The organism is Variovorax sp. OK212 (genome assembly GCF_900112425.1).
Lineage (GTDB): Bacteria > Pseudomonadota > Gammaproteobacteria > Burkholderiales > Burkholderiaceae_C > Variovorax.
This window is the reverse complement of sequence record NZ_FOLP01000004.1, coordinates 569,529-626,819: the sequence shown is the minus strand read 5'-3', so window position 1 is coordinate 626,819 and position 57,291 is coordinate 569,529. Positions and strand designations below refer to the sequence as shown.

At 69.8% G+C, this 57,291-nt stretch carries 49 protein-coding genes (1 of these 49 cut by a window edge); 17 read left to right on the top strand and 32 right to left on the bottom strand.

The features are described 5' to 3' along the window. A protein-coding gene (trpE, locus tag BM004_RS16490) for an anthranilate synthase component I (RefSeq protein WP_093215018.1) crosses the window boundary here: on the bottom strand, positions 1-777 show its 5' portion. The gene continues 726 nt to the left of window position 1, outside the view; 777 of the gene's 1,503 nt are visible here — the first part of the coding sequence; the start codon lies at positions 775-777; its stop codon lies off the left edge, out of view. Between the two features lie 348 nt (positions 778-1,125). On the opposite strand from trpE, the gene BM004_RS16485 reads away from it, so the two are divergent. After that, positions 1,126-1,734, top strand: a complete 609-nt coding sequence (locus BM004_RS16485) for a chalcone isomerase family protein (protein ID WP_371271203.1) — start codon at positions 1,126-1,128, stop codon at positions 1,732-1,734. 39 nt (positions 1,735-1,773) lie between these two features. On the opposite strand, the gene gph is transcribed toward BM004_RS16485, so the two are convergent. Continuing rightward, positions 1,774-2,469, bottom strand: coding sequence for a phosphoglycolate phosphatase (gene gph, locus BM004_RS16480; RefSeq protein ID WP_093214927.1), 696 nt, complete (start codon positions 2,467-2,469; stop codon positions 1,774-1,776). A 71-nt stretch (positions 2,470-2,540) separates the two neighbouring features. Then, positions 2,541-3,572 carry an alpha/beta fold hydrolase gene (locus tag BM004_RS16475; protein WP_093214923.1) on the bottom strand — a complete coding sequence of 344 codons (1,032 nt, stop codon included), beginning with the start codon at positions 3,570-3,572 and terminating at the stop codon, positions 2,541-2,543. Between the two features lie 352 nt (positions 3,573-3,924). Here BM004_RS16475 and BM004_RS16470 point away from each other — a divergent pair, with 352 nt between their 5' ends. Further along, positions 3,925-4,497: an Rrf2 family transcriptional regulator gene (locus tag BM004_RS16470; RefSeq protein ID WP_093215016.1), complete on the top strand. Its 573-nt coding sequence runs from the start codon at positions 3,925-3,927 to the stop codon at positions 4,495-4,497. Between the two features lie 24 nt (positions 4,498-4,521). On the opposite strand, the gene BM004_RS16465 is transcribed toward BM004_RS16470, so the two are convergent. Continuing rightward, positions 4,522-5,913: an aminotransferase-like domain-containing protein gene (locus BM004_RS16465; protein ID WP_093126906.1), complete on the bottom strand. Its 1,392-nt coding sequence runs from the start codon at positions 5,911-5,913 to the stop codon at positions 4,522-4,524. A 354-nt stretch (positions 5,914-6,267) separates the two neighbouring features. Here BM004_RS16465 and BM004_RS16460 point away from each other — a divergent pair, with 354 nt between their 5' ends. Genes BM004_RS16460 through BM004_RS16430 form a run of 7 tightly spaced genes read left to right on the top strand, consistent with a single transcriptional unit; the run spans position 6,268 to position 12,104 of the window. After that, positions 6,268-6,750, top strand: coding sequence for an MSMEG_0572/Sll0783 family nitrogen starvation response protein (locus tag BM004_RS16460; protein ID WP_093126909.1), 483 nt, complete (start codon positions 6,268-6,270; stop codon positions 6,748-6,750). A 13-nt stretch (positions 6,751-6,763) separates the two neighbouring features. Beyond that, positions 6,764-7,825, top strand: coding sequence for a Nit6803 family nitrilase (locus BM004_RS16455; RefSeq protein ID WP_093214920.1), 1,062 nt, complete (start codon positions 6,764-6,766; stop codon positions 7,823-7,825). Continuing rightward, positions 7,788-8,870, top strand: a complete 1,083-nt coding sequence (locus BM004_RS16450) for an MSMEG_0568 family radical SAM protein (protein ID WP_093214917.1) — start codon at positions 7,788-7,790, stop codon at positions 8,868-8,870. The genes BM004_RS16455 and BM004_RS16450 overlap by 38 nt, the downstream gene beginning before the upstream one ends. Positions 8,871-8,872: 2 nt before the next feature. Next, positions 8,873-9,433: an MSMEG_0567/Sll0786 family nitrogen starvation N-acetyltransferase gene (locus BM004_RS16445; RefSeq protein WP_093214913.1), complete on the top strand. Its 561-nt coding sequence runs from the start codon at positions 8,873-8,875 to the stop codon at positions 9,431-9,433. Beyond that, positions 9,430-10,446 carry a sll0787 family AIR synthase-like protein gene (locus BM004_RS16440; RefSeq protein ID WP_093214910.1) on the top strand — a complete coding sequence of 339 codons (1,017 nt, stop codon included), beginning with the start codon at positions 9,430-9,432 and terminating at the stop codon, positions 10,444-10,446. Before BM004_RS16445 ends, BM004_RS16440 begins: the two co-directional genes overlap by 4 nt. Further along, a complete protein-coding gene (locus BM004_RS16435) occupies positions 10,437-10,721 on the top strand; it encodes an MSMEG_0570 family nitrogen starvation response protein (protein WP_093126922.1) in 285 nt (94 codons plus the stop codon). The genes BM004_RS16440 and BM004_RS16435 overlap by 10 nt, the downstream gene beginning before the upstream one ends. A 36-nt stretch (positions 10,722-10,757) precedes the next feature. Further along, complete coding sequence (locus BM004_RS16430; RefSeq protein ID WP_093214907.1) at positions 10,758-12,104, top strand: MSMEG_0569 family flavin-dependent oxidoreductase; 1,347 nt, start codon at positions 10,758-10,760, stop codon at positions 12,102-12,104. A 37-nt stretch (positions 12,105-12,141) separates the two neighbouring features. Here BM004_RS16430 and BM004_RS16425 read toward each other — a convergent pair whose 3' ends face one another. After that, a complete protein-coding gene (locus tag BM004_RS16425; protein WP_093126924.1) occupies positions 12,142-12,843 on the bottom strand; it encodes a response regulator transcription factor in 702 nt (233 codons plus the stop codon). A 240-nt stretch (positions 12,844-13,083) separates the two neighbouring features. Here BM004_RS16425 and BM004_RS16420 point away from each other — a divergent pair, with 240 nt between their 5' ends. Continuing rightward, positions 13,084-14,406, top strand: coding sequence for a DotU family type IV/VI secretion system protein (locus BM004_RS16420; RefSeq protein WP_093214905.1), 1,323 nt, complete (start codon positions 13,084-13,086; stop codon positions 14,404-14,406). 1 nt (position 14,407) lies between these two features. Then, positions 14,408-15,601, top strand: a complete 1,194-nt coding sequence (locus BM004_RS16415) for a type VI secretion system protein (protein WP_093214903.1) — start codon at positions 14,408-14,410, stop codon at positions 15,599-15,601. A gap of 49 nt (positions 15,602-15,650) precedes the next feature. On the opposite strand, the gene tssJ is transcribed toward BM004_RS16415, so the two are convergent. After that, complete coding sequence (gene tssJ, locus BM004_RS16410; RefSeq protein ID WP_093126932.1) at positions 15,651-16,163, bottom strand: type VI secretion system lipoprotein TssJ; 513 nt, start codon at positions 16,161-16,163, stop codon at positions 15,651-15,653. 71 nt (positions 16,164-16,234) lie between these two features. On the opposite strand from tssJ, the gene tssA reads away from it, so the two are divergent. The 6 genes from tssA (at position 16,235) to BM004_RS16385 (ending at position 22,145) form a co-directional block, all read left to right on the top strand. After that, a complete protein-coding gene (gene tssA / locus BM004_RS16405) occupies positions 16,235-17,275 on the top strand; it encodes a type VI secretion system protein TssA (protein ID WP_093126934.1) in 1,041 nt (346 codons plus the stop codon). Positions 17,276-17,336: 61 nt separating this feature from the next. After that, positions 17,337-17,852 (top strand): type VI secretion system contractile sheath small subunit, encoded by a 516-nt coding sequence (gene tssB / locus BM004_RS16400; RefSeq protein WP_093126937.1) that lies wholly within the window; start codon positions 17,337-17,339, stop codon positions 17,850-17,852. 68 nt (positions 17,853-17,920) lie between these two features. Beyond that, positions 17,921-19,414: a type VI secretion system contractile sheath large subunit gene (gene tssC, locus BM004_RS16395; RefSeq protein ID WP_093126939.1), complete on the top strand. Its 1,494-nt coding sequence runs from the start codon at positions 17,921-17,923 to the stop codon at positions 19,412-19,414. A 199-nt stretch (positions 19,415-19,613) separates the two neighbouring features. Continuing rightward, entirely contained in the window at positions 19,614-20,087 is a 474-nt protein-coding gene (locus BM004_RS16390; protein WP_093126941.1) for an Hcp family type VI secretion system effector, read from the top strand. Between the two features lie 196 nt (positions 20,088-20,283). After that, positions 20,284-21,144: a hypothetical protein gene (locus tag BM004_RS41440; protein ID WP_177206742.1), complete on the top strand. Its 861-nt coding sequence runs from the start codon at positions 20,284-20,286 to the stop codon at positions 21,142-21,144. 2 nt (positions 21,145-21,146) lie between these two features. Beyond that, positions 21,147-22,145, top strand: coding sequence for a peptidoglycan-binding domain-containing protein (locus tag BM004_RS16385; protein WP_177206743.1), 999 nt, complete (start codon positions 21,147-21,149; stop codon positions 22,143-22,145). A 36-nt stretch (positions 22,146-22,181) separates the two neighbouring features. Here BM004_RS16385 and BM004_RS16380 read toward each other — a convergent pair whose 3' ends face one another. The 26 genes from BM004_RS16380 to BM004_RS16260 all read right to left on the bottom strand — a co-directional run bounded on the left by BM004_RS16380 (position 22,182) and on the right by BM004_RS16260 (position 57,219). After that, a complete protein-coding gene (locus BM004_RS16380; RefSeq protein ID WP_093214896.1) occupies positions 22,182-22,976 on the bottom strand; it encodes a PP2C family protein-serine/threonine phosphatase in 795 nt (264 codons plus the stop codon). A 74-nt stretch (positions 22,977-23,050) separates the two neighbouring features. After that, on the bottom strand, positions 23,051-24,787 hold the full coding sequence (tagH, locus tag BM004_RS16375) for a type VI secretion system-associated FHA domain protein TagH (RefSeq protein ID WP_093214893.1): 1,737 nt from the start codon (positions 24,785-24,787) through the stop codon (positions 23,051-23,053). A gap of 89 nt (positions 24,788-24,876) precedes the next feature. After that, complete coding sequence (locus BM004_RS41435) at positions 24,877-25,044, bottom strand: hypothetical protein (protein WP_177206744.1); 168 nt, start codon at positions 25,042-25,044, stop codon at positions 24,877-24,879. A gap of 3 nt (positions 25,045-25,047) precedes the next feature. After that, positions 25,048-26,337 (bottom strand): TIGR02270 family protein, encoded by a 1,290-nt coding sequence (locus BM004_RS16370; protein WP_093214891.1) that lies wholly within the window; start codon positions 26,335-26,337, stop codon positions 25,048-25,050. Between the two features lie 4 nt (positions 26,338-26,341). Then, entirely contained in the window at positions 26,342-27,241 is a 900-nt protein-coding gene (locus BM004_RS16365) for a beta propeller repeat protein (protein WP_093214889.1), read from the bottom strand. A gap of 48 nt (positions 27,242-27,289) precedes the next feature. Further along, a complete protein-coding gene (locus BM004_RS16360) occupies positions 27,290-28,423 on the bottom strand; it encodes a PAAR-like domain-containing protein (RefSeq protein WP_093214886.1) in 1,134 nt (377 codons plus the stop codon). Further along, the gene (locus tag BM004_RS16355; RefSeq protein ID WP_256219922.1) at positions 28,420-29,454 is read right to left on the bottom strand and encodes a hypothetical protein; all 1,035 of its coding nucleotides are present in this window, start codon (positions 29,452-29,454) and stop codon (positions 28,420-28,422) included. Before BM004_RS16355 ends, BM004_RS16360 begins: the two co-directional genes overlap by 4 nt. Further along, positions 29,451-30,572 carry a DUF2169 family type VI secretion system accessory protein gene (locus BM004_RS16350; RefSeq protein WP_093214885.1) on the bottom strand — a complete coding sequence of 374 codons (1,122 nt, stop codon included), beginning with the start codon at positions 30,570-30,572 and terminating at the stop codon, positions 29,451-29,453. Before BM004_RS16350 ends, BM004_RS16355 begins: the two co-directional genes overlap by 4 nt. A gap of 53 nt (positions 30,573-30,625) precedes the next feature. Further along, the gene (locus BM004_RS16345) at positions 30,626-31,129 is read right to left on the bottom strand and encodes a DUF6484 domain-containing protein (protein ID WP_256219921.1); all 504 of its coding nucleotides are present in this window, start codon (positions 31,127-31,129) and stop codon (positions 30,626-30,628) included. Between the two features lie 21 nt (positions 31,130-31,150). Then, positions 31,151-33,529: a type VI secretion system Vgr family protein gene (locus tag BM004_RS16340; RefSeq protein ID WP_093214878.1), complete on the bottom strand. Its 2,379-nt coding sequence runs from the start codon at positions 33,527-33,529 to the stop codon at positions 31,151-31,153. 71 nt (positions 33,530-33,600) lie between these two features. Then, complete coding sequence (locus BM004_RS16335) at positions 33,601-33,996, bottom strand: DUF4150 domain-containing protein (protein ID WP_093126969.1); 396 nt, start codon at positions 33,994-33,996, stop codon at positions 33,601-33,603. A gap of 22 nt (positions 33,997-34,018) precedes the next feature. Continuing rightward, positions 34,019-34,669 carry a DUF3540 domain-containing protein gene (locus BM004_RS16330; RefSeq protein ID WP_093214876.1) on the bottom strand — a complete coding sequence of 217 codons (651 nt, stop codon included), beginning with the start codon at positions 34,667-34,669 and terminating at the stop codon, positions 34,019-34,021. A gap of 47 nt (positions 34,670-34,716) precedes the next feature. Continuing rightward, the gene (locus BM004_RS16325) at positions 34,717-35,778 is read right to left on the bottom strand and encodes a pentapeptide repeat-containing protein (protein ID WP_256219920.1); all 1,062 of its coding nucleotides are present in this window, start codon (positions 35,776-35,778) and stop codon (positions 34,717-34,719) included. 23 nt (positions 35,779-35,801) lie between these two features. After that, positions 35,802-38,393 (bottom strand): DUF2169 family type VI secretion system accessory protein, encoded by a 2,592-nt coding sequence (locus BM004_RS16320; protein WP_093214872.1) that lies wholly within the window; start codon positions 38,391-38,393, stop codon positions 35,802-35,804. Positions 38,394-38,417: 24 nt separating this feature from the next. Further along, positions 38,418-41,483 carry a type VI secretion system Vgr family protein gene (locus BM004_RS16315; RefSeq protein ID WP_256219919.1) on the bottom strand — a complete coding sequence of 1,022 codons (3,066 nt, stop codon included), beginning with the start codon at positions 41,481-41,483 and terminating at the stop codon, positions 38,418-38,420. Between the two features lie 82 nt (positions 41,484-41,565). After that, positions 41,566-44,253 carry a type VI secretion system ATPase TssH gene (gene tssH / locus BM004_RS16310; protein WP_093214870.1) on the bottom strand — a complete coding sequence of 896 codons (2,688 nt, stop codon included), beginning with the start codon at positions 44,251-44,253 and terminating at the stop codon, positions 41,566-41,568. A 39-nt stretch (positions 44,254-44,292) separates the two neighbouring features. After that, positions 44,293-45,327, bottom strand: coding sequence for a type VI secretion system baseplate subunit TssG (tssG, locus tag BM004_RS16305; RefSeq protein WP_256219918.1), 1,035 nt, complete (start codon positions 45,325-45,327; stop codon positions 44,293-44,295). After that, positions 45,324-47,216: a type VI secretion system baseplate subunit TssF gene (tssF, locus tag BM004_RS16300; protein WP_093214867.1), complete on the bottom strand. Its 1,893-nt coding sequence runs from the start codon at positions 47,214-47,216 to the stop codon at positions 45,324-45,326. Before tssF ends, tssG begins: the two co-directional genes overlap by 4 nt. A gap of 111 nt (positions 47,217-47,327) precedes the next feature. Next, positions 47,328-47,837, bottom strand: a complete 510-nt coding sequence (gene tssE, locus BM004_RS16295) for a type VI secretion system baseplate subunit TssE (RefSeq protein ID WP_093126984.1) — start codon at positions 47,835-47,837, stop codon at positions 47,328-47,330. Then, complete coding sequence (locus BM004_RS16290) at positions 47,830-48,678, bottom strand: type VI secretion system accessory protein TagJ (protein WP_093214865.1); 849 nt, start codon at positions 48,676-48,678, stop codon at positions 47,830-47,832. Before BM004_RS16290 ends, tssE begins: the two co-directional genes overlap by 8 nt. 52 nt (positions 48,679-48,730) lie before the next feature. Beyond that, a complete protein-coding gene (locus BM004_RS16285; RefSeq protein WP_093126989.1) occupies positions 48,731-49,288 on the bottom strand; it encodes a type VI secretion system tube protein Hcp in 558 nt (185 codons plus the stop codon). 51 nt (positions 49,289-49,339) lie between these two features. Next, complete coding sequence (locus BM004_RS16280; protein ID WP_177206745.1) at positions 49,340-51,328, bottom strand: caspase family protein; 1,989 nt, start codon at positions 51,326-51,328, stop codon at positions 49,340-49,342. A gap of 281 nt (positions 51,329-51,609) precedes the next feature. Next, on the bottom strand, positions 51,610-52,821 hold the full coding sequence (locus BM004_RS16275) for a hypothetical protein (protein ID WP_093214858.1): 1,212 nt from the start codon (positions 52,819-52,821) through the stop codon (positions 51,610-51,612). Positions 52,822-52,848: 27 nt separating this feature from the next. Beyond that, complete coding sequence (locus tag BM004_RS16270) at positions 52,849-53,598, bottom strand: hypothetical protein (protein WP_093126998.1); 750 nt, start codon at positions 53,596-53,598, stop codon at positions 52,849-52,851. 23 nt (positions 53,599-53,621) lie between these two features. After that, entirely contained in the window at positions 53,622-55,232 is a 1,611-nt protein-coding gene (locus BM004_RS16265) for a murein transglycosylase A (RefSeq protein WP_093214856.1), read from the bottom strand. 55 nt (positions 55,233-55,287) lie between these two features. Then, positions 55,288-57,219: a serine/threonine-protein kinase gene (locus tag BM004_RS16260; RefSeq protein ID WP_093214853.1), complete on the bottom strand. Its 1,932-nt coding sequence runs from the start codon at positions 57,217-57,219 to the stop codon at positions 55,288-55,290. Positions 57,220-57,291 lie beyond the last annotated feature (72 nt).

Sequence of the window (57,291 nt, the reverse complement as noted above, 5' to 3'; positions counted from 1 at the left end):
GGTGTAGCGCTTGCTGATGCGCTGGCCCACCTGCACCTGCATGAAGTCGCCCGCGGCGATCATTTCCTTGGCGCGCTCCACGGCCGCGAGGTAGTCGCCCTTGGCGAAGCTGCGCTCGGGCGGGTGCGCCTGCGTGGGCTTCACGATGGGCGCGCTCACCGAGTACTTGAGCTTGTCCTTCAGCTCGCGCAGGCGGCGCTTGCCCACGGCATAGGCCTCGGGCTGCTTCGGATCGGCGTAGACGATGAGGTACAGCTTGCCCGACAGGTTGTCGATGACCGCCAGTTCCTCGCACTGCAGCAGCAGGATGTCGGGGCAGCCCAGCGTGTCGGGCGGGCAGCTGTTCTCGAGCTTGCGCTCGATGTGGCGCACGGTGTCGTAGCCGAAGTAGCCCGCAAGGCCGCCGCAGAACCGCGGCAGGCCCGGCCGCAGCGCGACCTTGAAGCGCTTCTGGTACTCGGCGACGAAGTCCAGCGGATTGCCCTTGTGGGTCTCGACGACGGCGCCGTCGGTCACCACTTCGGTGGCGGCTTCGGCGCCGAAGCCCGAGGCACGCAGCAGCGTGCGGGCAGGCAGGCCGATGAAGCTGTAGCGGCCGAAGCGCTCGCCGCCCACCACCGATTCGAGGAGGAAGCTGTGCTTGCCGCCGCCTTGCGAATGGGCCAGCTTGAGGTAGAGGGAAAGGGGCGTCTCGAGGTCGGCAAAGGCCTCGGCCATCAGCGGAATACGGTTGTAGCCCTGGGCGCTGAGGCTCTTGAATTCAAGTTCGGTGATCACGGATTCGTTCTCCAATTGCCTGCCGGCGCTCCTTTGGCCGGTGGCAAGGTCATTCACGGGTGGTCCGGCGTCGGTGTGTGTGTCGACTCGGAACCTCGGGCGCACGGCGTGCGCCGTGCAATCAAACAGTCAGCGATGTATGGCGACGCCAGGGCCAGGCTCCCCGGCTGCCTTCACCTGTTTGAATGATGTGATGAACGAACATGGAGCGCGGAGTTTAGCCCACGAAAACGCCGAACGCGTGCAATACGGCTGCCAACGGCGTTCTTCAGGGTTCCCCCGATGGTCCGTGCGTAAAACGAAAAGATACATTCGCACGACCGTTCGCAAATTCCAAGGAGACACCCAGTGCCTGCTCTGCCCGCTCTATCGCTCTCGGCCGCGTGCGTCCGTCTCGGCCTCCTGGCCTGCCTCGCCACCGCCCTCGGCGCCTCCGCCGCGACCGTCGACGTGGCCGGCGTCAAGCTCGAAGACCGCATGGACCTGCGCGGCACCGCCTTGCAACTGAACGGCGCGGGTGTGCGCTACAAGGCCATCTTCAAGGTCTACACGGCCGGCCTGTACGTCGGCCAGAAGGTGTCGACACCCGAGGAAGCACTGGCCGCGCCGGGCCCCAAGCGCGTGGCGATCACGATGCTGCGCGACATCGACGCCAACGAGCTGGGCAAGCTCTTCACCAAGGGCGTGGAAGAGAACTCGCCCAAGAGCGAAATGCTCAACCTCATTCCCGGCCTGCTGCGCATGGGCCAGATGTTCGCCGACCAGAAGCAGCTGAAGACCGGCGACACCTTCACCATCGACTGGCTGCCGGGCACCGGCACGCTCATCACCGTGCGCGGCGTGCCGCAGCCCGACCCGGTGAAGGAACCGGCCTTCTTCAACGCGCTGCTGCGCATCTGGCTCGGACCGACCCCGGCCGACTGGAAACTGAAGGACGCGCTGCTGGGAAAGCAGTGAGCGCCTGAAAGCCCAGGCGGCCTGCGTCAGTCAGGCCAGTCAGGCCAGCTCGGCCAGCGAATCCACGAAGCCGTCCGCGTCCACCCCGCGCACCGGCTCGCCGTGGTTGTAGCCGTAGCTCACGAGCACCACCGGGCAGCCGGCCGCGCGCGCGGCACGCGCGTCGTTGCTGGAGTCGCCGATCATCAGCGTGCGCGCCGGTGACGTGCCCAGCGCCTCGCAGGTCTTCAGGAGCGGCAGCGGGTCGGGCTTCTTGCGCTCGAAGGCGTCGCCGCCGAACACGAATTCGAAGAAACCGTCGAGCCCCTTCGCGGCCAGCAGCGGCGTGGCGAACGAGCCCGGCTTGTTGGTGAGGCAGGCCAGCCGCAGGCCCCGCGCGCGCAACGCCTTCAGCCCCTCGGCCACGCCCGCATACACCGCGGAGTGCTGCCCGTTGATGGCCAGGTAGTGGTGCTGGTACCGCTCCCAGGCGCGGTCGAACAGCGCGCGGGCCTTTGCCTCGGCACCCGCGCCCTCCGACGGCGCCATCACGTGCACCAGCGCCGAATGAATCAGGTGCTCCGAGCCCTTGCCCACCATCAGCTCGATGGCGGCGGGCGCCACGGGCGGCAGCGCCAGGTCGCGCAGCATGCGGTTCAGGGCCTCGGCGAAGTCGCCGAGCGTGTCGACCATCGTGCCGTCGAGGTCGACGATGGCCGCGTCGAAGCGGGTGGGATCGAAGCTGAAAGAGGTCAAGACAAGCCTTCCGGAGAGATGCGCCGATTCTCCCGGAAGGCTCGCCCCCGCTCTTTCTCTCGCTCTCTCTTTCAGCGCCGCGCCACGTCCACCACCGCGGCCGCGAAGGCCTCCGGCGCTTCCTGCGGCAGGTTGTGCCCGATGCCGCCGCTGGCCAGGCGATGCTCGTACGGGCCCGAGAACTTCTTCGCATAAGCGCTCGGCTCCGGGTGCGGCGCGCCGTTGGCGTCGCCTTCCAGCGTGATGGTCGGCACCGTGATCACCGGTGCCTTGGCCAGCCGGCTCTCCAACGCTTGGTACTTCGCCTCGCCCTCGGCCAGGCCCAGGCGCCAGCGGTAGTTGTGCACCGTGATGGCCACGTGGTCGGGGTTCTCGAACGCCACGGCGCTGCGGTCGAAAGTGGCGGCATCGAAGTTCCACTTCGGCGATGCGAGCTGCCAGATCAGCTTGGCGAAGTCGTGGCGGTTCTTCTCGTAGCCCGCGCGGCCCCGCTCGGTCGCAAAGTAGTACTGGTACCACCACTGCAGTTCGGCCTGCGGCGGCAGCGGAACCTTGCCGGCCTCCTGGCTGCCGATGAGGTAGCCGCTGACCGACACCAGCGCCTTCACGCGCTGGGGCCACAGCGCCGCCATGATGCAGGCGGTGCGCGCGCCCCAGTCGCAGCCGGCGATGGTGGCGGTCTGGATCTTCAGCGCGTCCATCAACGCGATCATGTCCACGGCAATCGCCGCCTGCTGGCCGTTGCGCGGGGTGTCGGCCGAAAGGAAGCGCGTGGCGCCGTAGCCGCGCAGGTAGGGAACGATCACGCGACAGCCCGCCGCGGCAAGCAGCGGCGCCACGTCGGCGTAGGTGTGGATGTCGTACGGCCAGCCGTGCAGCAGGATCACCGGCGCGCCGTCGGCGGGGCCGGCCTCGAAGTAGCCCACGTTGAGCACGCCGGCGTCGATGGTCTTCAGCGGCTCCAGGCGCTTGAGCGGGCCTGTGCTGCGAGTGCCAGCGGACTGGGCGAAGGCGGGAAGGACGGCGGCGAACTGGGCGGCCGCGACGCCGATGGCCGCGGTGCCGAGAAACGAGCGGCGGGGCATGTGGACTGGGGCAGACATGGGAGGCTCCTTGCGAATCGGGGGTGCGAGGTTGAAAGAGGGAAATCGATGCAGCCGCGAGCGACTGGCGGCCCGGATCTTCATGGCGGGGGTACGGATTGCGCCGGCGCACCGTATCGCTGTGTATCCGCGCGTACTTTTTCAACAATAAATTTCGTTCCGGCCCCTTCCGTGGGCCTTGCAGCGCCCTTTTTGCCCTGTACGGCCGCCAATGTCGAAAACCCGCCGAAAACCGCGCCGGAAACTTTTGGCGACCTTTCGGACACTCACACCGGCTACCTGCCCCGCGCCAGCCGCCGGGCAGCCCTTCACCCGGCATTGCCCCGCAATGCACATTCACGAGGAACACTCCATGCGTCTGACGACGAAGGGCGGCTTCGCCCTGACCGCCATGATCGATGTCGCGCTGCGCGAGCGGGACGGCCCCGTGCCCCTGGCGTCGATCAGCAAGCGCCAGCACATCGCGCGCTCGTCGCTCGAGCTGCTTTTCAGCAAGCTGCGCCAGCACGCCCTCATCAAGGCCACGCGCGGCCCGGGCGGCGGCTACACGCTGACCCGCAAGGCCTCCGAGATCACCGTGGCGGACATCCTGGCCTCGGTCGACGGCCAGGCCCCGGCCGAGCCTGAAACCGAAACCAGAACCGAGGCCCCGGTCGTCGCAAAGGCGGCCCGGCGCGAAAGCACCGCCGAGATCGGCTGCTACTCCACCGAAGCCCTCTGGGCCTCCGCCAAGCACCACGTGATGGAATTCCTCGGCTCCGTCACCCTGCAAAGCCTGGTCGACGACCAGCTGGCCAAGGGCGTGCGCGTCGACGAAGAGCCCGTGCGCAAGAAGGAACCGGCCCTGCGCCCGACCGCGAGCCTGCGCCACGTGAACGCGCCGAACTCGGTGTTCGCCTGGAACGGCGTGTTCGCCAAGCGCTGAAGCGCCCTCCCCCTCGCATCCGACTCAGCGCAGCGTCGCGTGCGGGTGCAGCGGATGCGCCAGCGTGTCCGCGATGAGCCGCAGCGCCTGGTCGCACTGCTCGCGCGACATCGGCCCGCCCAGGCAGATGCGCACCGCGTCGGGCGGGTCGCCGTCGGTGGAAAACGCGGCGCTGGCCACCACGCCCACGTTCTGCGTGCGCAGGTAAGAGGCGAACTCCACCGGGCTCCAGCCCGGCGTGAGCGGCAGCCATGCATGAAAGCCCTCGGGGTGCGCCTGCAGGCCGCTGTCGCCCAGGTAGCGCATGGCCAGCAGCTGGCGCGCCACCGACTCCGCGCGCACCGCCTGCAGCATGGCCTCGGTGGTGCCGTCTTCCACCCACAGCGTGGTCAGCGCGTTGGTGATCGGCGAGGCCATCACCGTGGTCGCGCGCATCGCGCCGGCCAGCCGCTGCGACTGCACCACCGTCGGTGAACACACATAGGCGCTGCGCAGCCCCGCGCCGAAACACTTCGAGAAACCGCTCACGTAGTAGGTGAGCCCCGGCGCCAGCGTGGCCAGCGACGCGGGCGCCTGGCGCGGCAGCATGCCGTAGGCGTCGTCCTCGATGATCGGCACCGCGTAGCGCAGCGCCACGTCGGCCAGCGCCTCGCGCCGCGCCCGCGACACGGTGGCCGCCGTCGGGTTCAGCAGCGTCGGGTTGCAGTACAGCGCCTTGGGCTTGAGCGTCTTGCAGGCGTGCTCGAAGGCGTCGGCAATGGGCCCGTCGTCGTCCATCTGCAGCGCATGCAGCTGCACGCCCAGCTGCGCCGCGATGGCCTTCACGCCCGGGTAGGTGAGCGACTCCACGCACACCAGCTCGCCCGGGCGCGCCAGCTGCGAGAACAGCGCGGTCAGCACGGCATGGATGCCGGGGCACACCAGGATGCGGTCCACGCTCGCGTGGGGCACGAACGGCCGCAACCACTGCATGGCCACCTCGCGGTCGTGCACGGTGCCGCCGAAGTCCTGGTAGCGCAGCAGGTCGTGAAAGTCGAGCTGCGCGAAGGCCCGGCTGGCGCTGTCGTGCAGCCGCGCCATCAGGTGCTCGTCGTCGGGCTCGGGCGGCATGTTCATCGTCATCTCGGCGCCGCTGCCGCCGCGCAACCGCAGGCTCGGGCTGCCCGAGCGGATGAAGGTGCCGGTGCCCGCGCGCGAATCGATCAGCCCGCGCTTGCGCGCCTCGGCATAGCCGCGCGCCACGGTCGTGTAGTTCAGTTCCAGGTCGGTGGCCAGCTCGCGCAGCGTGGGCAGGCGGTCGCGCACGCCCAGGCGGCCGGTCTTGATGTCGTCGGCGATCAGGTCGGCCAGCAGCAGGTAGGCCGGCTTGGCGGTGGTGCGCAGCTGCTTGCGCCAGTGGGCGGTGATCGTGGTCATGAGGCGTTCCCGGCGAAGTTGATCGCATCCATTGATTGCATCGGTCTGCCGATCAACACGCAGGAATCACGCCCGTGCCAGAGGGGGCGAATGCTTCGATCAGGTGCGATCAACGCCATTTATCGGGTGCATTGATCGCATGCCGCGTGCGTCGTCACGGTGCGAAACCGACGTGGCCGGCGACCTGCATGGCCGCGATTCCGGGCGCCCGAAGAATTTTTATCGCCACGCAGCCCGCACCGCCGCGCATTGATCGCGACTTGATCGCACGCCCGCCGCCCGGCGCTGGCACATCGCCTGCGAAGAGAAAGGCACGCAAGACCTGCGTACCCACCACCCCAACCGGAGTACCCCATGCCCAAAGTCACCCGCCCCCGCAACGAAAAAGGCGAGTTCCTTGTCGACTACGAAGAGAAGGTGTTCGAAGACGTCAAGGCCGAGCCCGGCGAGAAGGCGCTCGTCACCTTCCACACCGTGGCCTTCGAAGGCTCGATCGGCTTCGTCAACCTGCTGCAGGCCACGCGCCTGCGCCGCAAGGGCTACGAGACCTCCGTGCTGCTGTACGGCCCCGGCGTGACGCTGGGCGTGCAGCGCGGCTTTCCCACGCTGGGCGACGAGGCCTTCCCGGGCCACCAGAACTTCAACAAGCAGATCGTCAAGTTCATGGAAGAAGGCGGCAAGGTCTACGCCTGCCGCTTCGCGCTGCAGGCGCTGTACGGCCACGGCGAAGGCGCGCTGATCGAGGGCATCAAGCCGATCAACCCGCTCGACGTGCTGGACATCGTGCTGCTGCACAAGAAGGCCGGCGCCGTCATCCTCGACACCTGGACCCTGTAAGGCGGCACGAGCGATGGCTTCCCCACCCCGCATCGTGCGTGCCGCGGCGATCCAGATCGCGCCCGACTTCGACCGCCCCGACGGCACGCTCGAGCGGGTGTGCAGCGCCATCGACGAGGCCGCAGCCAAGGGCGCGCAGCTCGCGGTCTTCCCCGAGACCTTCGTGCCCTACTACCCCTACTTCAGCTTCGTGCTGCCGCCGGTGCTGCAGGGTGCGCCGCACCTGCGGCTGGTGGAGCGCGCGGTGGTGGTGCCCGGCCCCGTCACGCAGGCGGTGGCCGAGCGGGCCCGCGCGCGCCACATGGTGGTGGTGCTCGGCGTGAACGAGCGCGACCACGGCAGCCTCTACAACACGCAGCTGGTGTTCGACGCCGACGGCACGCTCGCGCTCAAGCGCCGCAAGATCACGCCCACGTACCACGAGCGCATGGTCTGGGGCATGGGCGACGGCGCGGGCCTGAAGGTGGTCGACACCGCCGTCGGCCGCGTCGGCGCGCTGGCCTGCTGGGAGCACTACAACCCGCTCGCGCGCTACGCCCTGATGGCGCAGCACGAAGAGATCCATTGCGCGCAGTTTCCCGGCTCGCTGGTCGGGCCGATCTTCGCGGAGCAGATGGAAGTGACCATCCGCCACCACGCGCTGGAGTCGGGCTGCTTCGTGGTGAACGCCACCGGCTGGCTCAGCGACGAGCAGATCCGCAGCGTCACGCCCGACGCCCAACTGCAGAAGGCGCTGCGCGGCGGCTGCCACACGGCCATCGTCTCGCCCGAGGGCAAGCACCTCGCGCCGCCGCTCACCGAGGGCGAAGGCATGGTCATCGCCGACCTCGACATGGCGCTCATCGCCAAGCGCAAGCGAATGATGGATTCGGTCGGCCACTACGCGCGGCCCGAACTGCTGTCGCTCGCCATCAACGACCGGCCGGCGCAGACCACCGTGCCGATGCACCTCACGCAACCCCACACCTCACCGCTTACACCACGGAGCACCGACCATGACCACCACGACAACGATGCCACCCGCGAGCCGGCAGCTGATGACCGAGCTCCAGTCCTTCGGGTTGCGGCTGGTTGACCCGTCGGCCGGTGTGTCGAGCCGGCGCGGCGGCGCGGGCCCGTCCGACCACAAGGCCGTGACCGTCGACGGCCACACGATCATGGTGCCGGTGCACACCTCCACCGCGTGGCACTCGCCCTTCACCGCCGAGGCGCCCGACGCGCACGGCATGAGCCGCGTGATGCGCGGCAGCATTCCCATTGCGAGCATCAGCTTTCCGAAGCAGCCGCGCTTCTACGCCATGCAGACCTTCGACGGCGTGCCCTACTCGCACATCGCCACGCTGCACGGCAGCGACGTGCTCGCCACCACCGTGCTGCAGACCTGCATCCGCTACGAGAGCCGCAAGAAGAGCTGCAAGTTCTGCGCAATCGGCCAGTCGCTCGCGGCCGGGCGCACCGTCGCGCGCAAGACGCCCGAGCAACTGGCCGAGGTGGCGCGCGCCGCCGTGCTGCTCGACGGCGTGAAGCACATGGTGATGACCACCGGCACGCCCAACGCCACCGACCGCGGCGCGGCCGTGCTGTGCGAGAGCGCTTTCGCCATCAAGGCCGCGGTCGACATCCCCATCCAGGGCCAGTGCGAGCCGCCCGACGACGACCAGTGGTTCCACCGCATGAAGGCCGCGGGCATCGACACGCTGGGCATGCACCTGGAAGTGGTCACGCCCGCGGTGCGCGAACGCATCATGCCGGGCAAGGCCAGCGTGCCCGTGTCGCGCTACATGAGCGCCTTCGAGGCGGCCGTGGGCGTGTTCGGGCGCGGGCAGGTCAGCACCTACATATTGGCCGGGCTGGGCGACACGCGCGAAGCGATTCTGGACACCTGCGACCAGTTGCTGGCGCGCGGCGTGTACCCCTTCGTCGTGCCCTTCGTTCCGATCAGCGGCACGCCGCTCGAAGACCACCCCGCGCCCACGCCCGACTTCATGAAGTCGCTGCTGGCGCCGCTGGGCGAGCGCGTGGTGGCGGCGGGCCTGCGCTCGGCCGACATCAAGGCCGGCTGCGGCAAGTGCGGCGCCTGCTCGTCGCTGTCGATCTACGAAAAAGAAAGCGAAAGCTGACCATGCTGTGCATCGACGACCTCTGCGAAATGGCGGACGCCTACGCGCCCGTCGAATACCTGGTGCGCGAAGCCGCGCAACAGTGGGAGCGCGACGAAGCCATGGCGCTGCGCCGCGCGGTGTTCTGCATCGAGCAGGGCATCTTCGCGCGTGACGACCGCGATGCCATCGACGACCATGCCCGGCTGCTGGTGGCCATGTCGTGCAACGCCGGCATGCCCGACCAGGTGGTGGGCACGGTGCGCATCCACCGCGGCGAGGCGGAGGACGAATGGTGGGGTTCGCGGCTGGCGGTGCACCCCGCGTTCCGCAGCCAGGGGCACCTGGGCGCCACGCTGATCCGGCTGGCCGTGTCGCGCGCCAACGCGCTGGGCTGCGAGACCTTCCTGGCGCAAGTGCAGATGCAGAACGTGCCGCTGTTCAGGAAGCTCGGCTGGCGGATGCTCGAAGAGACCCGCGTGCATGGCCGACCGCATGCGCGCATGCAGGCCGACCTGGCCTGGTACCCGCCCTGCCACGACCCGGTGAGCGGCTTCGTCACGCGCGCGAAGGTGATGGCATGACCGATGTTCACGGCGTCCATGCCATTGCCGAGGCCCTGCGCGCCACGCGCGGCTTCGCCCACAAGCGCGACATCAGCGACGTGGTGGCCGCGCTCGGCCGCTCGCTGCCCGGCGGCCATGCCGCGCTGGCGCAGGCCGTGCCCATCGGCGACGACTGCGCGGCCATTCCCGACGGCCACGGCGGCTACCTGCTGTTCGCCATCGAAGGGCTGGTGGAAGACTTCATCGTGCGCATGCCCTGGTTCGCGGGCTACTGCGGCGTGATGGTCAACGTGAGCGACATCTACGCCATGGGCGGGCGCCCCACAGCCGTGGTCGACGCGCTGTGGAGCAGCGGCATGAGCCCGGCCGACGACGTGTTGCGCGGCCTGGCCGAAGCCGCGGTGCGCTACGGCGTGCCCATCGTGGGCGGGCACAGCAACAACCGCAGCGAGCGGCCGCAGTTGGCCGTGGCCATCCTGGGCCATGCGCGCCGGCTGCTCACCAGTTTCGACGCGCAACCCGGCCACCTGCTCGTGATGGCGGCCGACCTTCGCGGCGCCTATGAGGAGCCCTTTCCCTACTGGAACGCCTCCACCCGCGCGCCCGCCGCGCGGCTGCGCGCCGACCTCGAGCTGCTGCCCTCGCTCGCCGAAGACGGCCTGTGCGGCGCCGGCAAGGACATCAGCATGGCCGGCGCCGTGGGCACGGCCCTGATGCTACTCGAATGCTCGGGCGTGGGCGCGCGCATCGACCTCGACGCGCTGCCCAGGCCCGACGGCGTGCCGCTGATGCGCTGGCTCTCGTCGTTCCCCAGCTACGGCTTCGTGCTGAGCGTGGCGCCCGCGCAGGTGGCATCGGTGCTGGCGCGCTTCGCCGCGCGCGACATCGCCTGCGCCGTGGTCGGCGAGGTCGACGCCACGCGGCAGGTGCGCTTGCGCGCCAACGGCGAAGAAGCGCTGCTGTGGGACTTCGGCAGCGACGCTTTCATCCAGCCGCCCGGCCTGCAATCGGAGGCCGCCCCATGCCCGTGACGCACTTCCGCGTGCGCTGGCCCGACGCCAGCGAAACCCGCTGCTACTCGCCCTCCAGCGTGGTGCGTGAGCACCTCGTGCCCGGCGAGCCCTATGCCCTCGGCGAATTCATGCGGCACGCACGCGAGGCATTGGGCCTGGCCTCCGAACGCGTGCGCGCGAAGTACGGCTTTGCCTGCTCGCAGGCGATGGACCAGCTCGCGGAAATCGAACACATCGCTGCGCGCTTCGCGGAAACCGCGGACGCGCAGGTCACCGTCGTCGCCTTCGACTGACGTCCCCCACCTCCAGAAGAGAGAAAGAAGCACCCCATGTCACACCCCTACGGCGGACGCAGCCACTACAGCGTCGTCATCGTCGGCGGCGGCCAGGCCGGCCTGTCGCTGAGCCACTGCCTGCAGCAGCGCGGCATCGACCACCTGGTGATCGAGAAGCGCAGCCTCGTGCACAGCTGGCGCACGCAGCGCTGGGACTCGTTCTGCCTCGTCACGCCCAACTGGCAGTGCCAGCTGCCGGGCTGGGGCTACACGGGCAACGATCCGCACGGCTTCATGGTGAAGGAGCAGATCAACGAATGGCTCGCGGGCTTCGTCGGCCATGTGAAGCCGCCGGCCATCGAGGGCGTGACGGTGGAGCGCGTCTCGCGCGCGCCAAGTGCGCCAAGTGCGCCCGGTGCCGGCGAGCGCGACCGCTTCAACGTGCAGACCGACACCGGCCTCTACACCGCCGACCAGGTGGTGGTGGCCTCGGGCGGCTACCACCGCCCCATCGTGCCGCGCCTGGCCGAGAAGCTGCCCGCGCACGTGGCGCAGTTCCATTCGGCGCAGTACCGCAACGCGGCGCAGCTGCCCGAGGGCGCGGTGCTGGTGGTGGGCTGCGGCCAGTCGGGCGCGCAGATCGCCGAAGACCTGCACCTGGCCGGGCGCAAGGTGCACCTGGCCACGGGCCATGCGCCGCGCTGCGCGCGCTTCTACCGCGGCCGCGAAGTGGTCGACTGGCTGGCCGACATGAAGTACTACGACATGCCCGTCACCGAGCACCCGCTGCGCGAAGGCGTGCGCGACAACACCAACCACTACGTGACCGGCCGCGACGGCGGGCGCGACATCGACCTGCGCCGCTTCGCGCTCGAAGGCATGGCGTTGTATGGGCTGCTGAACGGGTTCGACAACGGCAACTTCGAGCTGCAGCCCAACCTGCGCGACAACCTCGACGCGGCGGACGACACCTACAACCGCATCAACAAGTCGATCGACCGGCACATTGCGGCGCAAGGCATCGAAGCGCCGCCGCCTTCGGTCTACACGCCGGTGTGGGAACCGCGGGAAGAGCGCACGCGGCTCGACCTCGCGGCGGCCGGCATCACCAGCGTGGTGTGGTGCATCGGCTTCTCGCCGGATTTCGCGTGGGTCGATGCGCCGGTGTTCAACGGGCGCGGCGCGCCGGTGCACCTGCGCGGCGTGACGAACGAGCCGGGGCTCTACTTCCTGGGCCTGCCCTGGCTGCACACCTGGGGGTCGGGCCGTTTCTCGGGCGTGGCGCGCGACGCGGAGTTCCTGGCGCAAGCCATCGCGCAAAGAAAAGAGGGGTTGCGCAGCGCCAGCGATCTTGGCGGCAGCGTCACGGCCGAACCGTTGCCGGCCCTGCGCGCCGCCTAGCCGCGGCAAGCGCGGCAGGCTTCGGGGCCTCGGGACTTCAGGCCTGCGCCTCGGTCAGCGCCTGCGCCGCCACCACCGCCTCGGTGCGGTTGCGCACGTTCAGCGCACGGAAGATCGCGGCCAGGTGGATCTTCACGGTGCCTTCGCTGATGCCCAGGCTGCGCCCGATCAGCTTGTTGGGCTTGCCCTGCGACAGCAGCTGCAGCACCTCGACCTGGCGCTCGGTCAGCACGTTGCGCAGGTGCTCCAGCGTCTGGCCGCTACCCGAGCCACCGCCGCCGTTCCCGCCGCGCGCGAAGGCCTCGGTCGCCGCCTGCTGCGACACGCCGGCCACGATGCCCGGCGGCAGCGCCGTGAGCATCATCGGCGGCACGTACACGCCGCCGGCCAGCACCAGCCGCACGGCGGACAGCATCACCTCGGGTGAATAGGCCTTGGGAATGAAGCCCAGCACGCCGCGCTCGAGCGCGCTGCGCATGATGGCGGGGTCTTCGTAGCCCGACAGCACGATGACCGGTACCGCCGGATGGCGGCGGCGGATGTCGTCGATGTGGGCCTGCCCGTCGGCGCCGGGCATGTTCAGGTCGATCAGGGCCAGGTCGAGGTCGTCGGTTGCCCCGGCAAGCAATTCGTCGACGCTCATCGCCAGAACGAATTCGATGCCAGGCTCCAGCTCCGACAACTTGGCTTTGACCGCCTCGATGACGAGCCTGTGGTCGTCGGCGATCAGGATTTTCATGGCATTTCCCCGTGTCCCAGCATGCAGAGATCTTTGCAGACGCTGAAGATAACGGCGAATGCCCGGCGCAGCAAGACCGCCGGCCCTACCAACGGCATAGACCCCAAGCGGTATGGCGCACGGCGGCCCTTCGGGAAGAATGAACCACCACTCGAAGGAACCGGGGACATGGGCATGTGCCATCGCTGCAGACGCCGGTGCAAGGCATCCTTCGCAACGCACGACTGAGCGGGCCCGCCCATGGCCCATCTTTTCGACCACTTCTGCGCCCTCGTCTCGTTCGGCCTTGCGCTGGACGCGTCGATCGCGGCCGGCGAACCGATGCTCGCGCACGAGGCGGCCCAGCAGCAGGCGCGCCGGCTGCTGGACGGCGCGCGCGCCGCCGCCGACGCCGAGGGCACGCCCGCGGCGCAGGTCGAGTCGGCCGCCTTCGCCATGGTGGCGTGGATCGACGAGATCCTGGCGCGCCACCCGCGCGCCAACGGCACCCCGGCGCTGCAGGTGCAGCTCTTCAACTCGAACAACGCGCACAGCGAGTTCTTCCACCACCTCTCGGCGCTGGGCCCCGAGGACGACGACGTGCGCGAGGTCTACTGGCACGCGCTGGCGCTCGGCTTCAAGGGCCAGTACTACTTCGAGGAAGGCGACCAGGGCGAACTCGGCAAGCTGAAGGACCTGCACGGCCAGCAGCTGCGGATGCACCCGCTGCCGCTGGCCACGCTCGCGCAGGACCGCATCACGCCGCAGCCCTACGGCGTGGCCGACCCGCGCGGCCCCAACGACACGCGCCGGCGCGACCGCACCCTGCTGCGCAGCAGCGCCGCGCTGGCGCTCACGCTGCCGCTGCTGTACCTGCTGTGGCTGTGGTCGACCGGCCCGCCGGCGGTGGCCACGGGCCTGGGCCAGCGCGTGGAGCAGCACCTGCAGAGCTTCGCCTGCGCCGACCTTTCCGCGGCGGTGGAGCCCGACGGCCGCACCCGCGTGAGCGGCTACGTCTCGGTGCCCGGCGACCTGCCGCGCGTGGAGCGCGAGGTGAGCGCCATGCCCGGCGTGCGCTCGCCGCGCTTCGACATCGGCCTGCGCGTGTGGCCGCATTGCGAGGTGTTCTCCATCCTCAAGCCCTACCAGGCACGCAACGTCGAGAAGGCCTACGGCCTCGACGTGGACGCGCCCTCCGCGCACGACGGCAAGCTGCGCGAGGGCGACACCGTGCGCGTGCAGGTGGTGGCGCCGCGTCACGACAGCTACATCTGGGTCGACTACTACACGGCCGACGGTTCCGTGATGCACCTCAACCCCGGCCCGGCGCCGCTCGCGCTGCGCGCCGGCCAGTCGCTGGAGCTGGGCCGCGACATTCCTTCGAGCTGGCTGGTGAGCCCGCCCTTCGGCAGCGTGCTGATCACGGTGCTGTCGGCGCCGATGCCGTTCAGCGAAACCTCCAACCGGCCGCCCTTCGAGCTGGCCTCGGCCTACCTGCTGCGCCTGCGCGAGGCGCTGGCGGCCAGCAAGAACAGCGAGCGGCTGATCGCCGACTTCGTGTTCTTCGAAACGACGCCGCGCTGACATGACCGCCCTGCTCTCCCCCGCCCACCGCTTCTGGCTGCTGCTGTCGCTGTGCGTGCTCGGCTTCGGCCTGCTGTACGCGGTGGTGCGCGACGCCGGCTGCGGCGCGCGCCGGCGCGGGCTGGTGCGGCGCATCGCGGCCATGGGCGCACCGCCGGCCGAGGCCGACCAGGCGGCGGTCGACGCCCTGCGCGACGGCATGTCGCAGGCGCAGCAGACCCTGCGCCGCACCTTGCGCTCGAAGTCCGCGGCCCTGGTGCCGTGGTTCCTCTTCTTCGGCGGCACGCAGGCCCGCGTGCCGGCGCTGCTCGCCACGGCACGGGGCGAGCGGGCGCCGGCCGGCGACGACGCCGGTGCGCATGCCGCCGCCTCGGGCGATCCGTTCGGCGGCGCCTGGTGGCACTGGTGGCTGACCGGCGCGGCCATGGCCGTGGAAACCCATCCGGGCCTGGCGGGCGACACCGGCGGCACGCCCGCCATGCGCGGGCTGTGGCTGCAGTCGCTGCTTGCGCTGGCCGAGCGGCGCAACCGCCTGCCGCTCAACGGCCTGGTGGTGTGCGTGGGCGCGCACGAGCTGCTGCACGACGACGCCACCGAGCTCCGGCCGAAGGCCGCGCGCCTGCGCCACCTGCTCGACGAAACCAGCGACACGCTGCGCCTGCAGCTGCCCACCTACCTGGTGGTGACCGGGCTGGAGCAGCTCGCGGGCTATGCGGTGCTGCGCGGCGCACTCGCGCCCGAGGTGCTGGCACAGGCCATCGGGCACCGGTTGACCGACCCGTCGGCCTTCATCGAGACGCCGGCGGGCGCGCGCTTCGACGCGGTGTTCGAGCCCATCGTGCAGCAGCTGCACGGCCTGCGCATGGCGCTGCTGCGCGAGCAGCCCAGCGCGGCGGCGCGGCTGGCCGTTCATTCGTTCGTGGAAGATGTGCGCGCGCTGCAGCCGGGCCTGCGGCAGTTCGCCGAGGTGCTGTTCGAAAGCCACGGCAAGGGCACGCGCATGCCGCGCTGGCGCGGCCTCTACCTCACGGCCTCCGCGTCGCAGGCGCACGCAGACGATGCGGCCGACAGCGGCGGTGCCTTCGTGAGCGACCTGTTCGGTCACTTCCTGCCGGCCGACCAGCCGCTGGTGCGGCCGGGGCGGCCCTCTTCCGCCACGTCGAGCGCGCCAAGCACGCAACTCGCGCCGCTGTGACACGGGCTGGCACGCGCTGGCACGCGCCGGCACGCGCGCGCCGCGCAGGCTACTTGCTGTCGATGCGGATCTGCCTGGCGCCGAAGGCCACATCGAGCGTGTGCGCCTTGCCCGTGGTCACGGGGCGCACCTCGCGCCAGCGCGCGCGGTCGAGGTCGCGAAACGCCGCCATCACGCCGATGGCCTTGGCGTCGGGCGGCAGGTTGAACTCGAGCTTCTTGCTCTCGCCGGGCCGCAGCAGCACTTCTTCGCGCTGCACGAGTTCGGCGCCGAGCGTGGCCTGGTCCTTCTCGAACAGCGAGAAGAAATCAGCGCCCTCGAACGGACCGGGCGATTTCAGCGCATACACGCGCACCGTGAGCGGCGAGGCGCGCCCGCGCGCGTCGGGGTTGGCGTCGGCGCCCGCCGTGAGGTTCACCGACACCGTGGTGACCACGGGCTTGGCCGCGCAGCCCGCGATCAGGAGACCCGCTGCAGCAAGGCCAAGAACGGCGATGCGGCGCCGCGTGGCAGCGCCAAGGAAGCCTTCATAGGACGAATGGTGTGTACCCAGCGTGCGCATGCTATTCCCTTCGTTGCATTGACCGGTTCAGGTGCTTCTTTGATTATCACCAGCCAACTCGAACAGGCAACATGCTGACCAACGAACTTGCAGCCACACTGCTCGCGCCCATCGGCGAGGCCTCGCCATGCGGGGACGATCTCGAATACGACGCGGACTTCACGGCCCTCGTCGCCGCTGCGCAAGGCAAGCCCGAGCAGCAGTTCGGCGACACCGTGATCCCCGCGGTCGAGCCCGAGTGGCGCGAGGTGGGCGAGCAGGCCGAATCCATCCTCCGGCGCAGCAAGGACGTGCGCGCCGCCGTGCTGCTGCTGCGCGCATCGGCACGCACGCAGGGCGTGATGGGCTTCGCCGCCGGGCTCCAGTTGCTCAACGGATTGCTCGACACGTTTTGGGAAGGCATACATCCAAAGCTCGATGCCGACGACGGCAACGACCCGACGATGCGCCTGAACGCGCTCGCGCCGCTGACCGACGAGGCCATGGGCCTGCGCGACCTGTACGAGGCGCAGGTCGGCATCGCGCGCGGCGTGGGCCCGATCCGCGTGCGCGACATCGCCATTGCGCACAACGCGCTCACGGCCGTCGGCGGCGAAGCCACCTATTCGATGGCGCAGGTGCACGGCGGCCTCGAGGCGATCCAGGCCGAGCGGCCCGAGGCCATCCAGGCCGCCGTCGGCATGCCCGCGCTGATCGACCGGTTGCACAAGCTCATCGTCGAGCGCACAGGCCGTGCCGATGCCGTCGACCTCGACCCGTTGCGCGCCATCGGCCGCGTGCTGCACAAGGCCAGCGCGGCGGCCAGCGGCGCACCGGCCGATGCAACCGCCGAAGCCGGTGACGACGCAGGCGCCGACGCGCAATCCGCAGGCACGTCCGGCGCACGCCCCGCCGCGCTGCGCGGCGAGATCCAGAACCGCCAGGACGCCGTGCAGATGCTCGACCGCGTGATCCGCTACCTCGAGCAGGCCGAGCCGGGCAACCCCGCGCCGCTGCTGATCGAGCGCGCCAAGAAGCTCATCGGCGTGAGCTTCCTCGAGATCATGGCCAACCTCGCGCCCAACGCGATGGACACGATCGAGACGGTCACGGGCCGCCGCCCGTCCGAATAGCGCCCGCACCCTTTCCAGACCAACGCATCCGTTCGCCATCCACACCGCAAGGAGCACCCTCATGGCCAAGAGCAGTCAGAAATTCATCGCCCGCAACCGGGCGCCCCGGGTCCAGATCGAGTACGACGTGGAGCTCTACGGGGCCGAGAAGAAGGTGCAGCTGCCCTTCGTGATGGGCGTGCTGGCCGACCTGTCGGGCAAGCCGGCCGACCCGCTCGCAGCGGTGGCCGAGCGCAAGTTCCTGGAGATCGACGTCGACAACTTCGACTCGCGCATGAAGGCCATGAAGCCGCGCGCGGCGTTCGCGGTGGAGAACTCGCTCACCGGCGAAGGCGACCTGAAGGTCGAGCTCACCTTCGAGAACATGGAAGACTTTTCGCCCGCCGCCGTGGCCCGCAAGGTGGGCGCGCTCAACAAGCTGCTGGAAGCGCGCACGCAGCTGTCGAACCTGGTGACCTACATGGACGGCAAGGGCGGCGCCGAAGAACTGCTGGCCAAGGTGCTCGAAGACCCGGCCCTGCTGCAGACGCTGGCCGCCAGCAAGAAGCCCGAGGACGGCAGCGCGCCGGCCGCCTGATCGCCAGATCGCCAGATCGCCTGACCCCCCATTCGCCTGAACCACCGGTACACGAGGAGTAACCCACCATGGCCGAAGCACTCGAACAGAGCGCGCTGAAAGATGTCGCGTACGCGGGCAGCGACTTTTCGTCGCTGCTGCAAAAGGAATTCAAGCCGCGCAGCGACGAAGCCAAGAGCGCCGTCGAAGCCGCGGTGCTCACGCTGGCGCAGCAGGCGCTGAGCAACAGCACCGTCATCGGCAAGGACGTGACCAAGTCGATCCAGGCCATGATCGCCGCGATCGACGCCAAGCTCACCGACCAGGTGAACAAGATCATTCACCACCCCGACTACCAGAAGCTCGAGAGTGCATGGCGCGGCCTGCACTACATGGTGAACAACACCGAGACCGACGAGCACCTGAAGATCCGGGTGATGGACATCTCGAAGGTGGAGCTGGCCAAGAACCTGAAGAAGTTCAAGGGCGCGGCCTGGGACCAGAGCCCGATGTTCAAGAAGATCTACGAGCAGGAGTACGGCCAGTTCGGCGGCGAGCCCTTCGGCGCGCTGGTGGGCGACTACCACTTCGACCAGAGCCCGCCCGACGTGGAACTGCTCGGCGAGATGGCCAAGATCGCGGCCTCTGCGCACGCGCCCTTCATCACCGGCGCCAGCCCCAACCTGATGCAGATGGAGTCGTGGCAGGAGCTCGCGAACCCGCGCGACCTGACCAAGATCTTCCTCACGCCCGAGTACGCCGGCTGGCGCTCGCTGCGCGAATCGGACGACGCCAAGTACCTGGGCCTGTGCATGCCGCGCTTCCTGGCGCGCACGCCCTACGGCGCCAACACCAACCCGGTGGAGGAGTTCGACTTCGAGGAAGACACCGCCGGCGCCGACCACGGCAAGTACGCCTGGGCCAACGCGGCCTACGCCATGGCCACCAACATCAACCGCTCGTACAAGCTGTACGGCTGGGGTTCGCGCATTCGCGGCATCGAGTCGGGCGGCGCGGTGGAGAACCTGCCGCTGCACACCTTCCCGAGCGACGACGGCGGCGTGGACCAGAAGTGCCCCACCGAGATCGCCATCAGCGACCGGCGCGAGGCCGAGCTGTCCAAGGCCGGCCTGCTGTCGCTCATCCACCGCAAGAACTCCGACTTCGCGGCCTTCATCGGCGCGCAGTCGCTGCACAAGCCGGCCGAGTACGACGACCCCGACGCCACGGCCAACGCCAACCTGGCCGCGCGCCTGCCCTACCTGTTCGCCTGCAACCGCTTTGCGCACTACCTGAAGTGCATCGTGCGCGACAAGGTCGGCAGCTTCAAGGAGCGCGAGGAAATGCAGCGCTGGCTCAACAAATGGATCATGAACTACGTGGACGGCGACCCCGTCAACTCGTCGGAGACCACCAAGGCGCAGAAGCCGCTGGCCGCCGCCGAGGTGGTGGTGGAGGAGGTCGAGGGCAACCCCGGCTACTACACCTCCAAGTTCTTCCTGCGCCCGCACTACCAGCTCGAAGGCCTCACGGTCTCGCTGCGGCTGGTGTCGAAGCTGCCGTCCGCCAAGGGCGGCAAGTAAGCGGCGCGCAGGCAGCCGGCAAGACAGCAGATTTTTTCGGAAGACATGCCGCGAATCCTTTGAAACCCGCGCGGCGTCTTCGTTCTAGAGACAGCCGGCGACAGGACGTCGCCCGGCACCCACAGGCAAGAGTCCGGGCAGGCCCGGAGCGCTTTTTCAACCACCCGGCCGCATCGCAAGGCCATCCAGGAGAAAGAACATGATCGACTGCCATTTCAAGATCGACGGCGTCAAGGGCGAAGCCGCGCACAAGGACCACAAGGACGAGATCGAGCTCATGAGCTGGAGCTGGAACGTGCACAACGCCACCTGCACGGTCGGCGGCGGTTCGTCGGTCGGCAAGGGCTCGCCCGGCATGGTCACCCTGACGAAGAAGTTCGACAGCTCCTCGCCCACGCTGGCCAAGGCCTGCGCCAACGGCAAGCACTTCGACAAGGCCACGCTCGTGATGGCCAAGTCGGGCGAAGGCCAGCAGACCTTCATGACCGTGACCTTCAAGGAAGTGCGCATTGCCGACTTCAACGTGAGCGCGGCGCAAGGCGGCGAAGTGCACGAGAGCGTGGCCGTGTCCTACGGCGACATCGAGATCGCCTACAAGCCGCAGAAGGCCGACGGCACCATGGGCGGCGACATCAAGTTCGGCTGGGACACGCGCTCGACCGAGACGCGCTGAACGCACGGTGGCAGCAGCCACCGCTGCGGCATCTTCACACCACCCAGGTCCCGGCGACGTGCCGGCCCGGACGTGGTGTGGAACCCGGCCCGCACGAAGAAGGCGGCGGTTCGCACACGGCCGGCGAGGCTCGCCGCCGTCGCTGCCCTCACGCCTTCACCTTCTTCTGCTTCCCTGGCCTCAAGGAGAACACACCATGGCCGACATCTCGCCCGCCATCGCCACGCTGATGACCGTGCTGAAGGACGAGTTCCCCGGCGTCAAGCTGGACGCGGGCAACAACATCCAGCCCGGCACGCGGCACACCTCCGGCATCGCGCTGGACATCATGCTGAACTACAAGAAGGACGCCGACGCGCGCATCGGCCGGCGCATCATGGCCGGCCTGGTGAAGAACTTCGACGCCATGCAGTGGTCGGCGTTCATCTTCACCGTGCGCAACGCAACCACCAACTCCCCGGTGCACTTCTGGGTGCGCGGCGCCGACGGCACCGGCTACGGCGGGCGCAAGCTCGAGGCCGGCAAGTACACCGCCGACACCCGCCACGAAGACCACATCCACATCGACTGGGTGAACTTCAGCATGAAGAACACCGGCGCGACCTACGCCGTCAACCCGTACAGGCAGCCGCCGTCGTCGCAGCTCACGGGCTTCGAGGCCGCGCTCAAGATCTTCCTGAAGACCGCGACCGACGCGCAGGTCGACACCATCCTGGACGGCATGTTCGCCAGCCTGCCCGTGAACGCCCCCAAGACACCCACGCCCGCATGGGCACGCGGATGGTGGCGCGTGCAGCAGGAAGGCCAGACCTACTACTACCTGATCGACGACACGAGCGGGGCGAGCTGGACCTACACGCGCCCCATGTCGCAGAACACGCCCATGAGCAACCGGCAGAACGGCGGCAGCTGCACCTTCGGCAACGCCGGCGACATGAAGATCAGCTGGGCGCCGCTCACCTCGAACGTGGGCACCGTCGAAACCTTCAAGGGCCCCGGCAATGCGTTGACCGGCAGCTCCAACCGCGGCGGCGCACTCAGCGCAGTAAAGGTCTGACCATGAGCAACACAGGCATGACGGCATTTTGCGGAACCGAGGGCTGCCGCACGTTCGACAGCCTCGGCAGTTCCGCCGGCACCGTGCTGGGGCTGAGCGCCGCGGTCGGTTCCGCCGCGCGCTGCCGCAACACGCCGGCCGACGTGCGCAAGGTGCAGACGGCGCTCAACCGTTTCACGCCCCTCGAAGGCGGCCCCAGCCCCGCGCTGGTGGTGGACGGCAAGTTCGGGCCGCTGACCCTGAAGGGCATCACCGGCTTCCAGAAAAAGCACTTCGGCCTCGAAGGCGCCGACGGCGTGGTCGACCCCGACAAGCGCACCGACAAGGCGCTGTGCACCGCCGCGGGCACCTACGCCGACCTGCCCGCCGAGATGCAGAAGCACCGCGCACGCGCGATGCACATCATCAACCTGGCGCGCATGTCGGTCGACCGCGCGCGCTACTTCAAGACCGGCAAGCCCAACACCTGGGGCATCGGCAAGTCCGACTGGGAAAAGGCCGCGAAGCACTTCCAGATCGACAAGTTCCCGGGGGCCAGCGGCTGGAGCACCGCGCTGGGCTTTGTCGACAGCATCTACCTCAACATGCAGACGGCGCTCGGCTACGTGCCACGCGGGCTGGTGCTGGCAACGGACGAGCCGCTCGGCAGCAACGAAGGCGCCTACGCCTTCACTTTCTCCGGCGGCTACGACCTTTCGCAACGCAACCTGAAATGGAACGGCATGCCCCGCGGCAGCATCTACCTGTGCGCGCGCATGCAGAACCTCGACAGCGACGCCTTTTCCTATGTGCTGATCCACGAGACGGCGCACTACGTCGGCCCGATCGCGGAGACGCAGAACAGCATCACCGACTACGGCTACGCGCACCGCAAGGACGGCAAGTACCAGAAGCTGCTGCCCTGGCAGCGCACGCACAACGCCGATTGCTACGCGCAGCACGCCTTCGATGCGGCCGGCATCCCGTTCGACCTGAACGCGCACCTGCTGGTGAGCGCCTGACGCGCGGCACCTGACGCCTGCGGCGGGTGCCGGGGTTCAGTCGCCCGGCGTCGGCTCGGCCATCGGCTCCATCAGCCGCGTCGCGTCGGCGTCCTCGTCGATCACCCACAGCGTGAGCGCCGTGTAGTTGTCGTGGCCTGGCTTGGCGTTGGCCTTCACCTGCGCGTCGATCAGCTCGGTCCACTGGCTGGGCGTGCGCGAGGCGTGCAGCGTGTCGATCAGGCGCTCGTCGCCCAGCGGCTCCCACACGCCGTCGCTGCACAGCAGCAGCACGTCGCCGGGCAGCAGGCGCATGCGGTCGGACACCGCGATGTCGGGCGCCTCCTCGATGGAGCCGAGCGCCGACAGCAGCATGTTGCGTTGCGGATGCAGCCGCGCGCCCTCTTCGTCGAGCATGCCGCCGGCCACCATCTGCTGCACCAGGCTGTGGTCGGTGGTGCGCGCCACGATGGCGCCGCCACGGAACAGGTAGGCGCGGCTGTCGCCGCTGTGCACCCAGGCCAGCGCCTGGCTCTCCAGGTCGATGGCCGCGAACACCACCGTCGAGCGCATGCCCGCGAGCTTGCCGCCTTCGGCCTGGCGCGCCACCACGTCGAGGTTGGCCTGCTCCACCAGCCGGCGCAGCGTGGGCTCGTCCAGCCCCGGCGCGGCCGAGAAGCCGCCCAGCATGCTGCTGCGCGCGGTGGCCGCGGCCACGTCGCCGCCGCCGTGGCCGCCCGCGCCGTCGGCCACCAGGCAGGCGACGTAGCGCTCGTCGTGCCAGTGGCCGTGCACGTCCTCGTTGTAGGTGCGGCCGCCCTGCCGGGAGAGCGTGACGATTTCGATTTCCAAGCGGGGTGCCTCTCGCGTGTGCAGGTGCTGCTGCTGTTGTTGCCGTCGTTGCCGTTCGGTGCGCCCGGGCCGTCTCAGGCGTCGGACTTCAGGCGCGCCATCTGCTCTTCGTAGGCCTGGAGAAAGGCCTTGCCGAAGAGGCTGTGGAAGTCGTCCTCCGCCTCGCTGGCGATGCCGCCGTACAGCGACACGAACTGGTCCCACAGCTTGGCCTTGCGGTTGGCGCTGAAGAGCGAGTCGAGCGCCGTCTTCGCGCTGATCTTCTTCTCCAGCTCCGCGGGCTCGAAGCGCGCGATGACATGGGCCAGCGCCGCGCGCATGCCCACCATCACGCCGAACTGGTGCGCGCGCAGGTCGTTGAAGGCGTCGCGCATCGCGGCCTCGGGCGGCATGAAGCCGCGCACGCCGGGGCCCAGCAGGTGCGCGAGCGCCACCTCCACGGTGGGCGAGAACTTCAGCGGGTTGTTGGCCTGCGCGGCGATCATCGTGACCTCGGCGCGCACCTCGCGCTTGAACTCCTGGCGCGTGAGCAGCAGCTGCAGCGTGCCTTCGGTGGCGCTGCGCAGCATCGCGCCGATGCGCTCCATCAGGCCGGGCGTGAGCATCTCGGGCGGCTGGTGCGTGCTGGCGAGGCCGCGCAGGAAGGCTGCGAGCAGCTCGTCGTCGGTGGCGGTGCGCTCGACGGGGGCGGCGCGCTGTACAGGCGCCGGCGGTGGCGCGTGGACCGGGGGGGCCGGGGGGGCCGGAGGGGGCGGCGGGGGCAGCGGCTCGAGGGCGCGGCCGGAATTCTCGGGCCCGCTGATGCGGATCGGCTGGCCCGTCATGTCGTCGAAGTTCGGCAGCGGGGCAGCGGCCACGGGTGCGGGTGCGGGCGCCGGAGCGGGAGCAGCCGCGGGCACAGGTGCCGGTGGCGTCACGGCCTTCGGCGGCATGAAGCCGAACTGGTCGATCGGCAGGTGGTCGGAGCGCGGCGTCGGCGTGGCGGGCGCCGCGCGTTGCAGCGCGGCCAGCGGGTCGGCGTCGGAGGCCGTGTTGGGCTGCAGCAGCGGATCGGCCAGCGGCGACAGCGCGAGCGGGTCGCCGCCGATGCCGCCACCTGCGCTGCTGCCCATGCCGCCGAAAAGCTCGTCGATGCCCGCCCCCTTGCCGTGCGCGGGCGCGCCCAGGTCGGAAAAGTCGTCGAGCGCGCCGAGCCCCGTCGCGGGCGCGGATGACGGCGCGGGGCCGCGCAGGTCAGCGAACGGATCGATCTTCGCGGCTTGCGCGTTGCGCGAGCCGCTTTCCATCGGGTCGGGGAACAGCAGCGAATCGCGTTGCGCGGAGGAGGCAGTGGGAGCCGGGGCGGGGGCGGAAACCGGCGCGGCCGGCGGTGCGAGGCCCGCGAGCAGGTCGGCGAAGGGGTCGTCGCTCGGCGGCGCTGCCGCGGCCGCCCCGGTGGACATGCCCAGCACCGTGTTCGGAATGACCGGCGGCGAGGTCGACGCAGCCGCGGCGCCCGCGGCCTTGGCGCTCACCGTGAGCTCGAAGCTGCCGATGACCAGCCGCGCGCCGTCGCTCAACGCGGCCTCCTTGCCCGAGCCCAGCGACACGCCGTTGCACTGCATCGGGTTGCTGCCGCGGTCGATGACGAAGTACTGCCCGTCGCGGCACAGCACCTGCGCGTGCACGCGCGACACCGTGCGGTCGGGGTCGTCGAGCACGAGCGTGTTGGTGTCGGCCCGCCCGATGGTGCCGCCCTGGGGCCCGAAGTCCGCGGCGATGGACTGCCCCGCCGGAGCGCCCTGCCGGGTGATGACAGCGATATGGATCATGAATCGGCCCCCGAAGGCTCTGTGCCTGAATGCGCCTGAACAGGCTCGCAAGGAGTATTCATTCCGTGGTGCATGTTGGCAATCTCGCCTTAAGAGGTATGCCATTGCAGCCAGGCGGCGACAGTGGCGAAGATGAGGGCGATGAGGAGCCAGGTGCGGGTGGCGGGGTCGGTGCGGCGGGCGTTGCGCATCCAGCGCATCGCCGCGGCAAGCAGGAAGACCACCGCCAAGGTCGCGAGGATGATGCGCGCCTGCACCGCTCATGCCTCCATCGCCGACAGCAGCCGCAGCTGTCGCCACACGGGCGCCGCCACGTTGAACAGCGGCGTGCCCGGTGCCGTCAGCGCCAGGTGATCGGCCGCCGCGATGCGTTGTCGCTGTGCGGCCGACTTCAGCACCGCGACGCAATGGCCCGGCGAAACAGCGCCGCCGGCAAAGCAGCACCCCGCGGGAAGGCGAGCGCCGTGGGCCTGCCACCAGTCGCCGATCCCTGCGCCATCGGGCCAGGGAAGACCGTCGTCTTCGTCCATGGCGACGTCGTCGTCCTGCGGATCGTCGCGAGGGTCCGGCGCAGCGCCCCGCGCCGGGCCCTGCGGCGGCTTCAGTTCGAGATCCGCCGCGGCAAGGTCCAGACCGGTGATCGTGCTGAAGGCTTCGCCCGCCAAACGGGCCAGCGCCGGATCGTCCATGCGGTCGACCAACCACGGCACATGGCGCACATCGCCAGCGGCGCCGATCCCGCGAACCAGCAGACGCGCCGAACCCGTGTCCTGTGCCAGCGAACGCAGAAGCGCATCGGCCTCCTCGCGTTGCAGCACCTTCAGCACCAGCACCGCGGCGCAAGCCCGCCAGGGGCCGATCGCTTGCGCCATGGCCGTCAGTGCCTGCACCGATGCCTGTCGCTCGCCCAGCAACAGCGCCGAGCGGGCCGACACAAAGCGCAGGCACGCATCGGGGTGCGACAGGCCATGCAGGCATTCGGACAACAGGTCGCGACGGCCGAGCTTGCCGGCGGCCACCACGGCCTGCGCCGCTTCCGCGGGCCGCTCGTCGCGCGCGGCAGCGGTCATGGCTGCGCTCAAGGCATCCCCTGGGTCCGCATGGTGCATGGCACAGGCGGCCAGGCCGACGTCGCGGCGAAAGGCATTCGGCGAATCGAGCAGCGCGCGGGTGATGCCGCGCAGGGACGTGGCCGGCACCCAGCCGAACGCGGACACCAGCCCCGGCCGCAGTTCAGGCACGGCCTGCGTGAGCGACATGAGCCGTTCGAGCAGTGCGGGATCCCGGCTTTCGATGGCTGCGACGGCGCAGGCGAACACCGTGCCGCGGTTCGGCGCGGCCAGCGCTTGCAGGCTCATGCGGCGCCCCAGGTCGCCGGCCACCGCCAGTCCGTCGAGGCTCGCGGCCAGCCGGTCGTCCAGGCGGCGCAAGCGGTCCAGCCCGACGTGCGGCGCGCGCACAAGCACCGAGCGCACCGAGCGCAAGAGGTCGGCATTGTCTAGGTGCTGCTGCACCACGACCGGCACGGAGGTCTCGGCGACGGAGGGCATGGGTTCAGACGATGCGTGTCCAGGTCTTGCCGTCGAATTCCATGATGTCGCTCTCCCCGTTGGACCACATCACGCCTTCTTTCGTGCTCAGCTGGTAGGTGCTCTTCGGCGTGTGCTTGCCATAGGCAACCGGCTTCAGGTGGTCTCCCTGGAGCGAGAAGAGCCCGTCGAGCGTGGAAACGAAGAGCTGCCCCGCGAACCATTCGAGGTCCCAGATGTTTTCGTCGGTGTCGCCGTGCTCGATCGACTCCCACTGGCCAGGCCGTCCGCGCAGCAGGATGCCGTCATGCCCCGCGACGTACACGGTGCCATCGGCGGCGCACACCACCGACGTGAGATTGCGGTTCGTGGGCAGGTCCTGGCGGCGCCACACCTTGCCGTCGAAGTGCCACGCGTCGCCCCGGAACCCGACCGCGTGGAGATCCGACAGACCGGTCCCATGGATGGCCTGTCCGTCGAAGTCGTGCGGCAGTCCCTCGTCGATGCGGGTCCAGCGGTCGAGCGCGTCGAGCCTGTAGACCATGCCCCGGATGCCGATGGCATGCGCGACGCCGCCAATCTCCCGCACCGAGCGCAGCCCGCGGGCACGCTTCTCCCTTGCGGCGGGCGTGTAGCTGTCGAACAGGTCCTGCGTCACCCGGTCGTTCTCGGTGTCGGCGGTGTAGTAGCCCGCTTCCGAGATATCGACCGAGCCTTCCTCGGGCAGGTCGATCAGGCAGGCACTGTGGGCGTCGTAGTTGCAGTCGCCGCGATCGATGCTGCCGTCGTCCCACACGAACACGCAGGCGTGCGGTTCGCCGCGACGCTCCAGCGCGGGATCGCAGGCATAGATGATTCCGTAGCGCGGTGACAGGACCACCGCGGTGCGGATGATCAAGTCCTTGAAGGGGCCCTTCTTGCTCATCTTCGACTCCTGTTGGGTATCTGCTCCGACCTCGTTGCCTGCCGGTGCTCAGCGGCGCTTGCGCGGCGCCTTGGGCCGCATGCTGCGCGGCTTGCTGACCTCTCCGGCCGTGGTGGGACGGATCTGGTCGGACTCCTCGATGCCCATGGCCTGATGGCCGGCGCGCACCTGCGACTGCGTGCACGCCTTGTCGCATCCGGTCACCGTCTCCACGGCCTCGGCGCCGACGTCCTCGGCCTCGCCGACGCTCCAACGCGGTTCGCCGACGATCGACTTTCCGGTGCGCGACACGTTCTTCGCATCCAGCGACTTGTGATTGACGGTGAGATTGTTCGTCTCGGTGTGGATCTCGCCGTGCTCGCCGGTCGAGTGGCTGTTTCCCTTGGCGCACACGCAGGCCGCGCCGTTGTAGCTGTACTTCTTTCCGGCGCCGAGCCTGATGCGCTTGCCCGAGGAATTGTTGAACTGCGAATCGGGCACGACGTGATGGGGCGTCGGCTTCTTGCCGCGGCTGTTCGGGCAACAGTTGTTGGGGCTCTTCTTGGTCATGACGCAGGCCATCGCGTCGCGGCACTTGTCGTTTTTCTTGCTGCACATGCTCTTCATCGCTGCCTTGCGGCTGCGCGCGGGCATCGTCTTGCCGCCCTTTCCGTCCGGCTTCAGAAAAGGGCCGGCCGCGGACGAGCAGTTCGTCTTCAGCTTCTTCGCGACGTCGGCGCACGGATGGTCGCTGCCGACGGCGAAGGCGGCTTCGTCGATGTAGGGCCAGGTGGGCGAGTTGCCTGGGAACGACGCATGGTTGTGGGTGGTGATATCGAGGTTGCGCACCACGTTCTCGCCTTCCACCTTCACGTCCATCGACCATGCGTTGAAGTACACCTTGCCCATGTTCTGGCTGGTCACCACGCCCTTCTTGGGCGCGCAGCCTGCCTCGTCCCCGCTGCTTCGCTTGAAGTAGCTCTTGTTCTTGAGCATCACCTCCTGCCCGGAGATCTGCACGCTCGTCGAACCGCTGGTCGTGTCCGCGGCCATGCCGGTGTTGGGATACGGGATCGGAACGCCCGGCGGTGTCGCGGGCGTCTGCGGCGGCGTGAAGCACACGTCCGGAAACGCGCAGATCGCCTTGCCCGCGGCCTGCTTGCAGGACACCTCCATGTTGTTGGCATAGACCTGGTTGCTCATTCGAACCCTCTGTGCCGCAGGCACAACGCCGCCCGCTGCCCGGCATCGTTGGCCATGTGCGCGAGGATGTTGGGGCCGTGGGCGTAGTGCTTATCGCAGGCCGCGCGCGCCGCGCACACCATGGCCACGCCCGACGCGGCGCCCACCTCGCCGGTGCATTCGGCCGGATGCCAGAGGTCGAACGCCTCCTTGCGCACGCGCAGCGTGCGCGACATCGCCAGCGCCGCCTCCTTGAAGTAGTACTGCTCCCCGGCAATGTCGGCGATGCGCCAGTCCATGTGATGCATGTCGCAACCGGCCTCGGCCAGCGCCGCCTTCACGGCCTGCGAAAGACCGTCTGCGCGCAACGGCTCGCCGCTGTCGACGAAGGCGCTTTCGCGGCCGAAGCCGATGCCCGTGCACAGCAGCTCGCCCGCGTGCCCGCCGGGCCGGCCCACAAGCAGGGCGCCGGCCGCTTCGCCAGGCATGAATCCATCGGAGTTCTGCGGCGTCAGCAACCGGTCGTGTCGCTCGTAGTGGCTGAGCGTGGGCCACGACAACAGACTGTCGGTGGCGGCAACCAGCACATGCGGAATGCCCGGCGCGGCCATCATCGCGCGCGCCTGCAGCAGTGCCACGGCAACCCCGACCCGGCCCTGTGCCACGACCAGGGACTGCGGCGAGAAATCGACCCCGAGTTCGTCCTGGATGCGCACGAAAAGCTCGTCGTCCAGCCCTGCCGTTCGCCCGGGGCGTTCGGCCTCCGCCACGCAAAGAATCAACGGCAGGTCGTGCCACCGGGCCCGCGGAAGTTCAGCCAGCGCTTCGCCGATGGCCATGGCGGCCATCTTCGCGAGCCGGACGATCCCCCGCCATGGCTGCTCCAGCGGAACCTGGTGGGCCATGATCCACTCGCCTCTCGAGTCGACGAAGCGCGTCTCGAACGGGTTGGTCAACCGAGCGCGAAAGGCCGCGCAACTCGCGGGAGCATCGAGACCCACCGGCGTCACGAGCCCGGTGCTTTGCACGGCGACGGACGACATCGCGCTCATGCCGGTGCGGCCTCGTCGGGCGCCATCGGAACCATGACGACCGGTATCGGAAAGGCCATCTGTTCCCGCTGCTGCCACCACGCGGGCCCTTTCTTTCCGACCAGCACCTGGGCGATCTCCAGGAGGCTGCTGCGCAGCGGCCTTGTGACCCGCCACGACAGCGTGAAGCGTCGGGCATCGGGTTCGATCACCACCGTGTCGAGCACGGCCGTGAAGTCCTCGCGCGGCCCCTTCCTGGGAAACACATGCACGGGCGCCACCAGGTGGGGGATGGTGAAACGCGCCAGGCCTTCGGGCGTCAAGTTGCCGAGCGTCACGTCAACCGGCCCCTGCTGGAAAGCCTCCAGCGGCATCTGCTGGTCCGCCGGTGCCGCCTGGTAGTACCGCGCATCGAAGTCAGGCGGCAGGAAGGGAAAGTGCTTCTCCAGCCATTCCTCGTCGTAGGTGCCGGCAAAGCAGGCGCGCGACGACCAGCCTCGCCCCACGGGCCCGAACGCCATCGGCCGGTAGGGACCCGCGGGATCGACGACGACGCGCCCCACTTCTTCGGTGCGCGGCAACGGGGCCCCGTCGACCCACGCGGCGCGGACATGCCGATGAAAGCCGCGGCCGATCGGGTTGGGCATGAACGCCGCATGCTCCGACGGGTCTTCATGCCGCAGGTCGACGCCACCGAATGCCACGTCGTACGACAGCGGCTGGTGCACGAACGGCTCCGGCAGCGACGCCGTGGCTTGCAGTGGCCCGCACACCCAATGTCTCGGCCCGACGACCGAAAGGGTCTTGCTCCAGCCCCCCACGCGCAGGCCGGCCTCGATGCGCGTCACGGGGCGGCCGTGCGGCGAATAGGCACTGCCCAGAAGGAGGATGTCGCAGCGTTGCTTGTGCGGCGCAAAGTCGGCCTCGTGCACAGGCGCGGAAAGGCCGGGCTCGCCGGTGAAGGTGTCCGCCATCGCGAGCGGAAGCTGCCGCTCGTGCAACTCGAAATGTCCCAGGGGCGCGTCGGGCGGTGGAAGAAGGAAGGTTCCCTTGATCACGACCACAAGCGATTCCCGCCCGCTGGGCTCCAGGCCCATGTTGAAGCCGGCGACCATGCGGGTCGCATTGATCAGTTCCATGAGCGCCCCCCGGGTCCCATTTTTCTCATTGCGTCCCTCTCATTGCATCTCGTTCAGTTCAGCTGAACCGAACCGCCCGCGACGCGGTTCACGCCAGTCGATCGGCTCGACACATAGCTGCCCTGGATCAGCACCTTTCCGGCGCGCGTGAGCGTGATGCTGGCGTTGCCGCAGCGCAGGACCAGTTCGTCCTTGGCGCTCACCAGCATGCGCTGGCCATCCGCATCGATCTGCACTTGCGCAGGTGCATCCGGCAACGGCCAGCCCTGCGCGCCGCGCAGGACGCCCATGACGATGGGGCGCTGCGGGTCGGCGTCCTCGAACATCAGCACCACCCGCTGGCCGATGTGCGCAGCGTGCAGCTCGACCACGCTGCGCACACGCACAGCAGCTTCACCGGCCCCAGCCCCGAACATGACGAGCGGCGTGCAGCCGTCGTCCGTGATGGCGATCAGTTCCGCGGTCGTCACGGACCCGCGAGGATCACGAGGTCCGACGGAGGCTGGTTCTTCCCCGCCGGTGTCGCGCCGCGTTGGGATGAGCTTGCTGCCACTCATGGTCTTTCTCCTTGCATGCTGTCAGTTCTGCAGAATCTTCGAACCCTTCATCACGATGTCGCTGCTCGCCTTCGCGTTGATCTTTCCGGAGGCGTCGATCGTGATGTCTTTTCCCTTGATGACGATGGTCCCGTCCTTCTTCATCGTGATGCTCGCGCTGCCCGTGGTGATGGAGATGGAGTCGCCCGCCGTGATGACGAGGTTCTTGCCCACCGACAGCGAATCGTCCTTGCCCACGCTGCTCGTGCGCCCCTCGCTCACGCTGCGCGTCTCGTTCTTGCCCACGTTCGTCGACAGGTTCGCCCCCACGTCCACCGACCGGTTCGCACCGATGCTGCTCGACTGGTTCGCCCCCACGCTGATCGTCTGGCTCGCCCCCACCGTCACCGCCTGCATCGCCCCCACCGTGATCTCCTGCGCCGCGCCCACGGTGATGGTCTCGTTCACGCCCACCGTGTGGGTGCGCTGCAGCGCCACCGTCGCGGTCTCGCTCGCGCCCACGGTGATCGTGCGGTTCTGGCCGATGGAGATGGTCTCGTTCTGGTCCACCGTCTCCGTGCGGTTCTGGTGGATGGTGATGGTCTCGTTCTTGTCCACAGTTTCCGTGCGCTGCCCGTGCACGGTGATGGTCTCGTTGTTGTCCACGGTCTCGGTGCGGTCGTGCTTGACGTGCACGGTCTCGTCGTGGTCGACGGTCTTGGTGCGGTCGTGGCCGACCCAGTGCGTCTCGTCGTTCTCGACCTCGATGTCCTGGTTCTTCTCGGCGTGCAGGTACACCTGCTCCGAGCCCTTCTTGTCCTCGAAGCGGAACTCGTTGCAGTTGGCCGCGCTGCCCTTGGGCGTGGAGCGCGTGCGAAAGCCGCTCTGGGTGTGGGTGCCGAAGGGTATGGGCTGGTCGTCGTTGTAGACACGGCCCACGATCAGCGGCCGGTCGGGGTCGCCGTTCAGGAAGTCGACGATCACCTCCTGGCCGATGCGCGGGCAGAAGTAGCCGCCCCAGCCCTTGCCGGCCCACGGCTGGGACACGCGCACCCAGCAGGTCGATTTCTCGTCGCTCTTGTCGTAGCGGTCCCAGTGAAAGTGCACCTTCACGCGGCCGAAGTCGTCGGCATGGATCTCCTCGCCCGCCGGCCCGACGACGATGGCCGACTGCGGCCCCGGCATGACCACGCGCGGCGTGAGGCGCGGCGGACGAAACGGCATGTCGACCGGGAACACGGTGAGCAGGAACGCCGTGGCGCCCACTCCGCCAGCTTGCAGCGCCGGCGTGCGCGCGAGCACGGCCTCGAACGCGCCGAGCGTGTCGGCCAGCACGGCGTCGTCTTCCAGCGCCTCGCGCAGCAGCTCGTTGACCGGCACGCGCGTTTCCTCGGCGTCGGCACCTTCGTAGCCCGGATGGCTGGCCACGAAGGTGCAGGCCGCAATGACGTAGTCGCTGTCGCGCGTGCCGTCGGGGTCGTTCTCCAGCTTGAAGCTGCGCCCCGCCGCCACGTCCGGCCACGGCGTGAGCGCCCAGTGGCGCTGGCGGCGTGCGCCGATTTCCTCGCCGCGCAGCTTGCCCTTGTCGTCGGCGTCGCCGCCGCTGAAGTAGCCGCCCGCGAACTCGAAGGCCTCGAACTCGGCCAGCTCGTGCTTGTCGGGCGTGCCGCCGGAGGCCTCCAGCTTCTTCTTGATGGCCTTGAAGTCGCTGTCGGTGGAGGCGTACTTGCCGGTGTCGAACTGGCGCTCGCTGACCCAGCGCGACACCTCGTTGAAACGCGCCTCGGCCGCGTCGCCCGGCACGTAGCGCAGCGTGTCGGCCACGGGCAGCTTGTCGTGCGCCATGTCGCTGGCGTCCGACAGGTGCATGGTGCCGGGCGCGTCGTGCGCATCGAACCAGTAGTAGATGCCCTCGTCTTCCAGCAACCGCGATAGGAACCGGTAGTCGCTCTCCTGGTACTGCACGCAGTAGCGGCGCGGCTTGTGGGTGCCGATGACGTTGTCGGCCTTGGTCTTCTTGAAGCGCTTGATGGGGCTGTCCTCGAACACCGCGTCGAGCACCTCGAGCACCTTCTTCTCCTGCAGGATGCGCGAGTTGCTGCGCTTGGTGAGCAGCCAGAACCACGAGCGCAGCGTGAAACGGTATTCGAAGTAGCGGCCCACGTGGCCTGCGCGCACGAAGCGCACCGCGTGGCCCTGGCAGTGCCGCTCATGCTTGCCGCCGTCGGCGTCCTCGAAGCCGATGACCACGTCGAAGGCCCGCCCCAGGATGTCCTTGGCGTCGATGGCCTTGTTCTCCGACAGCACGGTGAGCTCGTAGGTGGACGCGCGCGCCAGTGCCTCGTGCCCCACGATGCGCCAGAACATCAGCTCGTCCTTGGCGGGCGAATCGCTCTCGATGCGGAACTCCTGCTCGGCCATGTGTGGCTTCTCCCTTTCTCTGTGCACGCGGCGCCCGCTCGCGGCGGCGCCCAGGTTCGGTACAAGCGCCGCTATGGCGCCAGCAACAGCACCAGGGGCTGGCTCGGCACGATGCGCACGCCGGGACAGTTGGTGCTGTTCTGCAGCGACACGCTGGTCAGGCGCGACGCGGGCATGCCCATCCACAACACGGTGAAGGCGCCCATGAGGTGACGGCTCGGCCCCATCACGGTGCCCGAGGCCACGCCCATCATCACGCCGGCGTTGTCGCCGTTGGTCATCGGGATGGTCGTGGCGAGGTTGTGGACCGGCCCGCCCATGATCAGGATCGTGGGGCAGTTCGGAATCGCCATCGGGCCCATGGCGATGTTGGGGTACGGCACCGGTATCGGCGACGGCGCGGCGGGCGTGATGCAGACATCGGGAAAGCCCATGTCGGTGCCCATCAGCTGGCAGTTGGCGAACATGTTCGGCGGCTCCGGTGTCGCTTCAGCCGAAGTGGATCTGCGCGCCGCGCGCCTTGACGAGCTCGCGGCCGTTCACCAGCGTGTGCTCGCCTTCCAGGCGCAGCAGCTGCTTCGCCTCGCATTCGAGGTGCGTGGCGGCCACCCGGTCGATGCCGTCGGTGGTGCGCAGGTAGTGGCGGCTGAAGTGCTGCACGCGCTCCATCACCGTCGACAGCACCGAGCCCACCACCTTGATGGTGGTGCCGATCAGGTGCAGCTCGCGCCCCACCACGTCGGCGGTGTCGGTGGCCACGCGGGTCTTCTGCGTGGCGACGTCGAGTTCGTCGGCACGCAGGCCGACGCGCGCGGCCTGCAGTTCGAGCGCGCCGCCGTCCACCGCGATGCGCAGGTTGCCGGGGCAGCTGACGACGTTGGCGGTGTTCTCCTCGCGCTGCAGCACGGCCATGATCCAGACCTCGGCGGGTGCGATGCGCAGGCAGGCCACGCTGTCGCCGGCCGCGGGTTCGAGCAGGCAGCTCGCGGCGCGTTGCGCGCGCAGCCGCAGCCCGCCGCTCGCCACGACCTGCCCGCCCAGCGCATCGGTGCCGAGGATGCCCACGCACCACTCGCCGGTGATGGGCTTCGCGGGCTGGCGCCGGCGGGTGGCTGATCTGGGTGTGGCTTCGTTGGTCATGGCGTGGTCCTCTCTGTGTTCGTGCGTGGTTTCGTGCGCGCGTGGGTTCAGGCAACCAGCGGCTGCCAGCGCTCCGACTCGGCCAGGTCGGCGTCGGACTCGAGCGCGCGTGCGCGGTCGGTCATCTGCGCGTTGGCGGTGTTCGCGCCGTGCAGCACGGTGCGCATCAGGGTGGCGCGGCGCAGGTCGGCCGTGTCGAGGTCGGCATGGCGAAAGTCGGCATAGGTCAGCTCGGCGCCGGTGAAGTTCGCGCCGCGCAGCCTGGCACCCGCGAAGTGCGTCTGGTAAAGGTCGCAGGCCGAGAAGTCGGCCTTGGGCAGCACCGCGCCCGTGAACAGCGCCTGGCGCATGCGCGCGCCCGAGAAGTCGACGCCCTGGCCGGTGGCGTCGCAGAAGATGGCCGAGGGCGCCACCGCCTTCGCGAAGCGCGCGCCGTCGAGCTTCGCGCCCTGGAAGTTGCACTGCGGCAGCGCGACGCCGCTGAAGTCGGCGCCGCTCAGGTCGGCACCCGCGAACTGGCAGCCGTCGAGCGCCAGGCCCGCGAACGACATGCCCTTGAGCGAGGTCTTGCAGAACGCGCTGCGCTGCATGCGCGCGCCGGCCCAGCTCAGGTGCGACAGGTCGCATTCGTTCACGGTGACATAGCGCCAGAACGTGCCGTCGGCGCACACGTCGAGCAGCACCGACTGGGTGATCACGGCCGAGTCGAGCTGGGCGTTGCGCAGGTTCGCATGGTCGAGCCGGCACTTGTTGACGGTGGCCATGGTCAGCGCGGCGCTCTCGAGCTGGGCGTGCATCAGGTCGCACTCGGTGAAGACGGCGCCGTGCAGGTTGGCCTGGCGCAGGTCGGCGTGGTCGAGCTGGCAGCGGTTGAACACGGCCTTGCGCAGGTTGGCGCCCGAGGCGATCGCGCCGCGCAGGTCGCATTGGTCGAACACGGTCTCGCGCAGGTCGGCGTTGCGCAGGTCGGCTTCGGCCAGGCGCACCTGCGAGAACACGCCGCCGCCGAGCGCCACGCCGGTGTACCGGCCCTTGCCGAGGTCGAGCCGGTGCAGGGTCTCGCCCATCTGCACGGCAAGGGTCAGCAGCGCGGGTGTCATCGGGGTCATCGGGGTCATCGGGGTCGTTGGCTTCACGGCGCGGCCTGCTGTTCGGGCGTGAGGCGGGGCCAGGTGCGCGCGCGCTTGAGCAGCGCCCCGTCGAACAGGGTGTCGCCGTCCAGCCGCACGCGGCCGAGGTCGGCGCCGAAGAGGTTGCTGCGGCGCAGGTCGGCACCGCGCAGGTCGGCCTTCTGCAGCACGGCGTCGCTGAAGTTCACGCCGGACAGCAGCGCGCCGGCGCAACGGCTCATGCGCATCAAGGCGCCCTTGGCGCTCGCGAGCCGCAGGTCCGCGCCTTCGAGCCGCACCTCGCCGAGGTTGGCGCCGTCGAGCGTCGCGCGGACCATCTTCGCGCAGCGCAGGTCGCTGGCGCCGAAGTTGAAGCGGCGCAGGTCGGCGCCGCTCAGGTCGGCATTGGCCATGTGCGTGTTCTGCACCGCCACGGCGCCGGCGCAGCGCGCCATCTTCAGGTCGGCGCCGTCGAGGTTGGCGGTGATGAAGGTCGCGCTCTCGAGCGTTGCGCCGTGCAGGTCGACGCCCGACAGGTCGCATTCCAGGAACGTGGCGCCCGACAGGTCGGCCTCGGGCAGGCGCATGCCCCGCAGGTCGCGCTTGTGGAAGACCAGGCCCGCCAGCTTCGCGCCCTGCCAGTCGGCACGGCCCCAGGTGGTCTCCAGCAGGTTGGCGCCGGTGAACACGGCGCGGCGCATCTGGGTGCCGGCGAAGGCACAGCCCATGAGCGTGGCCCCCGAGAGGTCGGCGTCGTCGAACACGGCGCCGGCCAGCGCCGCCTTGCCGAGGTTGGCCTTGCAGAACTTCGCGCCGATGGCGATCGCGCCGTCGAGCCGGGCATGCGCCAGCACCGCGCTGCAGAGGTTGGCGCCCGAGAGGTTGGCATTGCGCAGGTCGGCGCCCTCGAGCCAGGCGCCTTCGAAATTCACCTCGCGCAGGTCGAGGCCCGAGAGGTCGGCGCCCGTGAAGTCGATGCCCGCGAACAGGCGGATGCCGGCCGGCACGGCGCGCGCCATCTCGCTGCGCAGCTTCGCGGCCTCGGCGGCCGGCATCGGGTCGACGCGCGGCTGCATGTGCGCCGTGTCGAGGTAGCCCTGGCGGTGCGTGTCTTCCAGCTGGTAGAGCTTGGGCAGCAGCGGGGCCAGGTCGATCGGGCGGGTGCCCATGGCCACCAGCGCGCGCATCTCGGCCAGGTGCTTGTCGGCGCGGTAGACGGGCGGGCCGCGGTGCTGCAGCTTCGCGATGTCCATTTTTCCGGGCGGCAGCGCAAGGGCTTTCTCGAGCACGGTCACGGCGTCTTCGACGGCCGCCCACTGCTGCGCCTGCGCCAGCTTCATCTGCTTTTCGAGGTACGGCGGCAGCGCGTCGCCGGTGGGCACTTTCTCTTGCGGCGGCATGCCGATGCCCAGCGCGTCGGGGTCCAGGCCCGCCTGCTCGGCCTTGCCGCGGGCGATCGCGACGTCGGCCTTCGCCCGGCGGCGCTGGCCCTCGGCCTGCAGGTTGTCGCTGCCGAAGGGCGCCTTCGCGGCCTCGACGTCCGGGTCGGCGGTGGAGACGCCTTCGGGCAGCAGGTCGCTGTCGACCAGCGCATAGATCGAGCCCATCTTCGGGTCGGCGCGCCTGGCGGCCGCATCGAGGTAGTACGGGTCGCTGCGCGCCTCGCCGAGGCGCTCGACGGCGCCCATGAGGCTCAGCACGTCGCAGCCGTCGTCGGTGCCGACCTCCGCCAGCCCCTGGAAGATCGCGATGCAGCGCTCGGCATGCGGAAAGAACCACACGGTGGTCAGGCGCAGCGGCACTTCGCGGATCTTGGGCTCGGCATCGGGCATGCGGTAACCGGCGAACACGCGCACCCGCATGCCGGGCAGGCGGCCTTCGACCAACGGCTTGCCGGGGTGCATGTTCTCGAAGGCGAACGCTTCGTCGCCGGCGAGCGCGCCGCCCATCCACTGGTCGGGCTGCGCGAGGTTGAAGTGGCGCCAGTCGGTGTCGGGCGCGAAGCCGGGCGCGTGCTGCCTGAGGTAGTCGGCGTCGTAGGTGCCGCGGTACTGCGCGCGCTGCGGATGCATCAGGTCGAGCGCGCCGAAGCCGGCGGGCACGATGGCCTGGTCGGGCCGCAGCAGCCGGTCGGCCGGCAGCTCGACGTTGGGCAGCCAGGTCACGCCGGCCTTCGCCTCGCGGCCGCGGCCCTGGGGGTTGCCGGCAAAGTCGGCGCCGCCATAGGCAGCGGACCAGCCGAGCGGCATGGCTTCGAAGGGCTGCGGCGCGCTCGGCCGGTCGCCGTCCCAGTAGCGGTCGCCGAACACCAGCAGTGTCTTTTCGCGGTCGCCCAAGCGTGCGCGCACCGCGCAGGCCGACGGCCGCTCCTTCGTTGGAAACGCCTTGCCGTGCACGAGGAATTCGGGCGTGAGCTTGGCCACGCCTTCGTCGATCAGCGGCTGCGCCATCTCCTGCGACAGAAAGCCCCACATCGACTGCTCGGCCCACAGGCAGCCGCGCTCACCCTGCGCGAACGGCAGGTGCAGGTACGCGCTGACGTTGAGTCCGAAGCGCTTGCGGAACTCGACGGGCCGGGTGGACAGGCCGAGCGCCTGGGGTTTGATGACTTGCATGGCGGGATCGCGATGTCGTGACCGTCAAATGCCGCCGCCAGAACCACCGCCAGCGCCGCCAGCGCCGCTCGAGCCTCCGCCCGAACTGCCGCCGCTACCGCCGCTACCGCCACTGCCACCGCCATCTCCGCCCGCGCCACCGGCGCCGCCACCCCCACTTCCTCCACTTCCGCCCCCGCTTCCACCGCTGGAACCACCGGACCCGGCCGGCGCGCCGCCCGAATCCCCGCCGGCCCCTCCCGCGCCGCCGCCATCGGCCGGTGGCTGCCAGGCCTGCGTCGGCTCGATCTCGCCCTTCTTCGGCGGCGGCGCGGCGGCCGAGTCGTCCGCGTTGCGCGACTGGTCCTTGGCCAGCGCATCGCTTCCCTGCGACTCGCCGCCGGAGAACACCTCGAGGAACACCTCCAGCCCGGTGCCGAGCACGGGCACCGCGCCCATGATTCCCTGGTTCTTGCGCATGCGGGCGATGAGCGCCAGGCTCGACAACCGCCCTTCCAGGCCGGGCAGCCCGGCCGCCTTGGCCTCGGCGGCCGCGATCGTCAGCTGCTCCTCGGCCCCCGCGTACTGGTCCAGCGTGGCATTGATGTCCACGAAGGCACTGCCCGCGCCGGCGACCGCGCCCAGCGCCGCGCCCGCGGAGGCCGCGCCCGCTCCGCCGCCTCCGGCACCGGGGATGAAGGTCTTCAGCGCGTGCGCTTCCACCGCCTGGGGCGAGGCCTCGTACTCCAGCCCGGCCACGCCGACCAGCTTGACGGCCAGCGTGTTCTCGATCTGCACGCCGACAAAGTTCGACATGCTCAGCGCAAGCGCGCTGTCCACGGACATGCCCATGAAGGTCGACCGGCTGATGCCCAGATTGGCCTCGCTGTTGATGCCGATGTAGCCGCTCGAGTTCGGGCCGAGCACCGTGGTGTTGGAGCCGATGGAGGTCGCGTCGATGTTGCCCACCGCCATCATCTGGATGCCGGTGTTGCTCATCAGCTTGATCTTGTTGGCCATCAGGTGCAGCGGGCCGGTGGGCACGGTGATGTACTTCGAGCTCGCGCCCGTCACCATCCAGTCGATGTGCGCGGCCTCGAAGCTCATCTTGGCGGCCTTGTAGGTCAGGCTGCCGCTCACGGTGATGGTCTGGTTGCCGGTCACGCTGCGGGTTTCGCCGGCGCGCGAGATGTCGCTGCGCGCGCCCACCACCTCGTGCGTGCTGGTGCCCTTCACCTTCAGCGAATCGTTGCTGTCGACGAAGCTGTCGCGGTTGCCCACCACCTGGTTGTTCTGCTTGCCCTTGACGGTGTTCTTCTGGTCGACCACCACCATGTTGGTGTCGTTGCGCGTCACCGTGCTCTTGCGGTCGCGGTCCACGTGGTTGGCCTGGTCGCGCTTGACGGTGACGCTCTGGTCGCGGTCCACCGTGGTGCCGTCGTCGCGCTCCACGCTGCGGCTCATGTCGAGCTCGGCGTGGATGTTGATGTTCTCCTCGCCCTTCTTGTCCTCGAACATGATCTCGTTGTAGTTCGCGGGACCGCCGCCGGGCGTGGAGCGGGTCTTGAAGCCGCTCTGCGTGGGCGACTTGTAGGGAATGGGCTGCTCGTCGTTGTACACGCGCCCCACGATGATCGGGCGGTCGGGGTCGCCGTTCAGGAAGTCGACGATCACCTCCTGCCCGATGCGCGGAATGAAGTACCCGCCCCAGCCCTTGCCGCCCCACGGCTGCGACACGCGCACCCAGCAGGTCGACTTCTCGTTGCTCTCGTCGTAGCGGTCCCAGTGAAAGTGCACCTTCACGCGGCCCAGGTCGTCCACGTGCAGCTCGTCGCCCTTGGGGCCGACCACGATGGCGGTCTGCGGGCCCGGCATGGTCACGCGCGGCGTGAGGCGCGGCGCGCGGAACAGGCGCTCAGCCGGCATCACGGTGAGCAGGAAGACGCTGCTGCCGGCCTGCGCGGCGGCCAGCGCGGGCGTGGCGGCCATGAGCTCCTCGAGCACCGGCAGCGTGTCGGCGTTCACCGCGTCGTCGCGCAGCACGTCGGCCAGCGCCTGCTGCACGGGCCGCGCCGCGGCGCCGGCGCTCACGCCTTCGTAGCCGCGGTGGCTGGCGATGAAGGTGCAGGCCGCGATCACGTAGTCGCCGTTGCGCGTGCCGGCGGGGTCGCCCTCGAACTTGAAGCTGCGCCCGGCCGTCACGTCGGGCCACGGGGTCACGGCCCAGTGGCGGTCGCGGCGTGCGCCGAGTTCCTCGCCGCGCAGCTTGGCGCGGGTCTCGCCGTCGTCGCCGGTGAAATAGCCGCCGGGGAACTCGAACATCTCGAGGTTGGCCAGCTCGTGGTCGTCCGACGCGTCCATGTCCGCGCCCAGCTTCTTCTTGATGGCCTTGAAGTCGCTGTCGCGCGACGCGTGCCTGCCGGTGTCGAACTGCCGCCCGCTCACCCAGCGCGAGACCTCGTTGAAGCGCGGCTCCGACGCATTGGCGGCCATGTGGCGCAGCGTGTCGGCGGCGGGCAGCTTGTCGTGCGCCATGTCGCTGGCGTCCGACAGGTGCATGGTGCCGGGCGCGTCGTGCGCGTCGAACCAGTAATAGATGCCCTCGTCCTCCAGCAGCCGCGACAGGAAGCCGTAGTCGCTTTCCTGGTGCTGCACGCAGTAGCGGCGCGGGTTGTGCGTGCCGATGACGTTGTCGGCCTTGGTCTTCTTGAAGCGCTTGATCGGGCTGTCCTCGAACACCGCGTCGAGCACCTCGAGCACCTTCTTCTCCTGCAGGATGCGCGAGTTGGCGCGCTTGGTGAGCAGCCAGAACCACGAGCGCAGCGTGATGCGGTATTCGTGGTGGCGGCCCATGTGCCCTGCGCGCACGAAACGCACCGCATGGCCCTGGCAGTGCCGCTCGTGCTTGCCGCCGTCGGCGTCCTGGAACTCGATGACCACGTCGAACGCATGACCGAGGATGTCCTTGGCGTCGAGCGCCTTGTTCTTCGACAGCACCGTGAGCTCGTAGGCCGACGCACGCGCCAGCGCCTCGTGCCCCACGATGCGCCAGAACATCAGGTCGTCCTTGGCGGGGGAATCGCTCTCGATGCGGAACTCGTGGTCGGCCATCTTTTCTTCTTCTCAGTTCGTCAGGCGTTCGGGGTGTTGTGGGGTTTGTGGTTCGACGCGAAAGCAAGGGCTCGCGCCCGTGTCAGTCGAACGCGTAGGTGAAGTCCGCGTCCTTCACGTCCAGCGCCACGCGGCGGATTTCTCCGCCCGACGCCAGGCGCTGCAGGTACTCGACGGAGATCGTCGGCAGCACGGTGTTGGTCAGGATCGCGTCGATCACGCGGCCGCCCGATTCCGGGTCCTGGCAGCGCGCCACCACCTGGTCGACCACCGCGTCGCTGTACTCGAAGGGCACGCCGTGGTTGGTCTCCACGCGCTTCTTGATGCGGCCCAGCTGCAGCCGCACGATCTTCTTCATCATGTCCGGCGACAGCGGGTAGTAGGGAATGGTCACGATGCGGCCCAGCAGCGCCGGCGGGAACACCTTCATGAGCGGCGCCTTCAGCGCGTCGGCCAGCGCGTTGGAGTCGGGCAGCAGCTCAGGGTCGCGGCACATGCTCATCACCAGCTCGCTGCCGGCGTTGGTGGTCAGCAGGATGATGGTGTTCTTGAAGTCGATCATGCGGCCCTCGCCGTCTTCCATCCAGCCCTTGTCGAACACCTGGAAGAAGATCTCGTGCACGTCGGGGTGCGCCTTCTCGACCTCGTCGAGCAGCACCACGCTGTAGGGCCGGCGGCGCACCGCCTCGGTCAGGATGCCGCCCTCGCCGTAGCCCACGTAGCCCGGCGGCGCGCCCTTGAGCGTGGAGACGGTGTGTGCCTCCTGGAACTCGCTCATGTTGATGGTGATGATGTTCTGCTCGCCGCCGTACAGCGCCTCGGCCAGTGCCAGCGCGGTCTCGGTCTTGCCCACGCCCGAGGTACCGCACAGCATGAACACGCCGATGGGCTTTTGCGGGTTGTCCAGCCGCGCACGCGAGGTCTGGATGCGCCGCGCGATCATCTCCAGCCCGTGCTTCTGGCCGATCACGCGCTGGTTGAGCGTGTCGGCGAGCTTGAGCACCGCCTCGACCTCGTTCTTCACCATGCGCCCGACCGGAATGCCCGTCCAGTCGGCCACGACCGAGGCCACGGCCTGCTCGTCGACCGACGGCAGGATCAGCGGCGACTCGCCCTGCACCGCGTGGATCCTGGCCTGCAGTTCGTGCAGCTCCGCGAGCAGGGCCGCGCGGTCGGGCGAAGCCTCGGTGGCGGGCGGCGCCTCCTTGTCGACCGGCTGGCTGCCCTTGCGCAGTTGCGCGCGCAGTTCGAGCAGGCGATCGACCAGGCCCTTCTCTTCCTTCCAGCGCGCGTTGAGCGCCTCGAGCTGCACGTTCGACTCGGCCAGCAGCACCGCCACCTGCGCCGCGCGCTTGGTCACGTCGATGCCGATGGCTTCCTCGCGCCCGATGATTTCCTGCTCGACCGTGAGCCCCTCGATGCGGCGCATGCAGTCTTCCACTTCGGGCGGCGTGGCGTGCTGCGACACGGCCACGCGCGCGCAGGCCGTGTCGAGCAGGCTCACGGCCTTGTCGGGCAACTGGCGCGCGGGAATGTAGCGGTGGCTCAGCTTCACGGCCGCTTCGATCGCCTCGTCGAGCAGTTGCACGCGGTGGTGCTTCTCCAGCACGCTGGCCACGCCGCGCAGCATCAGGATGGCCTTGGTCTCGTCGGGCTCGGGCACCTGCACCACCTGGAAGCGGCGGGTGAGCGCCGGGTCTTTCTCGATGTACTTCTTGTACTCGGCCCAGGTGGTGGCGCCGATGGTGCGCAGGTTGCCGCGTGCCAGCGCCGGCTTCAGCAGGTTGGCCGCATCGCCGGTGCCGGCCGCGCCGCCCGCGCCCACCAGCGTGTGGATCTCGTCGATGAACAAAATGATGGGCGTGGGCGAGCTCTGCACCTCGTCGATCACCTGGCGCAGGCGCTGCTCGAACTCGCCCTTCATGCTGGCGCCGGCCTGCAGCAGGCCGATGTCGAGCGTGAGCAGCTTCACGTCCTTCAGCTGCGGCGGCACGTCGCCACGCGCCAGGCGCTGCGCAAAGCCCTCCACCACCGCCGTCTTGCCGACGCCGGCCTCGCCGGTCAGCAGCGGGTTGTTCTGGCGGCGGCGCATGAGGATGTCGACGATCTGGCGGATTTCCTCGTCCCGCCCGGTCACCGGGTCCATCTCTCCCTTCTTGGCCTTCTCCGTGAGGTCGACAGCAAATTTCTTCAGCGCGTCGCCCTTGCCCATGGCGGCCGGCGCCATCGCGCCCGTGTCTTCGCCGGGCGCGCCGCTGCCCATGCCGGTGCCGTCCTGCGCGCGCATCTGCGCTTCGGGCGAGGCGTCGCAGATCCTGGCGAAGTTGTCGGCCAGGTCCTCGACCTTGACCTTCTCGAACTGCTTCGACAGACCGAACAGCGGGTTGCGCAGGCTCTGCGTCTTCAGCATGCCCACCAGCAGGTAGCCGGTGCGCACCTGCGCCTCGCCGAACTGCAGCGTGGCGTAGGTCCACGCGCGCTCGATGGCGTTCTCGATGTGCGGCGAGAAGTCGCTGATGGCGGTGGCGCCGCGCGGCAGGCGGTCGAGCGCGGCGGTCATGTCCTTGGCGATCACCGACATGTCCAGCCCGTAGTGCTGGATCACGCGGTGCAGGTCGGAGTCCTGCGCCTGCAGCAGCTGGGCGAACCAGTGCTCCAGTTCCACGTACGGATTGCCCCGCATCTTGCAGAACACCGTGGCGCCTTCGATGGCCTTGTAGGCCAGCGCGTTGAGTTTTCCGAAAAGGGCGGTGCGGCTGATTTCACTCATGGAGGACTCCGTATCTCTTCTGAACGAATGAAGATGGGTTTATTGAAAGACGCTCTGGCTGCCGATGCGCACGTCGGCCGCATCGTTGGCGCGCGCGCGCTCGCCGAGCCACGAGACCCAGCCCAGGCGCGGACCGTTGCCCTTGGCATTGCCCAGCCGGGTGAGCGGCACCTGCTTTTTCTCGAGCACGAGTTCGGCGTCCCACTCGAGCTCGTCGCCGAGCAGCTGCTGCATCCAGCGCTGCAGCACGGGGCGGGCGTTGCCCACCTCGGCGATCGGCAGGAACATGCGGTACTGCGCGAGCGTGAGCGGCCCCAGGTGCAGCCGCACGCGGTGCTGGCGGTCCCATGCGCGCGTGCCGAGCATCGCGCCCATGCCCATCGAGCGCGAGCTCTCGCCCTGCCCCAGCCGCGTGAGTTCTTCCACCGGCAGGCGCATCCAGTGGCCGACCCAGCGCTCCAGCCGCACGGGCACGCCGAAGTAGCTGCACAGCACGCGCTCCACGCTCTCCACGTTGTGCACGCGGCGCGCGAGCCAGCCCGAGAAGTGCAGGCGCGCGTCGTCATGGATCTCGTCGCGCCCCGTGCGCCCCGGCGTTCCGATGCCCACCAGCGCGCCCACCTGCAGGCGAAAGCGGTCTTCGCCCGGACGGTCGAGCGCCACGGCCGGCCGCGCCTGCGCCCACGCGCGGTAGAAGTGCAGCGAGAAGCGGTGCGCGAAGCTGTCGAGGAACGCAAGCCAGGTCGGGTCGCCGTGGTTCAGGCTGCGCTCGCGGATGAAGTCGCTCAGGTGCACCGGCAGCGGACCGTTGGGGCCGATGTAGCCGAAGAACTGCTGGCGCAGGCGCGGCGGCGAATGCGCGGTGGCGGGCTCGAAGCGGCTGAAGCTCGCGGGCGCGAACGAGAGCGAAGGCTCCTGCCCCACGCGCACCGGCTCGGCGCCCGGCAGCAAGGCGCGGCCCCAGCGCGGCGTGGTCGCAGCGACCGACTCCAGCCGGCGCATCACCGCGAAGTAGTCGAACGCCCACGGCTGCGCGGACCACTCGCGCAGCGCCGCGTCGACCCGCGTGCTCACAGAATCTGGCGCGTCCCGCACAGCGGCCTCCAGCGCATTGTCTCGCCCTTGCCCGCCACGCGCAGCACGGTCTCGACGAAATGGTTCACCTCCACATGGCGCGAAAGAAAGCGCGCGAGCACCGCGCCGAACAGGAACGCGCTGTGGCCGTGAAAGGCGTCCCTGTCGACTTCGAGCGTCACCTCGAGCCCGCGGCCGAAGGCGATCGGGCCCTTCAGCGGCAGGCGCCGCGCCACGGGCTTGCTCTTCACCGAGAGCAGGCCGCGCACCTGGCCCTGGCGCATCTCGTCGGCATGCACGGCGTAGAGCATCAGCGTTTCGCGCAAGGCGGCGGCGCCCTGCTCGGGCGTGCTGTCGGACAGCGAGAGGTAGTTGAGCGCCAGGTGGTCGACCACGCGCCAGCCGAGCCCCTGGCTCACCACCGGCGACACCGGCCGCGAGGGCCCGCGCACCATGCGCACGCGCTGCACGGGGAAGGAATCGACGCAGTCGAAATCGTTCTCGCGGCCCAGCGGCATCAACAGCGGCAGGTCGCGGTTGGTGCACAGCGCCGTCACCGCCAGCTGCCGCAGCGTGGCCGCGTACGGCGCCTGCTGCGGATCGACGATCTGCATGTAGACCTCGGAGCCGATGTGGCTGCTGCGGTTGCCCTCGGTGCGCTGGCGCACCGACAGCATGCGCGGCTCGCGCGTGGTCGTGAAGTAGGCCGGGTGGCTGGTGCGGCTGCCGTGAAAGGCCGAGTAGAACGGGCGGAACGGCTGCTCGGCCGCCGCCGCGTCGGCGCCCGGCACGCCGTGGCCGATGACCTCGGTGACGGTGTGCACCTCGAAGTCCTGCGGGCGCGTGCGGTCGGGCACCAGGTGGAACTGGCTCACGCCCTCGGTCATGGGCACGCGGTCGAGCCGTTTGGTGAACAGGTTGACGGCCGGCACGCAGTGCAGCTGCACGTTGTCGGCGCTCACGAGCTTCTCCAGCGCCGCGTCGCCGCGGGAGAACAGCAGCACGATCTCCACGTCGCTCACCGGCATGGCCGCGAGCAGCGCCTTGAGTCCGCCGATGCGCACGAACTGGAAACGCTGCGGGAACGCGAAGTACTCCTGCAGCAGGCGAAAGCCCGAGAAGCCGGTGGCCGTGACGGGCAGCAGCGCCTCCTCGTCCTCGAAGCCGACCGCACCGATGGCGCTGGCCGGCAGGCCCTGTGCAGTGCCTTGCAAGGCACCGCTGGGCGCGAGCGGCCGCACCAGCACGCCGATGGGCTGGCCCAGCGCGCATTCATGCAGTTGCCATGCGACGTCTTCGGCCCCGCCGAAGTGCAGCACGAGATCGTCGAGCGCGATCTGGCTGAAGTTCAGGCCGGCCGTGGCGCGCAACGCGATGCGCAGGCCGCCGCGGATGGCGCGCGACTGCGGGTGCGTGTTCAGCGGCAGGTCGGGGGCGTAGGTGAAGTACTGCGCGCGCTGCACCTCGACGGGCCAGACGCGCAATGCACTGGCCGTGCGGAACTCGCAGTGCGTGTTCTGCCCCACCGCCTGCCGTGCGCGCAGGCCGCTGCCGCGCGGCAGCGTGGGGCCCGCCGCGAGGTTGGCGTCGTCGGGGTCGGGCACGAAGGACACCACCACCATCGCCGGCGTGGGCGCAAGGAAGTGCGGATAGACGATGTCCAGCAGGTGGCCCGTGAAGCGGGGGTACTCGGCGTCGAGCTTGAGGCCCACGCGCGCCGACAGGAAGGCCGTGGCCTCGATGAGCCGTTCCACGTACGGGTCGGCCACTTCCTGGCCTTCGATGCCCAGGCGGTGTGCGATCTTCGGGAACGCGCGCGCGAACTCGGCGGAGCTTTCGCGGAAGTAGCGCAGTTCCTGTTCATACAGGCTCAGCAGCCGAGGGTCCATGGCATTACTCCGGAAAGGCGGCCGCCGCCGGGCCGCCCCAAGGCGAGCCGCGCCTCCCCCTCGGGGGGTGGCGAATTGCACGAAGCGCAGCGAAGTGAAAAGCCGGGGGGCTCATAGCTTCGCCATGTCCACGATCTCTATGCGGCCTTCTTCCAGATCAACGCGGCTTCGCATCAGGAACTCGAGCGGCACGGGCTGCGCCCACAGCATGCCGCGTATCTGCAGGCCGATGCTGTTGTGGGAGTCCAGTGCCGGGCCTTCCATGACGAGTTCTACTTCGAGGGTGCGGGACAAAATGCGCGGCTCGAACTGCAGGATTGCGTTCTTCAAAGCCTGTTCCATGCTGACACGCTGCACCGACGAGGTGAACTGGCCAGACAGCATAGGCAATCCGTAATTGATGACCGAGCGCGCCGCGTTCGGGTACTGCTTGTCGTCCATCGAGAGGCCGTGGCCCGTCGCGTTGAAGAGCCATCCGAGGTCGCGCAGCACGGCCTGGCGCAGCGCCTGCTTGGTCAGCGTGCGCTTCTCGTCGCCCTCGCGTTTCTCGTCGGGCGCGTTGTCGACGAGGCGGTCGAGCAGCGAGGGCTGCAGCCGCTCCTGCGCGGTGAGCTCAGCCATCGACGGCGCCCTCTTCGGCATTGCCCGTTGCGGCGGCCGCGGTCTGCGCGGCCTGCGTGAACAGGATCTCGCGCACGTCCATCAGCGCGTACTCGCCCGCGTCGCTGCCGAGCACGCGCTGGCCGTGGCCGGCCCACACCTCGGGCCGCAGCTCGCGCCACTCGGTCTTGCGCGCCAGCCGCAGTTCGCCGTCCTCGGTCTTCTCGGTGCCTTCGTAGCGCGTGGGAATCAGCGCGAGCGTTTCGCCGCCGTTCTCGAACTGCAGGTGCGCGGGCATCCACACGCAGTCGCGCAGGTCTTCGGGCGGCTCGATCTTGATGTGCGCGAGGCGCGCATACGGAATCCAGTAGTACTTGCCGTTGACGAAGGCCTCGAGCACCGGACCCAGGCGCATGTCGGCATCGGCCAGCCATTCGAAGGGCGTGCCGTCGATGGTGCCGCCGATGGCCGGCGCGCCGTCGAAGGCACGCTGGCGCAGGTCTTCGGCCAGTTCGCTTTCGCCGCGGCCCTGGCGCAGCAGCGACTCGATGAGCAGTGCCAGCCATTCGTCGGGCTGGCCGAAGATCATCGGCGTGCGCGTGCCGGCGAACACCTCGGCGCGCAGGCCTTCGCAGCGCACGGCCTCGCCGTAGACCTGCTTCATGGGCACGGCGAGCGCGTCGAGCTCGGCCGCGACCGTCAGCTGGTTCAGCGCGCGCTCCCATTGGCCGAGCACGCACAGCAGCTGCGCCATGAAGACACGGTGCTTGCTGTCGGCGGGCTTGGCGCGCACGTCGTCGCTCAGGGCCTTGAGGGCGGCCGCGGGGTCGGCGGCCTTGAGGAATTCGGCGGCGGTCGTCATGGTGCGTGTTCCTTGAAAGTAAGCAGGCTGAACGTGGGCGAACCGAAGGTGCTCAGGCGCGCGTGAACTGGCATTCGCGCACCGCGCCGCGCGCGCCGGTGGCCTTCTGCGGGGCCGACTTGACCTTCGCCGTGCGGTAGCTGATGGAGATCAGCTCCGAAGGCACGCCCCAGTTGCCGCCGGTGTTGAGCACCAGCCGGCAGATGCGCGCGTTCTCCAGCGCAAGTTCGAAGGTGGCCTGCGCGTCGGTCGAGAGCTGGTCGCCGCCGGCCCTGAAGACGCTGATGACAACCTTCAGGTCTTTCTCCTGCGCGCGCAGCAGGCTGGCGATGGTGGCGGTGGCCGCGTCGCTGCGGCGCGCGACGATCAGGTTGTTGGGCACCACCTGGTTCTGCGCGGACGACTCGGGCACCTGCACCGACCAGTAGTAGCCGCCGATGCTCAGGCGCGCCTTGCCGTCGTCGAAGGCGCGTGCAAGCTCGCCTTCGACCGGCGAGCCCTTGCTCTCGATCATCATGACCAGGTCGACCTCGGCAGAGCCCGCGCCGATCAGGTCGTAGAACTGCCGCGCGTCTTCGGGGCTCCAGGAGCCGTCTTCTAGAAATGCCATATCACCTCCGGTGTTCGGAAAAAAGACTGCAAGGGATCGCGCACGCGCACTTCATGGCCGCGCCACGCTGTTGTCGGTAGCCGCGCCGCGCCGCAGCAGCGCGGCAAACACCTGGCGCTCCGCGTTGTCGGCCGGCGGTTGGCCGCCGCGCACGCGCACCTCCGACACGTCGGCCTGCGCGTAGGCCACGCCGAACAGGCGCGGCGCGCTGTAGGGCGTGGCGGGCACGGCCATGACGAGCAGGCGCGCGTCGCCGGCGGCGTCGAGCCACGGCAGGTCGAAGCGGCGCGCCGAGGGCTGCTCGGGCGTGCCGCGCTTGAAGCGGTTGGTCTCGCCGAGCTCGTCGGGGTAGACCGACTGCAGCGTGCCGCGCGCGTCGATGCCGGCGATGACGAGGTCCAGCGAACGGCCGCTGGTGTTGCGCACGCTCAGGCGCAGGCGCTCGCCCGGGCGCGGCGCGGGCAATGCGCTGGCCGGCTGAGCCTGGCCGAGCGGCACGCTGCGCACGAGGCGCTCGGCGCTCCACGTTTCCAGCACGGCATCGAAGCCGTCGAGCTGGCCGTCCTTGCCGTAGGCCTGCAGCTGCGCGAGCCACTTGAGCTGCGCGAGCGCCTGCAGGCGGCGGCGCAACGCGGCCGCATCGGGCACCACGACGGTGGACACGCTCGCGCCGAACACCGGTGCGAGCAGTTCGAGGCGATGGCCCGCGGGGCCGAGGTCGGTCCAGCGCACATCGGCCGCCGATGCGTCGTCGGTGGCGCGGATCGCGGCCGGATAGTCGAGGCTCAGGCCGGCCGGCAGGGCCTTGTCGGCGCGCACGCGCAGCGCGGTGGCGGCCGGCTCGGTCATCGGCGTGACGCTCCAGAAGGCGCTGCCCGACACGTCCTTCAATGCCGCGGGCACCGCGAGCCACGCGCCGCCGAGCTTGATCTGCGCAACGGTGGCCGGCGCGCCGCGCACCGCGCCGTCGTCGAGCGTGGCGAGCACGCGCACCTCCTGCTGCGGCGCGAGGCCGTCGAGCAGGCCGGCCTTGACGGCGAGGCTGTCGCCGCTGCGCTGCGCGCGCCACACCGGCCGCGTGGACGCGGGCGCGCTGCTGTTGGCGAACAGCGGCGCGTCGAGGTTGCCTTCGGCCACGGGCGACGGCAGCTCGCGCGTGGGAAAGCGCTGCGCGAGTTCGTCGATCACCGGCGGGTACAGGGCGAGCACACCGTCGAACAGGTCGCGCCAGGTGGCCGGCCTGCGCGACAGCGCCTCCACGACGGCCCAGGTCAGCAGGCCCTGCGGACGGGCGTCGCGCGCCTTGCGGGGCAGCCGCAGTTCGGGCGTGATCTGGTGGCTCTCGGACGCGAAGAAGGCGACGTAGCGCGCGCGCGGCACGGCTTCTGCGGGCGTGGGCGGCACCGGTGCGCGCGCGGGCGGCGCGCCGGACGCCAGCTGCGTCGGACGCAGGCCGCGCCAGCGCACCTCGTCCTCGGGCGGCCCTTCGGCAGTGGCGGGCGCGTCGGCCGTGCCGCGCGTCATGGAGTTGGCCGAGCAGGTGTCGAACACCGAGGCGATGAACACGTTGCGCGCCAGGAAGGACTGGATCCACGCGTCGAAGTCGACGTCGCGCAGGTCGCCCGTGAGCACGGTGTCGCTGCCGAGCGTGCCGCGCACGTCGCGCGCAAGGAAGTTCTCCGACAGGCCGTCGGCCTCCTGGTAGCGCTTGGCGATGTCGCGCAGGCGGGTGCCGTGGCCGGAGAAGTACAGCAGCACGAAGTCGCCGCTCTTCGACTGGGCGAGCAGCCGCGCCAGCGCGTCGTGGATGGCCTGCGACTCGGGCAGCGCGGCACCGTTCACGCCGTCGGCCAGCACGGTGATGTCGGCGGCGCCGAAACCCTGCTTGAGCAGCGCGTCGCGCATCAGCATCACGTCGTTGCGCGGCGCCTGCAGCCACAGCGCCTGCGGCTGGTTGACGAGTTCGGAGACGCCCACCAGCAGCGCGCGCTGCGTGGCGAAGGCAAGGCTGCCGCAGGCGAGCAGCCAGAGGACGAGCATGGCCTGCAAAAGGCGCAGTTGCCTTGCTCCTTGGCCCTTTGGGGGAAGGCTGCGATGGGGGCAGGCAGTGCGCCCGATGGATACGCCGCTTGCCCCCACCCCAGCCCTCCCCCGGGAGGGGAGGGAGCAAGTCCCGAAGCCCCGTGTTGCCTCTGCGCCTTCCCCCTCTGGGGGAAGGCCGGGATGGGGGCAGGCAGAGCGCCTGTCGAATGCGCCGCTTGCCCCCTCCCCCGTTCCCCCCTGGAAGGACAGCGAGAAAGACCGATACAGCGCGGCGCGCCTCATGGCCGCTGCTCCGTTGCGGGACCCGCCGACTCGACCAGCGGCGAGGCCGCCAGCACCGCCAGCGCGTCCACCGGCTCCGGCACGCGCAGGCGCCATGCGCCGTTGCCGCCCGGTCCGCCCACCACGTCGGCCGAGATCGACTGCAGCAGCCGGTCGGCCTCGTCCATGCGCACACCCGCCTTCCAGCGCACGACCAGGTCGGCGCGCGTCGGTGCGGGTGCCGTGGGCACGGCGCGAAAGCGCACGTCGTCGTCTTCGGCCGCGTCGCGCCCGCCGAGCAGGCCGACGTTCTGGATCACCACGCACAGCGCCAGCACCGCGAAGGCCGGGCGCGCCCAGCCCTCGGCGCCGAACCAGCGGCGGATGCTGCCCCACCAGCCGCCCTCGGGCCCGGCCTGCGGCCGCGCACGCGGCGACGGCGAGGCATCGGCTGCATCGGCCGCATCGGCCGCATCTCCCGCATCGGCCTGTGGCGCCACCAGCGCCCGGCCCAGCTGCAGGCCGGCGTCGCGGTACAGCGCCTGGTAGTCGGTGCGCGGATCCTGCGGGCCCAGCGGCGTGCCCGACAGCACCGAGAACACGCCGCCCACGCTGCGCAGCGCGATGTGGCCGGGCTCGGGCGCGATGGCCAGCGTGGCGTGCGCGGCCCATTCGTCGTGCACCGCGCGGATCGCGGCCAGCCGCGTGGCCGACACCTCGCCGAGCACGCGCGCGCACAGCTGCGGGCTGGGCTCGAGCGTGAGCACGTTCCACGCCTGGATCACGCCGAACATCGGTTCGAAGGGCTCGTCGCCGGGCTCCAGCAGCACGTCGAAGGCGCTGGCCCAGTCGGGCTCGCCCGCGGCCATCCAGCCCTGCCAGAGCTCGCCGTGGATGCAGCGGTCGAGCAGCACGCCGAGCAGCCGCCCCTCGTGCACCACGCTGACGAGGCGGCCCGGCGCCCAGCGGGCCGGAAAGGCGCGCTGGGCAACCGCCTCGCGGCGCCGGGCCAGCTCGGTGAGGGGCAGCAGCAGGTCGTGCGGCGGCGCGCCCGGCGCTGCGGGTTCGACGCCCGTTCCGGCGGCCGAACCGGGCATGGCCACGACGGCCGTCTGGCCCGGGGCGTCGTTCGCCACGTCGGCGTCGGGCACGGGCGCGCGGGTTTCTGGCGCGCGGGTTTCGAGCGCTTGGCGAATCACGCTGAGCGGGGGCCAGAGGTCGGTGGTCATGGCGTCTGTTCCTGAATGGCTATGTCTTCAGGCATAAGACGCTTCAGCCCCCAGGATTTTGAAAACCTGCAGGATCGCGGCCATGTTGCCGGGCTCGATGGCGATGCCCAGCGTCTGCTGGATCCAGCCGCCGAGCCGGGTCCGGGCGTAGTCCGCCGTGAGCCCCTCGCGCTTGTGCACGAGGCCCAGGCGCCCCGCGCGGTAGTGGTACGACGCAATAGCGTGGCGCGAGGCGATGCCCGACAGCCCGCCCTCGGCCTCCTTGCCGAAGCCCTCGCACAGCAGCAGCCGCTCGGGCTCGGGCAGCTCGGCGATGAAGGCGCGCGCGGCCAGCTGCACGCGCTGCGCGCTCAGGCCGTGCTCGGCCAGGCAGCCGTCGAGGTCTTCGTCGGCGCCGACCGCGTCCTCGAGCTGGGCCTCGGTGACCTGATCGCCGATGGACAGCTTGCGGCGGAACGCGCTCGCGCGCGTGCAGTCGATGAGGTAGCGGCGAAAGTAAGCGCACAGCGCAAAGGCCGTCGAAGGCGCGCTGTGGCCCGCGCGCTCTTCGGCCTCGTCGGGGTCGGCGTCGAGCCGCAGCACCTTCACGTAGATGAACTGCGCCACCAGCTCCTGGCGGCCTTCGCCGAGCACCTGCAGCTCGGGCGGGTTGCAGGCCACCAGCGCATCGCCCACGATGCGGTACATGGCGCCCATGTCGTTCGGGGACAGCGTCTGCCGGCGCCGCCAGAGGCGGACGAGCTCGCTGCTTTGCGCGGACGACAGCGTTTCCTGCATGGAAGGTCGAGGCGCCCGATCGGTCAGTCGTCGACGCAGCTGCCTTCGGAAGGCACCAGGCACTGCGGCAGGTCCGCGCCCACCGGGCCGCCGCGCGTGCGGATGGTCGACGATGCCGCCGCCTGCGCCACGGCCAGGCCGCGCGGCAACAGGATCCACAGCTGGCCGCGCTCCTTCATGCGGCGCGCGTTGGTCGCGGCCTGCTGGCCGTTGCCGAAGAAATAGTCGGCCCGCACCGCGCCGCGGATGGCGCCGCCGGTGTCCTGCGCGATGGTCAGGCGCTGCATGGGCGCGCCGCTGCCGGGCGTGCGCGTCGACACGAACACCGGATAGCCCAGCGGCGTGCTGCGCGGATCGACCGCAATGGAGCGCCCCGCCGACAGCGGCACGCCGAACGCGCCCACCGGCCCGCCGACGGGCGAGGTGGCTTCCTTGAAGAACACGTAGCTCGGGTCCTTGATGCCCGAGCCCATCACCCCACCGGCCCCGCCGGCCGCGCGCCGCCCCGGCACCACCACCGGCCCGCTGGCCGCGGGCCGCGCGAGCGTGAAGCCGCGCGTGCGGATGGCGCCGCTGTCGACAGCACCGGCCGCGCCGGCATCGTCGTCGTCGCCGTCGTCCAGCTGCAGCTCGATGGACGAGCCGCGCACCTTCACCGGACTGCGCGGCTTGCCATTGGCGGCCTGCGCCAGCGTCGGGCGGAAGGGCTGGCCGTTCTGCTCGGCGTAGGCCACGCGAATGATCTCGCCGCTGGCCAGCTTGATGCGGCCCGAGCCCTGGATCTGCATCTCGTACAGCGCGGTGGCGCTGCTCACGAAGGCCAGCACCTTGGCGTTGGGCGCGCCCTTGGTCTCGATCTCCTCGCGCGTGTAGTACGGCAGCAGCTGCTTGCCCTCGACCCGCAGGCGCACCTTGCGGTCGAGCGTGTCGCGCGCGATGCCCGAGAGGTCGAGCGCGTAGAGCCCCGGCGCGCCCATGTCGCGCGTGCTCAGCCCGGTCTGCACCACCACGTTGCGGCCTTCCACGCGCGCGGCCACCGTGCCGTTGCCCGCGGGCAGCTTGCGCGCGTCGGCGAACAGCATGTCTTCCGGCTGGCCGTACACGGGGTAGATGAACGGCGCGCCGTACTGGCGGGCGCCCGCGATCTCGGGCTCGAAGTAGCCGGTGACCACGCCATCGGGCCGGCGGTCGTCGTCGCGGATCTGGTAGGCCGAGAACTCGCTTTCGAAGAAGCCCCGGATGGTGTTGGTGTTCTTGCCGTCCACGCGCAGCGCGCGGGCGCACACGTCCTTCCATTCGGCGCCGCGACCGGTGAGCACCTTGCAGCTGCCGAGAAAGGCGGGCCAGCTCTCGGAGAAGTCGTCGCGTGCCCAGCCCGGCACCGCGTCGAAGCTCACCGAGGTGTAGGTGGCGAGCTGCGTGGAGAAGGTGCGCGCCTGGCCGGCCACGCTGGCGCCGGCCGGCGGCGGTGTGCGCGGCGTGGCGGCCGTGGTGTCGGGCGCGGCGGCGGCGGTGCCGGTCGAAGCCGGCGGCGGCACGGCGCAGCCCGCGAGCGAGGCGGCGGCGGCCGCCACGGCCCAGCGAAGCGCGATGGCGTGGAACTGCGGCTGCAGCGGCGAGGATGAGGCGGTCATGAAAGTCTCCTTGTCCGGAAAAGGGGCGGCGCGCGGGCCGGCGCTCTACAGACGATTACTTCTCGACGATTTTGAAATTGGCGACGCCATAGGCGTCGTTGCACGGGGTGTTGGGCGCGCACACGGGCTTGCCCAGGAGCGGCGACGGCCCGGTGCCGCGCGTGGCCTCCAGCGCGGCCAGCACCGGCAGCGGGAACACGGGGAACACGCCGTCGTTCTGCACGCCGGCGGCGCTGAAGTCGCGCTCATGCTCGCTCACGAGCACCGCGAACTGGTCGGTGCCGGCGGGCCCGCCCGCGTCCATCGGCCACGAGGCGCGCGGCAGCGAGAGCGCGCCGCCGGCGGTGATCTTGTTGTACTTGTCCAGCAGGTTGGGGAACAGCAGGAACATCTCGCCGCCGCTGGACAGCAGGAACACGTAGACGAAGCCCTCGCGCTTGCTGCGGACCTCGAAGGCCAGGCGGTCCTTGCCGATGGCCACCTCCGGCTTCTTCGGCGCGGCCGTCACGTCGAAGCCGGGCGCGGCGCCGGCGGCGAGGGACTGGATGGATTCGGTGGGGGTGCGCGGCGCGGGTGCGGGCGGCGGTGGTGGAGGCGGTGGCGGCTGTGTCTCTGCCACCTTGGTGTCGGGTGGCGGAGCGGGCGTCGCGGTCGCGGTCGTTGTCGTTGTCGTTCTCGTTGTCGTGGTGGTGGCCTGCCGGGTGCCGGTGTCCGCTTCGTTGCTGCCCGCGCGGCCCTGCAGCCACCACCAGCCGCCACCGGCTGCGGCGGCGAGCACGGCGATCGATGCGAGGGCGACGACGGTCTTGCTGCCCTTGCCCTTGCCCTTGCCGGCATCGGGCGCTGGCTGCGCTTTACCGGCGCCCTTGCTGGTGGCTTTGTCGACACCGGCGATGACCGTGGCCGCGTCGGCATTGGCCGTGCCGGCGCTGCGCGGCGGCTGCGTGCGCGGTGTCGGCGCGATGCTGTGGCCCACCTCGAGGCCGAGCGCGTCGCGCAACTCGCCCATCGACTGCGGCCGCTGCTCGGGCCGCACGCCGAGGCCCGCGTCGATCGCCTCGAGCAGGCGCGTGCTGTAGCGCTCGCGCAGGATCTCGTTGCCCGCGAGCGGCACGTAGCTGTCGGACAGCAGGCGCGCCACCGAGGGCGGCGGCGCGCGGCCGCACACGGCCACGTGCATCACCGCGGCCAGCGCGTAGACGTCGGTCCACGCGCCCTGCGACATGTCGGGCATCTCGGCGTACTGCTCGATGGGCGCGTAGCCGGGCTTGAGGATGACGGTGATGGCCTGCGTCTTGTCGGTGATCACGCGGCGCGCGGCGCCGAAGTCGAGCACCACCGGGCGGCCCGAGCCTTCGAGCAGGATGATGTTGTCGGGGGCGATGTCGCGGTGGTAGCAATGGGCGTTGTGCATCACCGCCAGCGCCTGCGTGATGCCGTCCATGATGCGGAGGAGCCAGGCTTCGTCCACGCCCGCGGGGATGGCCACCAGTGCCTCCCTCAACGTCTCGCCCCGGTAGAAGGGCATGACCATGTAGGTGGTGCCCTTTTCCTGCCAGAAGCGGTAGACCTTGAGCAGCGACGGGTGGTCGAACTGGGCGAGCAGGCGGGCTTCGTTGATGAAGCTGCGCATGCCGAGGTCGAAGGTTTCCCTGTGCCGTTCGGACAAGGGGACGACGGTGCCGTCCTGTTGTCTTGTCGACAAGGAGGTCGGGAGATATTCCTTGATGGCGACGACGCGCTCGAGCGTGTGGTCCCAGGCTTCGTAGACGACGCCGAAGCCGCCTTGGCCTATGACGCGGGTGACTTCGAATTCTGCGAGGCGGCTGGCTACGGGGAGGAGGCCGGCTTCCGTTGTGCCGGTGGCGGGGGCGGTGACGGGCGCTCCGACGGTGATGACCGTGGCGGAGGTGTCGCCGGTTGTCGTTGGCTGGGGCGTCTTGGGCATGACGCGGGTGCGGTCGTCTTCTGGAGGGGAGTCGGTCATGGACGGGCTCCTTCTTTTTGGACGCTGCAATCGTTTTTTGTTCCGGGGCCGGGTCTCGCCCCGGCAGGCGAC

Bases quoted from the DNA above. Each gene is read 5' to 3' on its own strand.
- BM004_RS16475 (WP_093214923.1), bottom strand. From the start codon at position 3,572: ATGTCTGCCCCAGTCCACATGCCCCGCCGCTCGTTTCTCGGCACCGCG.
- BM004_RS16470 (WP_093215016.1), top strand. From the start codon at position 3,925: ATGCGTCTGACGACGAAGGGCGGCTTCGCCCTGACCGCCATGATCGAT.
- BM004_RS16465 (WP_093126906.1), bottom strand. From the start codon at position 5,913: ATGACCACGATCACCGCCCACTGGCGCAAGCAGCTGCGCACCACCGCC.
- BM004_RS16460 (WP_093126909.1), top strand. From the start codon at position 6,268: ATGCCCAAAGTCACCCGCCCCCGCAACGAAAAAGGCGAGTTCCTTGTC.
- BM004_RS16455 (WP_093214920.1), top strand. From the start codon at position 6,764: ATGGCTTCCCCACCCCGCATCGTGCGTGCCGCGGCGATCCAGATCGCG.
- BM004_RS16450 (WP_093214917.1), top strand. From the start codon at position 7,788: ATGACCGAGCTCCAGTCCTTCGGGTTGCGGCTGGTTGACCCGTCGGCC.
- BM004_RS16445 (WP_093214913.1), top strand. From the start codon at position 8,873: ATGCTGTGCATCGACGACCTCTGCGAAATGGCGGACGCCTACGCGCCC.
- BM004_RS16440 (WP_093214910.1), top strand. From the start codon at position 9,430: ATGACCGATGTTCACGGCGTCCATGCCATTGCCGAGGCCCTGCGCGCC.
- BM004_RS16435 (WP_093126922.1), top strand. From the start codon at position 10,437: ATGCCCGTGACGCACTTCCGCGTGCGCTGGCCCGACGCCAGCGAAACC.
- BM004_RS16430 (WP_093214907.1), top strand. From the start codon at position 10,758: ATGTCACACCCCTACGGCGGACGCAGCCACTACAGCGTCGTCATCGTC.
- BM004_RS16425 (WP_093126924.1), bottom strand. From the start codon at position 12,843: ATGAAAATCCTGATCGCCGACGACCACAGGCTCGTCATCGAGGCGGTC.
- BM004_RS16420 (WP_093214905.1), top strand. From the start codon at position 13,084: ATGGCCCATCTTTTCGACCACTTCTGCGCCCTCGTCTCGTTCGGCCTT.
- BM004_RS16415 (WP_093214903.1), top strand. From the start codon at position 14,408: ATGACCGCCCTGCTCTCCCCCGCCCACCGCTTCTGGCTGCTGCTGTCG.
- tssJ (WP_093126932.1), bottom strand. From the start codon at position 16,163: ATGCGCACGCTGGGTACACACCATTCGTCCTATGAAGGCTTCCTTGGC.
- tssA (WP_093126934.1), top strand. From the start codon at position 16,235: ATGCTGACCAACGAACTTGCAGCCACACTGCTCGCGCCCATCGGCGAG.
- tssB (WP_093126937.1), top strand. From the start codon at position 17,337: ATGGCCAAGAGCAGTCAGAAATTCATCGCCCGCAACCGGGCGCCCCGG.
- tssC (WP_093126939.1), top strand. From the start codon at position 17,921: ATGGCCGAAGCACTCGAACAGAGCGCGCTGAAAGATGTCGCGTACGCG.
- BM004_RS16390 (WP_093126941.1), top strand. From the start codon at position 19,614: ATGATCGACTGCCATTTCAAGATCGACGGCGTCAAGGGCGAAGCCGCG.
- BM004_RS41440 (WP_177206742.1), top strand. From the start codon at position 20,284: ATGGCCGACATCTCGCCCGCCATCGCCACGCTGATGACCGTGCTGAAG.
- BM004_RS16385 (WP_177206743.1), top strand. From the start codon at position 21,147: ATGAGCAACACAGGCATGACGGCATTTTGCGGAACCGAGGGCTGCCGC.
- tagH (WP_093214893.1), bottom strand. From the start codon at position 24,787: ATGATCCATATCGCTGTCATCACCCGGCAGGGCGCTCCGGCGGGGCAG.
- BM004_RS16370 (WP_093214891.1), bottom strand. From the start codon at position 26,337: ATGCCCTCCGTCGCCGAGACCTCCGTGCCGGTCGTGGTGCAGCAGCAC.
- BM004_RS16365 (WP_093214889.1), bottom strand. From the start codon at position 27,241: ATGAGCAAGAAGGGCCCCTTCAAGGACTTGATCATCCGCACCGCGGTG.
- BM004_RS16360 (WP_093214886.1), bottom strand. From the start codon at position 28,423: ATGAGCAACCAGGTCTATGCCAACAACATGGAGGTGTCCTGCAAGCAG.
- BM004_RS16355 (WP_256219922.1), bottom strand. From the start codon at position 29,454: ATGAGCGCGATGTCGTCCGTCGCCGTGCAAAGCACCGGGCTCGTGACG.
- BM004_RS16350 (WP_093214885.1), bottom strand. From the start codon at position 30,572: ATGGAACTGATCAATGCGACCCGCATGGTCGCCGGCTTCAACATGGGC.
- BM004_RS16345 (WP_256219921.1), bottom strand. From the start codon at position 31,129: ATGAGTGGCAGCAAGCTCATCCCAACGCGGCGCGACACCGGCGGGGAA.
- BM004_RS16340 (WP_093214878.1), bottom strand. From the start codon at position 33,529: ATGGCCGAGCAGGAGTTCCGCATCGAGAGCGATTCGCCCGCCAAGGAC.
- BM004_RS16335 (WP_093126969.1), bottom strand. From the start codon at position 33,996: ATGTTCGCCAACTGCCAGCTGATGGGCACCGACATGGGCTTTCCCGAT.
- BM004_RS16330 (WP_093214876.1), bottom strand. From the start codon at position 34,669: ATGACCAACGAAGCCACACCCAGATCAGCCACCCGCCGGCGCCAGCCC.
- BM004_RS16325 (WP_256219920.1), bottom strand. From the start codon at position 35,778: ATGACCCCGATGACACCCGCGCTGCTGACCCTTGCCGTGCAGATGGGC.
- BM004_RS16320 (WP_093214872.1), bottom strand. From the start codon at position 38,393: ATGCAAGTCATCAAACCCCAGGCGCTCGGCCTGTCCACCCGGCCCGTC.
- BM004_RS16315 (WP_256219919.1), bottom strand. From the start codon at position 41,483: ATGGCCGACCACGAGTTCCGCATCGAGAGCGATTCCCCCGCCAAGGAC.
- tssH (WP_093214870.1), bottom strand. From the start codon at position 44,253: ATGAGTGAAATCAGCCGCACCGCCCTTTTCGGAAAACTCAACGCGCTG.
- tssF (WP_093214867.1), bottom strand. From the start codon at position 47,216: ATGGACCCTCGGCTGCTGAGCCTGTATGAACAGGAACTGCGCTACTTC.
- tssE (WP_093126984.1), bottom strand. From the start codon at position 47,837: ATGGCTGAGCTCACCGCGCAGGAGCGGCTGCAGCCCTCGCTGCTCGAC.
- BM004_RS16290 (WP_093214865.1), bottom strand. From the start codon at position 48,678: ATGACGACCGCCGCCGAATTCCTCAAGGCCGCCGACCCCGCGGCCGCC.
- BM004_RS16285 (WP_093126989.1), bottom strand. From the start codon at position 49,288: ATGGCATTTCTAGAAGACGGCTCCTGGAGCCCCGAAGACGCGCGGCAG.
- BM004_RS16280 (WP_177206745.1), bottom strand. From the start codon at position 51,328: ATGCTCGTCCTCTGGCTGCTCGCCTGCGGCAGCCTTGCCTTCGCCACG.
- BM004_RS16275 (WP_093214858.1), bottom strand. From the start codon at position 52,821: ATGACCACCGACCTCTGGCCCCCGCTCAGCGTGATTCGCCAAGCGCTC.
- BM004_RS16270 (WP_093126998.1), bottom strand. From the start codon at position 53,598: ATGCAGGAAACGCTGTCGTCCGCGCAAAGCAGCGAGCTCGTCCGCCTC.
- BM004_RS16265 (WP_093214856.1), bottom strand. From the start codon at position 55,232: ATGACCGCCTCATCCTCGCCGCTGCAGCCGCAGTTCCACGCCATCGCG.
- BM004_RS16260 (WP_093214853.1), bottom strand. From the start codon at position 57,219: ATGACCGACTCCCCTCCAGAAGACGACCGCACCCGCGTCATGCCCAAG.